This is a genomic window from Pseudoalteromonas phenolica (assembly GCF_005876835.1).
GTDB lineage: Bacteria > Pseudomonadota > Gammaproteobacteria > Enterobacterales > Alteromonadaceae > Pseudoalteromonas > Pseudoalteromonas phenolica_B.
This window is the reverse complement of record NZ_PPSW01000017.1, coordinates 1-57,671: the sequence shown is the minus strand read 5'-3', so window position 1 is coordinate 57,671 and position 57,671 is coordinate 1. Positions and strand designations below refer to the sequence as shown.

Here is a 57,671-nt window from a genome sequence, read left to right as displayed (position 1 = left end):
GTTGTGTCATACCTGAATTTAGTCGACTCTTCTATGGCCCAAGGAAAACATGAAATTGCTTGTGACTTCTTAGTTGAGGGCTATAACGTAGTGTGTGATTGTGGACACTGCTTACTGAATACTACTCAAGACGAAAACCACTATTTATTTTCAAAACATTTGTCTCAGCTACAGCATCATTCATTTGCAATCCGTAAGCATCTTGCTCAATCACCAAATTTACTGAACAAGCTAGATAAAATCTCTGAACCCTATTCCGTCACATCGCTGACTTATCACTAATTTATATCTATCAAAACCGAAGGAGTGCTTAATGCCATTCACACTACCAAAACTAAATTATCAATATGACGCATTAGAGCCACATATCGATACAAAAACCATGGAAATTCACCATACCCTGCATCATCAAACCTATGTAAATAAAGCAAACGAAGCGCTTTCAGGCACTGAATTTGCAGATAGGAGTGACGAATGGTTATTAAGAAATATCCAAACCCTACCAAGCTCTCTTCAAGGTGCAGTGAGAGACCATGTTGGTGGGCATCATAATCACAGTCTATTTTGGGAAGTGATGTCTGAGAACGGTGGACAGTTACATGAAGGCAAACTGGCTGATGATATCAATAGAACATTTGGCAACTTTGACACTTTCAAAGAACTTTTCATCAAAGCAGCACTCACACGTTTCGGTAGCGGCTGGGCTTGGCTAGTTGTGAACGAGCAAGGTGAGCTACAAGTAACCAGTTCACTCAATCAAGACAGCCCACTAATGGATAATCAAGTGCCTATTTTAGGCTTAGATGTATGGGAACATGCATACTACTTGAAGTATCAAAATCGCCGCCCAGAGTATATTAATGCCTTTTTTAATGTCATTAATTGGGCTGATGTGGAGCGCAGATACTTAGCTGCGGTTTAATAAAAAAGCAAAATTAATATGTGAGTGCTTTTAGCCGCTCAGCTTGAAGCACTCACATATCACACCATTCTTTTTAGCAAATCAAATTTATCAACATCATTCAGACCGAGATCTTCAAATTGCGTATTGATTTGGTTACTAAAATTGAGCCGCTGGTTTTCTTCATCTGGCTTATCTTTGCCAGCCAATAAATCATCAATTTGCAGTTGTAGTTGCGCGCTTAAATCAGCGGTCATATTTCTTAACTTCTCTTTATCAGAGCGATGCAATGCTGAGTCTTCATCTATATCTTGATCTGTCAACGAAAGCATTTCTATGCGCACTTTTAGCTCTTTGTAATCAAGATAATTTATACCTAAGTTATTGAAGATAAGTGCCTCATTGATTTCTGAAGGTAATATTTCTACATCAATTGGCATTTCCATTATCTCTATCATGGTTTCTTTATAAGTTTCGATAGAGCGCTCTCTGTCGCTTAACGTATCATCAACTCGCTCAGAGGCTTTGTCTTTGGCTATATGATAGAGCTCTTTTGCTTGTTCCGACAAGGGTAGATTTTTTGTTAAGAGAGCAACGGCAGATTGTGGTTGATATTCTTCAGCTTTATTTAAATTATTTAACTGACTAGCAAACGAGTCATGCTTATCAGGACTGTCTTTTTGTAAGGCTGAATGCGCTTTATTAAAGCTTTGAGCGGTATACATACTAGTATGAATTTTCATTGCTATCCCTAATCTGAGCGTAAGACTGAATTTAAAAATGAGTACTCAGATAAAGTTAGCAAACTTTGTACCATTTAAAATCATCAACAAAGCACTGAAAAACGAACTCAAGTCGTCATGTAGAGGCAATAACTTTCCTGTTGCAAACTTTTATATTCTGTTTTTTGCCGTGACACTAAAATCTATGCTTTTAAACTTTAAATTGTTTTATTTCTTGCTTTAATTGCTCTGCCATATCTGACAACTCTTCACCTGAAACTGAGTTATTTTGAGCACTCATTGAGATTTCATTAATACTTAAATTAAAAACTTCAATAGAATTAGACATTTCGCTCGTAACAGAGGTTTGTTCTTCCGTGGCCGTTGACACTTGAATATTCATCGATGCAATTTCACTCACAGAGCTACTAATTGCTTGAATTTTTAGAGAAGAATGTTCAGCCATTTCTACACTTTTTGAAGCCCTATTCTCAGCATCAGACATTGCTGAAACCGCATGATTAGCTTGAGTTTGCAGCTTACTGATCATCTCTTTAATATTCTCAGTGGCCTTTTGAGTGTTATGTGCCAGCGTTCTCACTTCATCTGCAACAACCGCAAAACCTCGTCCTGAATCTCCCGCTCTCGCAGCTTCAATGGCTGCATTGAGGGCTAATAAATTTGTTTGTTCAGCAACGCCTTGGATCATCATCACAACTTGATTGATTTCGGTAGTTTGATTGTTTAATTCATTAATTAGCTGAGCATTATTTACCACTAACTCAGCGAGCTCATGAATTGCACCAATACTCTCTTCAATGGTTTTTTGCCCTTCAATTGATAAATTTTCAGCATCTTCAGCATGTGTTGCGGTACGCGATGCACTTTCTGATACTTCAGCAATGGCTGAACTCATTTCAGTAATTGCTTGTGCAATCATTGCGGTTTGCTGCTCTTGCTCTAAAGCCGAAGATGCCATTTGCTCACCAGATTTAGCGACTTGACCAGATAAGCCGGACAAGGATTCAATGGCCGATGAGATTTGATTTAACATGGCATGAAATTTATCCATCATCATATTAAAGTCAGTCGCTATTTTACTAAACTCATCATTGCCACTTTCTTCAACACGTAACGTTAAATCTGTATCTCTAACAACTTGCTCTATGGTTTGAGCCATTTTTGTTAAAGGCGCATTGATACTTTGATAGATTAGGAAGCCTACTGACAACATGGCAAATACAATAACTACAGACAAAGCAATAAGTGAAAACTCGACCTTCTCAGCTTCATTATCACCTTCGATTTTTAGCAGTTGAGCTTGCTTTACTTGATAGTTAATTAAGTCATTAAAACTCTCACTAAGCGGGTCAAAGGTGCTATAAAGTTTTTTTATAAACAATGAATAATCTTTTGAGCTAAAAGTATTGTTTCTTATCTCTGATAAATATTGCTCAATCAGGTGATCCACTTCTCCACGACGCTGCTCTGCTAAACTAATAAGCTTTTTTTCTTCTGCACCCGTCACATTTTTTAGATAAAGCTGCCAGTTTTTTCGGGCTACCTCTTGTGCTTTTAAAATATCAGCTATGGCTTGCTCTTTAGTGACTACCTCACCTCTGAGCTTGTGAAATGTGTCGACGATAATGACGGCATAATCGTCTGACACGACTTTGATTTCTTGCATAGGGATGACACGAAGGTCGTATAACTCATCCAAATCATGAACGATAATTTTGACTTCTTTTAAAGTAAAAATCGTCGCACCTATAAACAAAATAATAGGCATACATGCGAGTAAAATGAGTCTAGATTGAACGGTTAATGTATTTATCATAGTCAACAAGCACGAATTTTATTTTGACTAAGTATTGACCATGATCTAAGTGGGCGCAAAAACGGAGGTTATTAAAACCTCCTTTTCAAAAAAATTTGGCAAGTTAACTATTTAGAGAAAGCCACTGAGCTTGTATCTCTTCAATCACTGAAGGGTCTTCAATTGTCGAAGGAACTTGTATTTGCTCACCATCGACTAACTGTCGTAGGTTTTTGCGCAGTATCTTGCCAGAACGAGTTTTAGGTAATCGCTCTACAACTTGAATGGTTTGCAAACACGCAATAGCACCAATTTGAGCACGAATAGAGGTACGAATTTCAGCGGCAATTTCATCGTCTTGCTTGGTACAGCCTTCTTTCGTTACCACCATAGCAACGGGTACTTGCCCTTTTAGGGTATCTTTGCTTGCAAACACCGCGCACTCAGCCACACTTGGGTGCGCCGCAACCACTTCTTCCATTTCTCCGGTTGATAAACGGTGGCCCGCCACATTAATCACGTCATCGGTTCGACCCATGATAAACAAGTAGCCATCTTCGTCGATGTAGCCGCCATCACCCGATAAATAATAGCCTTTGTATTGAGACAGATAACTTTGCTTAAAACGATCGGCATTGCCCCAAATTGTGGTAAGACACCCTGGTGGTAGTGGTAATTTCAACGCAACCACACCTTGTTCATTCGCTTCACATTGGTTGCCATCTACATCAAGAATGTGAACCTGATAACCAGGTGTGGGTACCGTAGCACTGCCCGCTTTGGTTGGAAGTTGCTCAATACCCACTGGGTTACAAGCAATTGCCCACCCTGTTTCCGTTTGCCACCAGTGATCAATCACTGGTAAGCTTGTTTTATCTTGCAGCCATTCATAAGTCGCCGGGTCTAGCCGTTCGCCTGCTAAGAACAACCTTTGTAAACTAGACACATCGTATTTTGCTAATAACTCGGCTTCAGGATCTTGCTTTTTAATCGCTCTGAAAGCCGTTGGCGCACTAAACAACGCATTCACTTTATACTCTTCTACTACTCGCCAAAATGCACCAGCGTCTGGTGTAAATACGGGCTTGCCTTCGTATAAAACCGTGGTGCAGCCATAAATTAACGGCCCATAAACAATATATGAGTGGCCGACGACCCAACCTATGTCCGAAGCTGCCCAAAATACTTGCCCAGGCTGCATGCCATAAACGGTTTGCATGCTGTAATTAAGTGCTACCGCATGACCACCCTGTTCGCGCAAAACGCCTTTCGGAGTACCTGTGGTGCCAGAAGTATAAAGAATATAAAGCGGGTGAGTTGCAGGGAGTGGTAAAGCATCTGTTGGATACGCTTTTTCAAGAACGGCTAGCCAATCTAAATCTCGCTCATCTTGTAACTGCGCTTGAGCTTGTGGTCGTTGAAAGACCACGCAATGATCAACTTTGTGTTCTGCAAGCTCGAGTGCTTCGTCCAGCATAGGCTTGTATTCAATTATGCGGCTAGGCTCAACACCGCATGATGCAGTAAGCACCAGTTTAGGTTTGGCATCATCAATGCGCATAGCAAGTTCTCGCGGGGCAAAGCCACCGAAAACCACTGAGTGAACGGCGCCAATTCGGGCACAGGCCAGCATAGCAATAGACGCCTCAGGGATCATCGGCATGTAAATCACCACGCGATCGCCCGCTTCTACCCCTAAGTTTTTTAAGCCACCAGCAAACAAACTAACCGCTGCATGAAGTTGCTTATAAGTGTAAGTTCGTTTTTGCTCAGTGACTGGTGAGTCATAAATAAGCGCCAACTGCTCACCTCGTCCCTGTTCAATATGATGATCGAGTGCCAAATAGCAGGTGTTCAGCTCACCATCTGCAAACCAATGATCAAGTTGCTCATAGCATTGGCTGACACCTTGAGTCGGCTGTGTGTGCCAGTTCAGCTTTTGTACCTGCTTAAGCCAAAATGCTTCTGGATCCTGTTGAAAGTCTTGATAGTAAGACTGATAGTTTTTGTTTGTTGTTGTCATAATAGTGCCTTTAATTTCGCCAAATAACCTTGGTTAATTTATGGTCTTTGCACTCTCACGCTAGTTTACGCTGACGTTAAAGGACACTAGACTTTAGTCGATTTACCCTAATTAAACATTGAGTTGTTCAACAAATGGATATCGTTCACTTGAATATTCATGATAAATATCATCAAGATAGCCTTCTTAGTTCTGAGGCTGTTAAATAATCAGGAATAACGACATCATATACTCGACTTCGTATGCCGGTTTGCGACTCTTTATAAAGTCCCCATTGTTCAGATCCTCTTCGTACCGACATTAGGATTGGTATTACATTGCATTGAAATGTTTTTGTTTTAACTTGGGAAAGTTAGTCCGATTTTTATATTTTAAGTACAAGTTATTAAACACAGCCGTTTTTGAAAGCTTATCTAATTCCGTTAAAAATTGACGACCCGATTGCTGTTCTGACACTTTACAGCAAGCCTGATAGGCTTGGATAAGCTCAGTAATGGTTTTATATTTGGCTTGCTGCAATTTGAGTTGATATTGCGCTTCTAAAAAAAATGCCACACCACTCCAATACACACGCTGCTGAGCTTTGAGTTGCCACATATTGCTACTCACACTCGCTAAGCGCGCATCTTGAAGATGTGATAAACGATATGTGTTAGATTGTCCGCGCTCAAGCCCAGCTCTTAGTCTCATCATCATATTGTCATAAGTAATAATACCGCTGTCTTTCATGATTTGGTTTTGCAAAAAAGTCGCTAAACCTTCACTCAACCAGAAGTCTTCGTAATTTAATAACGGGTGATATAAATGCGCTAACTCGTGATACAGCGTCCAGTCGTTTTTTAATTGTTTGAGACTCGCATAGCGACTAAATTGAAGCTCAACACCATCTTGCTCGCCGCGAATGACTTCGGCCCAAGGTACGGCTTCAAAAGCAAAGTATTGCGGTTTCAAATATATTGGTACGTTTTTTTGTATTAAGGGCCCGAGTGTTTTTTGGGTTGCGTCTATGCCATGGTTTATCCAGCTTTTCACTTTAATTTGCTGCCCTTCGTTGAGCTCAGACAAGCCAACGAAGTCGACTTTAGTATGGGCTAACCGAGCAGCCAGACTGTATTGAGAACACACCAATATAAAAAATGCCAAACCATAAATAATGTTCAATCGCCACCTCACAACACCCAGTTTCAGTCTTCCTAAAACAATACTCTATCAATGCAATTTTAGATGACCTGTGAAAGAAGGTTTTACATTCAGTGCCGTTTTTGGCTAGTAGTCTGGCACTATCCACATATAATGACTGCAATAATCGTTACTTGGAGCAGCTATGCTCAGTCTAGAAACCTGTCAAAAAGCCCGTTTTTCAAGAGATCCCCGCTTTGATGGTAAGTTCTTCATTGCAGTCAAAACTACGGGTATCTATTGCAGAACGATTTGCCCTGCATCGCCACCAAAAGAAGAAAACGTTGAGTACTTTAATAACGCAGTGCAGGCAGCTGAGGCTGGTTATCGTCCATGTTTACGTTGTCGGCCAGACAGCGCGCCGAGTTCGGCTGCTTGGCAGGGTAATGGCGCAACCTTAAATCGCGCTATTCGCTTAATCGATGAAGGGGCGTTACAAACGGGTTCTATTGTTGAGCTCGCTACGCGATTGGGCGTCAGCGATCGATATTTACGAAAACTATTTAACGACAACATAGGCGTTTCTCCAAAAGCTTATGCGCTCTATCAACAGTGCTTATTTGCCAAAAAGCTACTGCACCAAACCAGTTTACCCATTACCGAAATTGCGCTCGCCAGTGGTTTTGACAGCATTCGTCGCTTTAACGACTGCTTCAAACAACAACTTAAACTCACCCCGACCCAAATGCGTAAACAGACGAGCAAACATAATGCAAAACTGACCTTAAAACTGTCGTATCGTCCTCCATTTGATTGGCAAAAGATGCAGCGTATTTTATCTGCCAGGCTTATTCCTGGACTAGAGTGGATTGGCGAAAATTTTTATGGCCGCAGCTTCATTTATCAAGGTGTTAAAGGACAATTTACCGCTCACCATCAAGCTGAGAAGCATCAATTTTTGGTCGAGATCAGCCTTGAAGATAACCGTGTTCTCAAACCTGTCGTCAGCAATATTCGCCGTTTGCTTGATTTAGACGCCGAGCTCGAGCAAATTGAGCAAGATCTCACTGACGCACTTGGCACAAATACGCTGATAAGCTCAGGGTTACGCTTACCCGGAATTTGGGATGTGTTTGAAGCGGGTATGCGCGCTATTTTAGGCCAGCAAATATCGGTGACTGCTGCCAAAAATTTAGTGATTAAACTGGTTGAAACCTTAGGCGAAAAAGAAACCAATGACCAAGAAGCTCAATGTGGGGATGTGTTGTATTTCCCCACACCCGAAACCATAGCTCAAAGCGACCTTGAATTTTTTAAAATGCCCGAAAGTCGTAAGCAAACCATAGCAAGGTTTGCTCAGTTTGTTGAAACTCAGCCTATTGAAGCACAAAACCCAGATAATTGGTTGGCACTTAAAGGCATAGGACCATGGACCGCCAATTATGCCAAAATGCGCGGCTTAAGCGACCCTGACATATTTCTCGCGACCGATCTTGGGGTGATTAAAGCACTCAAAGCACACGCTGATTTTGACTCGGAAAAAGCCGCACCTTGGCGCAGTTACCTTACTTTTCAACTATGGGACAAACTATAATGTATTGTGACTACTTTGAGAGCCCACTTGGCACGATGGAAATAAAAGCAACCGATGAAGGGATATGCCAGCTCATTTTCTGTGGCGAACATAAAGAGCCTGTTGTACCGTCAAAACTCATCGCCCAATGTATTACCCAACTCGAAGAATACTTTGCCGGCACTCGCCAAAACTTTGATCTCCCTCTCGACCCTGTTGGCACTGAATTTCAAAAGTCGGTCTGGCAAGCGTTGTGTGATATTCCATTTGGCCACACTTACTCATATTTACAGCTCGCAGAGCGCCTTAATAATCCAAAAGCCGTGCGCGCCGTCGGTGGTGCAAACGGCAGAAATCCGATAACTCTGATTGTGCCCTGTCACCGAGTCATTGGTGCATCGGGCACGTTAACAGGTTACGCAGGTGGCGTTGAGCGAAAACAATGGCTGCTAGCACACGAAGGCGTTGCTGGATTTGAAAAACCACTCGTGTTAGATGCAATCATTCATACCCGACAAGATAAGACACAATTTTTGCGTTAATACACATTCAAAATGCGCATAGATGTCATTGAATAAGGTAAGGCGTGTTTAGCTGCTTGTATACTTAAATATTTGCCAATTTTTGTTTTTAAGCTCTTTATTAATATGGGCCACTAGTTTTGGTAAAGACACATAATTTTGCATCCCTGTTTTTTTAATAAGTTGCTCAGTGCCACGCGCTTCCTTAATGGTTGGTATCGACATGATCACAATGTACTCATTTTTAGTATTAACATCAGGTATATAATGTTTCAGCTGTGGTATTTTTAATGCGTCAAAATAGTGATGCGCTTTAGGTTTATTACTTAAAATAGTCGGGATTTTGAGTACCGCACCATTATCGATTTCATCAAGTTTAAGAAGTTTATATTTTTCTTGGTCACTAACAAACTTCTCATTTTTGACATCGTAAATTAACACATAAGGTACAGGCGTCCCCCCCATGCCAGCGAGTGGTGAGTTATCCTGTTGCTGATAAGTATCTACCATCATTTTGTAATAAAGGGATTTAAATTGAAGTTTTTCCATTTCGACTATTTCAGTCGATATTGCAGCCTTGCTTACAAGTAACAACATAATCGAAGTCATAAATTTAAACATACATTTTCCTTAAACTTTAGAAAGCCTGTTCCGATAACAATGTTTTAATACTGTTTGTATTTAACGATCTTAAAGCTAAAAAAGACGAGCTTAACAGTGCGATTAAAACGATAACCATGCTACTCACAACAGGTATTACAGCTGTAATTTCTAACTTCACTAATTGAATAAAATAACCTTCACTGAACGTCAGTGCCGTGATAAAAAACATCATACTAACTAAGAGTATTACTAATTTTTTGAATATCTCGTCACGTAACAAATTGCCTTTGGTTTTGCCTATCGCTAATTTCAACCCCAATACCCTCTGTTCTGCCAACAGCATGGTTTTTATTTGATATAAAATGCCGACAACTAAAATCACAAATATCAGGGCTGCAACTTGTAACGTTATTATCAACAAACCTATTCTATTTTTATTTAAGTCAAATAGTTGCTGAGAAATATCGCCAAGCGGTTTTACTTTTCCAAAACCTGCATCAATATCGAGGTGAGATAGTATTTTTGAACCACTGGCTGAGTCTGAACTATAGACATAAAGCGGGGAATACAATTCAGTCGAGGGAGTGATCGATGAGTAGACCATAGGGATATCAGACAAGCTCTCACCTGCATGCGGTAGATTCTCCAAAACAGCAGCAATGGTGTAACTTGTTTCATCTTGTTCAAAACGTAACTCTTTTCCAATAAGACTTTGATAGTTTCGGTGAGAAGTTAATGCCATTGCAAGCGCTTTGTTAATAACAACGGTACTCTGCGTAAGCTGGCCTTGATATAAAAACTTTGCTGCAACCGTTGAAAAGAAATTCTCTGCAACTTTTATATGATCTGTAAAATACACTTGATCGCCATAACTATTGTTCAAGTGAATTTTATACTGTGGGAAACGAGGACTAATTAATGGACTATCACTTAAAGTCATCCCTTCTTTATGGCCATTTAGCCAATCAACGGACAAGGCAAAAGGCATGTCATCATATCGGTTAACCTCATGACCATTAACCGACATTGACAGTTTATCGCTCCACTGCATCTTTAGTTCTTGATATCCACATGAAAGCGCAAAGTTTAATGCAAATAGCGTAAGCACTATTTGTAAGCTTAACTGAATAATAATAAGGCTTTTTTGAGTTTTGCTCGCGCCAGCCTTAGCACGACTAAAATGCGTACTTTTTAATAAGTTAATCACAGGTAATAAAGACACTAAAAAAATAGTACCGAGACACCCAAGCAATACTAGTGCCCATAGAGACCAGGAAAACTGCCATTGCGCCGAGAAGTACTTTTTGAATATATCACTTGAATATAATTGCCATTGGATCAGTATTGCACTCAATATGGCTATCAACAAAACAACAAATAGAAAGGGTAAACTTTCAAAAACTAAATGCTTTAATTGCGCTTTAAACGATGCGCCCAATGCAAACTTGAGTGAAAATTCACGGCTTCTTTTTAGAGCCAATGCTGCTACAACTGAGAAGTAGTTAGTAATGAGTACAAATGCAAACGCAATTAAAATAATGCTGAGAATAACAAGCTGTCTTAGTAATTCGCTTCTATGCTGCGGAGAGAGCTCTACCCCTTTTACTAATTCAATATTTGTTTTTAAGTTCAAACTAACTAATGAGTCTCCTGCTTCGTCTACTCTAGACTGAACGTGCTGCTTTGCTTGTGAAACAGAAAAGTTCTCTGCCACTTCAATAAGCCCATAATATAGTGGCAATTCATTCATTAACGCTTGCGTCTCAGTGGCATTATTGCCTTTAAAGAAAGGAATAACATCTCCTAGCCGAGACAAGGGCATATATAAGTCAATTTGATTACTTGAGAAGGTATTAAATTCCTCTGGAAGCCAATGCTCAAGAGTTTGTGACGAATTGGCTATTTCTACAACAATATCTTTACCTGTTTGAGAAAGTTTTTGCTTTAATTGATAAGTTGCAAATACTTGCTCTGAACGCCATAGGTTCTCGTCAGACTGGAGCATACGAAAAAAATTTACATCATAAAATAAAATAGCGACTTTAGTTTCACGACCGTTTACTAGTAAAGGCCGATTTTGAATAACAAACTTAGAATAATGAGCTGCTTCTGGTAATTCTCTCGCCTCATCAATATGCGTACCTTTAGCAGAAGTAAGTTGACCTTGTAATCCATAAGCAACCGTGTAAATAGGCTTGTTAGAACCTGACCAAGTTGGTCTGTCTTTGCTTAAACTCACCCCTAGTTGAACAACGGTTACGACTAAAGCGCTGAATAGCCCCCATGCTAAAACGAGAAAACCCCAACGTAAACGCTGGCTTTGCCAATGTCGCCAACCAAGTTGAATGTCATCCCACATGATTAAACTATCATCCCATCTTTGATCTCTATGATTCGACCACATTGTTGAGCGAGTGACTCATTATGCGTCACGATTAATACTGTAGAGCCTGCCGCATTTAAGGTAAGTAATAGATCGACAATTTGATCCGCATTTTCTGAGTCTAGATTTCCGGTTGGTTCATCACATAAAAGTACATCTGGTTCACCCACGAGTGCTCTCGCTATTGCAACCCTTTGCTGCTGTCCCCCTGAAAGTTGCTCTGGAAAATTATTTTGCTTATCTAATAAGCCGACTCGCTCTAACTGTTTGAGTGCGATAGCTTTGTAATCTGTCTTTTTTATATTTTTATTGTATTTGAGTGGTAGCTCTACATTTTTTAAAACAGAAAGTTCAGAAACAAGGTTAAAATTTTGAAACACCCAGCCAATATTTTGGTTGCGTAAAATACTCGTTTGGTAATGGGACAAACTGCGCACATCGGTATCACATAGCGCGTAATGACCAGCTGTCGCGTTATCTAACAAACCAATAATTGAAAGCAGCGTTGATTTACCACTGCCTGACTTACCAATAACAGCAAGTATTTCTCCGCGCTCAATTGCTAAATTGATATTTTTTAAAACCGTCACATCACCGGCAGGTCCACTAAAGCACTTGCCTAATTGTGAAAGCCTAATTAATACATCACTCATTATAGGCTCCCATCCCACTCTCTAGGATCAGTTAACACCACCTCATCATTCACAGCCAAACCTTCCAAAATTTGAATGTGCTGCTCTCCAATCCAACCAACCGTTATCTGCTGTGGTTTAACTCTTTGAGAAATTTCATTTTTTACAAGCACGGTATTCGTACCTGCGTAATTAATGTGCTTTGGCTTTACAAGTAATAGATTTTTATCTTTTGACTTATAATGAATATTTGCAGTTACACTCATATTTGATATCGAATGGCTGGGTAACACTTGCGTAAACTTAACCTCTACTTCAACCGTCGAGTTTTCAACATTGGGTGAAATACGTTCAATCAAGCCAGATACATGCTGTCCTTTTATTTTAATATCAACTGACTGGTTTAACTCTAATAATGACGCCTGAGAAGCTTGAACTCTAAGGAGAGCAAAAAGGCTAGCAGGGTCTGCAATTTGCCCAATCATAGTATCTTCTTGAATATTAAGACCTGCCTCTAAATTGGTGTTGAGTTTGACAATTACCCCTTTTTGACCAGCTCGGATTTTCAGGTTTTCTTTGTCTCTTTCTAAAAGCTCTAACTGTTTTGTTGCCCTTTGAAGTTCAAACTCATATGCGTTCATTTCAGCCTTTTGCATGGCTTTAAGTGCATCCAATGCGTATTTTTCTTGTTCTAAGAATAATTTAGCTTTCTGTTGATTTAACTCTGCCTGTTGTAAATCAAGCGAAGAAACAATACTGAGCGCTGCCAGTTTATTTTGTGCTTCTAACTTACTTTGGCTGATTGTTAGGTCATATTGCGCAATTAATACTTTAGATTCTTGTTTTTGAAGCAGCTGACGCTGAGTTGCTTTCATTTTTTCTAGTTCAGCCAGCTTACCCTGCAGTAGTAACTTTTCTTGTTCAATTGAACGGTTTAATTTTGGATTAACAAGCTCAATAATAAGATCGCCTTGGCTGACTTTATCACCCGGCCTTTTATAGATATTTTCAATGATGCCATCCACTTGAGCTAAAATGCTATGCCTTACCTTAGGTTGCAAACTACCAAAAGCACTCACTGTGGTCTGTAAATAATCATAACTCGGCGACACCGTCTCAATTTCTAAAGGCTTTGAGGTGTTTTGCATAGAGACAACAGCACTCACTAACAAAATAATTATCGTAAGTGCAGAAATAATTTTGAGTGACTGGCTTTTCTTATCAGTAGGGATCTGCATTTTCCATGCCTTTTAAAAATTATGATTTTATATCGAGCGACTGGTAATTATATTCAGAAAAACCAATGATCAGCTTTTCTTTGAAGAGCAAGGTAGGCACTGTGTTTATTTCTAGGCTATTTAATTGCTCAAGCCATTTGGGGTTTGAAGAAATGTTCCTAATTTCAACATTCAAGTTATTATTATCTATATACTCTTTGGCTTTCTTACATGCAGGGCAACCGGTTGCAACATAGAGTACTGGGCTTTTATCTAGCAGCGCTGAATAATCACCTTTAATGACACTATCTTGCTTGTTTAAATAGCTTGATGCAAAGCTTCCACCAAACCAACCTAACAAAGCGATTAAAATCAGTATAGTGATCGACTTAATAGATTTAATCACTAAATTGCTCGACTTAAACATGTTACTTCCTTAGTGTTCAAGAGCTTTTATGGGAGATAAATTGACGTGTATGATGCTTTTAACAAAGGTTCAAATACAACAGAGCCTTATTTCAATATCTAATTAATATTCATGACATTGAGAGCTATCACAACATTTAACTAGTTTAACTTCACCATCAACTAACTTGTAACTACAGCTGATATTCTCAACCGCAGTTGCATTAAAAGACAATGAAGCAGCAAAAGCCAGAACGGCTAAAATAGCAGATAATTTTAACATTTTTTTCCTTGTAAAAATCATATAGTTCATTAAATTTGCCACCTTCCCTAAAATAGCCACAAGATATTCACACAAAAAATTTACACTGTAAACATTTTGATAAAAACAAAAGTCGATCTGCTTAGCTAAGAAAACCGTATTACCAACATATCTAGATAAGCACTAAACCATATGGATAAAAGTAAATCAGTTCCAACTTCTCGTTTTTCTCGACTCAGTAAATTTGGCTTACTCGCCTCAAAAGTGGCCGGCAATGTCTTAATAGACAGCGCAAAGTCTGTCGCCAAAGGTGAAAAGCTAAACAAACAATCCTTGATCCTCTCACCCAAAAATATTGAGAACCTGGCTGAACAGCTCGCTCAACTTAGAGGTGCGGCCATGAAGTTGGGGCAACTTTTATCTATGGACTCAGGTGAAGTATTGCCTCCCGAGTTAAGTAAATTATTGGCAAGGCTGAGATCAGAAGGTCATGCCATGCCCCACAAGCAATTAGTTGGTGTGCTTAAATCGCATTGGGGGGATAACTGGCTCGACAAGTTTTCACACATCGAATTAAAACCCTTTGCCGCTGCTTCCATTGGTCAAGTCCACAAAGCCACACTTGAAAATGGCGAAAAGTTAGCGGTAAAGATTCAGTACCCCGGGATCGCAAAAAGTATAGAAAGCGATGTCGATAATCTTGCAAGCCTTCTAAAAATGAGTGGCTTGTTGCCCAAGCATATCGACATAGCGCCGCTCATTTTTGAGGCAAAGCAACAGCTTTTAGACGAATCTGATTATCAACTTGAAGCCCGTCATTTAAAGCGATATCAAGAGAATCTTGTAAGCTTTAAACAATTTAAAATACCCAAAGTGATTAACGATTTAACCACTGAGCATATACTGAGTATGGAGTTTGTTGAAGGTATCGATTTAGAAGCTTGTGTATCTTTGTCGCAAACCCAACGTGACGCCCTTGCAAGCGACTTAATCTATTTATTCTTCTTTGAGCTTTTAAAATTTAATACTGTGCAAACCGACCCAAATTTTGGCAATTATCTTTATCAGCCCGATACAGGAAAAATAGTATTACTGGACTTTGGCGCAACCCGCGAGCTCACACAGTCTGTGTGTAATGGTTATTTTGCCCTATTTTCTGGTGCCATGTCTGAAAATAGAAATTTAGTGGCATCAGCTGCTGAGCAAATTGGTTACTTCAACTCTGAAATAGACTTGGATTACAAACATAAAGTCGTGGATATTTTTATGCTTGCTTGCGAACCGCTTAGACAAGATAAATCCTATGACTTTGCTACGAGCCCTCTTGCCACACAAATTCGCGACAAAGGACTTGAGATGAGTACTGATAAATCCAAGTGGCACTCTCCGCCTATCGATGCACTGTTTATACATCGTAAGCTTGCTGGGCTTTACCTGATTGCCGCTAAACTCAATGCCAAGGTCAATGTACAACAGTTGTATAAATCTTTCTTAGTGCAGGCAAAACTGGCTCAAAAATAATACAGCGTGTAGCATGGGGTAATCGCCTAAATAAAAAGGATTACCCCGTGAATTTAAATCAGGTCACATTGCCAGTTAAAAATATGCCAATCGCCGTAGAGTTTTACCAAACACTTGGCTTTAAACTCATAGTCGATACACCGCACTACGCAAGACTCATGTGCCCAGATGGAGAAGCGACATTTTCTCTTTCTCTGAACGAAAACGATTTTAATAGCGGCACCACCATTTATTTTGAACATGAACAACTAGATGAATGGGTTGCTAATCTGCAAGACAAAGGCATCGAGTTTACGCAGCTCCCAACAGATGAGCGTTTTTTATGGCGTGAAGCTGTGCTGTATGATCCGTCCAACAATAAAATAAAGCTCTATTGGGCTGGCGAGAATAGGTTAAATCCACCTTGGCGTGTTAACCCAGATTAGGGCTAACACGCTATATCTCTCAGAGATTCAATATACTTCTAATTCAGCTACCATTTCAAAATATTCTCTACCACTTTCAGTTTGTCGTTATACACTTTTAAACCCAAACTATGTAACACAGCAACGGCGCTAAAAGACGGAATATTAACCATTCGCTTGTGCTGACTAAACATCAAGCTGAATAAAAGCCCATATACTTTTGCAGTGTTAAATTGTTTTGGACGTTTGATCTGCCATTGATCTATACCTTCTTTTGGTAAAGTACAAGGAATATGATCAGGATAAGCCTGCCAAGGAGCACTTAGCGCTTCAGGAAACGCATACTGTAAGAAGTCATGATAAAAACGGTGCTTTCTCACCCGAGAAATAGGCTGAGATAACACATGACGCAACACTTTCCAAGAATAGAATGGCAAACAGAAATCCATTTGGTAATCGTCAACTTTATCAAATGGGATCGCCAGATGGTGGTGCTGATCATTCAACAATAAAAATAAATAGTAAGCTTTATCTAAAGGCACATCACCGAATTGCTTTAATGAGCGAATAATATTGGCTTTTAAGGTTTGCTGCATGCCTTCAGCGCCACGAATAATCGACTTAGGAATATACGCAAATTGCTGTGATAAATACGCATCAGCAAGATGTTCAACATCTTGAGTTAATGCCGCTTGATACACTTTTTCAGAGTAGTAAATCACACCCAAGCCAACACTCCCACCATTGCCTGACCAAGAAAGTCCCGGGCGAGTGACACGGTAGTAGTCTGGGTGAGCACCATTACGCCAATGCTTACCGAGCCTGTCTTCAACCGTTTTTGCTTGGGTGTCTTTTACTTTGATCACATCAAGGTTGATGTTCTGACTATCAGCGAAAGCTTGTGCACAGTATAGATCTTGGGTTTTACCCTGAGAGAAGTTTAGCGCTGACATATCTAAATTACGGCGCTTCAATAAACAAGCTATCAGTCTTGAATCTAAACCGCCTGAAAGCGTAGTGAGAACATGTTTGTCATTGCCAAGGTATTTATCAACGTTATTATCTAGGTCTTGTTTTAGCCCTTCTAATGCACCTTCATAATATTCACCGGCTTTAGCCAATTCACACCAGTCAAAGTATTGGGTTTTGCGCACACCTAAACTCGACGCTTGCACGCGATGACCCGGTTGAATACATGAAATCTCTTGATAATGAGTATGGTCGAACAGGTAATAACCTAATGTCGCATACTCCATCATGCCTTCTTCATTACAAGTAAGTGGTACGCCTAGCTCTTTTAACAAGCTGAACTGGGTACTAAAGATAAACGCCCCCTCATAATACATAGTGTAGAATGGACGAATGCCAAGGGCATCTGTTGCAATATCTAAGCAGTTTGACTGTTTGTTGTAGCGGGCCATGCAAAATACCCCTTCACATGACTTCAACATATTATCGGTGTAGTTTTTATTTAGGGTATCTAAGTCTCTAACTCTATCTGAAGACAGCAACGGATGACCAACAAGCGTTGCAATTTGCGAATCTGTTTGCAAAAAAGCACTTGGGCCGAAGGTTTGATAGTCGAGTGACGCCATATACAAGGCGCGCTCTCGTACTGAATTAAACTGACCATCGACACGATTTTTTTCTTCCGAATTGAACTTTTCAATAATAAAATCATGCTGTTGCGTCAGCCCCGATGCACAATAAATTCCGAATAATTTAGCCATGAGGGTCACCTTGTTATCTATTAAGTTTATCTTTAAGTTATTAGATAAAACTCAAGCTTCGTACCAAGCTGACAAAAATTTAAAAAACACCTTTACCTAAAGTTAAGTTGAGCTTTTAAGCTGTGTGCCATTCAAACTAAAAGGAAGCATACAATGGCAAATACTCTCATACTTTTCTCTAGTGCTAATCAAGCAGGCAACACCTATCAACTGACTCAAGCTGTACGATCGCAAATAAATGAAAACCATACACGCTACTTTAATTTAGACGCTCATAATTATGCCGATTACAACTATCACAACTTTTATAGTCGAGATGACTTTTACGACATTGCTGAGGCACTCTCTTGGGCTGATAACATCGTTTTTGCCTCTCCAGTTTACTGGCACGGCGTCACTTCGAATATGAAGCGTTTAATTGACCGCATCACAGAGCTAACAGAAAACCCTGAAATTAAACACATAGGTAAAGGGCTCAAGAATAAGAAAGGGTTTGTACTAACAACCTCTGCTAGTAAAGAAGTCTGCCCTGTTTTTGCTGGTTTCTTTGAGAAAGTATTCAGCTATTTCGATATTCACATGACTGGGCTTTTACATTTAGATTGCAGTAAAACACTTACCCTACCAAAGCAGCAGATCATAAATTTTGCTCAGCTGTTAAAGTAGCTTGTACCTATTTAATTTAAAAAGGAATACGGATGCACCAGCGTTTTGTCTCTTTACCGCTCTCTTTATCTGCAACATTGTTAATTTCAATGACCGCCTTTGCCAAAACAAATACTTTTGAGTTATCCAGTAACGATATCAAAGCGGGAGAAGTGCTTAGCTCAAAACATGTTTATAAAGGCTTTGGCTGTGATGGTGGTAATCTCTCACCTCACCTTGCTTGGTCTGGTGCACCCAAAGATACCAAAGCTTATGCTGTATTTGCATATGATCCAGATGCCCCAACAGGAAGTGGCTGGTGGCACTGGCAACTCGTAAACCTACCAGCTAATACTACTGAGTTAAAAACTGGTGTGGGAATATTAGATAATACGCTGTTGCCTCAAGGCGCGATACAGATCAATAACGATTTTGGCAGTAATGATTTTGGCGGTGCTTGCCCGCCAAAAGGACATGGCCCGCACCGCTATCAATTCACAGTTTTCGCGTTAGCTAAGCCGCTTAATGTGTCTGGAGATACCAAAAGTGCCGTTGTCGGCTATATGGTAAATGCGAATATGCTTGCCAAAGCGAGTATTGAAGTAACCTATCAACGAGATTAGGGCGTGTTGACCTTTGCTGTGTGTTTTTGCAGCAGTGAGTTGGGTATTTAGGCCAGGCAGAGGCTGCGTGGCATAGTTATTCTATGTAAGTCAGCCGATAACGCCGAATAAATGGCCAACTCGCGCTGCTCTGAGAGTTCAACCAAAGGCTTCCACTACTTTGTCATTCGCCACTCACATAAACTATTAAGCTTCGTAGCTCATTTCGTGTATTGAAAGCCTTTGATTTGAACAAAATTCATACCTCAAAGATAAACACGCCCTAATTAAAGCCCATCACTTTAATTTAAATAACGACTCTAAAGGCATATCAAAAAACTTAGCTATTTTTAAAGCAATCACCACTGACGGTGTAAAACGACCAGTCTCAATAGTACTAATTGTTTTACGAGAGACTCCCACAGCATCAGCCAACTGCTGCTGTGAGAGTTTATTTAGCACCCTTACTGAATGAATATCATTCTCTAATTGTTCATTCATCTGATTTGTTTAGCCCATATAAAACAGGTAACGCATAGCATACAAACATCACCCCAACCACTAACGTCGCAAGTGCCTTAGCAGAAATGCTATCAGCAGGAAAACTCTCTGAAATTAAAGAGGATATGTTTGAAAATAGAAAAGGTGAAAGAGTAAAAATCACACTATGGAAAGACCATTTAAACCCTAATAGATTCAGATGGTTTAAGTATTCATCTTCAAAACTGGCCGTCCAAAAATTACGCTTCTTGATGCTAGACATCGTTGTAACCACTTTGCACATTAAATAGATGAAATACACTGACAAACCAAATTTTGCTATACCATAAACAAATGTTAAAGCCTTAGATGATTGAAAATCTAAAAATGGCTCTAAGCTCGCTGAGCAAAAAAGTAGACCCATCACAAGCGCTAAGTAAGCGTGCCAAGTAATATATTGAAGTTCTCTTTCTGAGTTAGAAACTGCAACCTTTTCCATATTCAACTCCTTGTTGATATTTATAAAACACTCAAAATGTAACCCTAAGGTACACGTTGATACCTTAAGGTGTCAAGAGTAAAGTATTAATCTACATCTTTTGCTGGCAACCGGGCACCAATAAACATGTCATTTCAATAAAAGATGACTTACTCATATACAAGATGCAGTTTTGCCATAAGTTTGAAAAATAAATTATTTACCATAACTTTTTTATAGTAATTTTTTAAAACTGATTAATACTTACAAGATAAGTAAGTTTGGATGTAAAAAGATGTTATTAAACCAACTTTCCGTAAAAGCAAGACTAATTTTACTTGTTGCACTTCCTTGTATAGCCTTCCTCCTACTTGCTGCGGTAACGCTGGTGCTTACTGGTAACTTAGTTGCTGGCATTCAAAGTATAAATAACGATAGAGTGGTTCCGCTCAAACAAATTAAAGTTGTTTCTGATAACTATGCAGTAAGTATCGTTGATAACTTGCATAAATATAATGCAGGTTTAATGTCTAAAGCTGAACTACTTAATTCTATAAACGATGCAGAAAACTTAGCCTCTTCGCAATGGACAGCATATCTTAAAACAGAGCTTACACCTGAAGAGTCGAGGCTTATAAGAAATAGTGAAGCTTTATTTGATAATGTAAAAACGAAAGTAGAAGAGTATAAGTCTATACTTAGATCTGACAGAGCTTTAACAGAATCCCCCTCACAATTTGTTAAAGTACTTTACGCCACATTTGACCCTTTTAGTTCAAGCTTAAATGCGCTAATTGATCTTCAACTTAATACCTCGCAACAATTTGCAGACCAAGCTGCTGCAGACTATCAAAAAGAAAAAATGATATTAGTTACGGCCTGTATCATTCTTTTCGCAATCGTTATTTTCTTAGCGATTGCCATAAATCGCTCGATTACAATGCCACTCAATAACATAAATCAAATTATGGCAAACATTGCTAACAACACAGATTTAACCCTACGTGTAGATGAAAATGGTGATGATGAATTTGCTCAAACTGCATCGAGTGTAAACACTATGCTTGCTCACTTTAATGCGTTAATTACTGATTTGCTGAATCTTGTGATTAATTTGCGTTCACAAACTGAGGGTCTATCTGACAATAGCATGTCGATTGCCAACAGTACTGAGCAACAAGAGCAGCAGACAACCATGTTAGCAACGGCCATTACTCAAATGAGTTCAGCGATTAAGGGCGTTGCAGATACCGCAGTAACCACATCACACAAAGCGAATGAATCAGACTCCCTTGCTCAAGCAGGATTACAAAGTGTTCAGGATAATATCCAAGCCATTAATCAATTGCATGAATTGCTCAACCAAACTAAAAGCGATATCGACTTATTAAGTGGTAAAACTAACGAAATTAATAGCGTCGTGCAGATCATTCAAAGTGTTGCCGAGCAAACAAATTTACTTGCGCTCAACGCCGCAATTGAAGCTGCTCGAGCGGGAGAGTCAGGCCGTGGCTTTGCCGTTGTGGCAGATGAGGTGAGACAGTTAGCCCACAATACGCAAAAAGCGACTGAGCAAATCAGTGAAATGATTGTATCACTGCAAGATGCGTCAAAGCGTACAGTAGAGAGTATGGAGCAAGCAGCCGATCAAACAGAAAAGAGCGTCTCTATCGCAGCTGGCTCTGCTGATTCAATACAAAGAATAACTTCAGCAATTTCTGAAATTGCAGATCTAAACATTGTTATATCGACTTCTACCGAGGAGCAAACGACCGTTGCGAATGAAGTCGCCGAAAACATTAATCAAATTACAACCAGTATCAAGAGCGTAGCGAATAGTGCCTCTGAAAATGCGCAAACCAGTCAAAACCTAAAAGACATATCCAATGAATTAGAAAAAGACATCAGTAAGTTTAAGGTTTAGACACTGGTCTTTTTTAACTAGTTGGCTTGTAAGCGGCTATTTTCATTGCTGTTCATTCAGCATTGAAAATAGTCGGTTAGTCTCCAATTAATAGCCAATATCTGGCAATCATTTAAAATAGCTCATTATCAGAATCTTATTGGGTAAATAACGTGATTAAAGCCATTCTTGTTTTTGTTTCAGTTATCGTATTTGTGGTGGGTGCGATTGTTTTAAGTAATAATTTTAGCAACTTACAACATGGCGAAGCCTCTTTTGTATATGAAACTTCAAGTGTAGATAAGTCTATTGCAGAGCAAGTTCACCAATATTTGATTGATCAAAAAGTCTATGACGGCTTACAAGGTGAAGTTTTGCTTTTGAAGAAAAACAAAGCAGGGGTATGGGTTGCTAAGTTTCCCGTTTATCAGGGCGGTGATGTTGCACCTGAAGTTTTAAAAGACCTACAAAGTCTAAGTTTAGGCATCAAGCAATCAGTTTTAAATAATGAACCGCTAGAAATACACATCACCAACAGTGGTTATCAATCAGTGCAATTTTTTAAGATCTAGCGCTTTATATTTAGCCCCTCAAGAGTATTTAAGTACTGTTACTTAAAGACCTAGACCAACTCGAATCCCAATGATTTCAAAGGGGCTCGAGTTGTTACTTCACAGAAATAAACTTAAGCTTTTCTTCTAACTTCTCAATCAGTGAAACGTCATTTTGTGCATCATCATTTAAACCAGCAAGTAAGGTCATAAAATATACGTCCATTAATATATCGACATACGCCAATTTTTGCTCATCTCCAAACGCCAATTGATGTTTAAAAGCATTCAACTGTGGGTCAAGTGACTGACTTTGCCATAAAATTTCTTTGAATAAGACTTTACTAAACTCTCGTTGAGACAAGTAAAACGGATACAGTGCTGAGGCAAAATGCAGCAGCCTATCAACGGGTGTTGTTGAAGTGTCTGACTTAGCTGTTTCAGTTAATAAGTTATTTAATTGGGTTTCTAGACCTGATTTGAGTAAATCTAGTTTATTTGGAAAGTGACTAAAAACGGTACCCGTCGCAACGCCTGCCGCTGAAGAAATATCTCTAGTACTGGTTTTCTCATAGCCATTTTCAGTGAAAAGCTGCCATGCAGCCGATAAGATCCGCGATCTTGTTTGCTCTCGTTTTGACACCCTACCTCCTAAAATCACGCGACATTAAAACAAGTTTAAAAAAAAATGCCAAGTTCTTATTGAAAATTGAGCGCGCTCAATATTATGATGAGCGCGCTCAATTTTACCTTGGAGATTACAATGGACTTATTTTTTCGCATTATTGGTGCCTGTATTTTTTTACCATTTATTGGCTTTTATAGTTATGTACTAGGACCAATCCTGAAGCTTATTTTGTTACCTGGGGGGCTGTTGTTACTGCTACTGATTTTAGGTAAAGAGGATGGGGTCGAGCCTTTGATTGAAGCTTTAAAAACTAAAACGAAGGCAACAGAGAGTGTTGAAGTGTCATAACATTGAGACGCTAACATTTAACCTATGTCTTAATTATTTTTTGTTATCAAAGGAACCGAAAGAAAATGAAAATCACCTCATCAGGGTCATTTATGCTAGTAAGCGTCGCAGCACTTGCCCTTTTCACAGCCTTGTCTCATATGTCTTGTATTGTATTAGGCCCAGAGTGTTATCGTGCACAAATGGCGCCTGAAGCTCTCATTGAACTCTATAAATCTGCACCTTGGCGTGCAGCCTTAGAAACAACTTTGGTATCACTGCTGTTTGTTGCAACCGCCGTTTTTTGTTTGTCTGGCGCAGGGGTGATCAGAAAAGTGCCAATGTTAAAACCAGCCATCATTACGATCTCAGTGATTTGCACGCTGAGAGGGTTCGCCACTTTGCCTTTGAGCGTGCTCTTTCCTGAACAAGTGACAGCATTTTCTATTATTGCTGGTTTTCTATGGTTTTTAGCGGGCACATTTTGTATCACTGGCTATCGCTTAGTAAACCAAGAAAGTACAGAAAGAGAAAGTTAGGTAAGGCATATTAATACGCTCTAAATATTTACTTTGTACAAAAAAAACACTAACTTGTACCTAAAAAGTAAAGGGAATTATCATGAAAAGAACTGTATTAAGCCTAATTTTTAGCTCTATGTTATTTGGCTGTGGTGGGAGTGAAACACAAAACGCTCAAGAGAACGATGTACAAGAACCAGACAAACTCAAAGCGGTATCACCTTTTCCAAGCTCGCCACAGGCAAAGCCCACAATAGATTTTAACCAGCAATTAATGTCTGACATAGAAGACTTTGTTAAGGTCGCCTATTCCGTGAAATATTTTTACCCCTCAACCGAGAGTCAAGATTCAAATTGGCCCTTGTTTATCGCGGAAAGTTTAGTCGATTTAAGTCAAACTGAACCAGCGCAAAGAACTGAACTGGGCATCGAACGGCTTCGCCAAATCGCACCTTATATCGCTTTTAATAGAGCACAATTACCTGAAATTAATGATCAGACCACCGTTTATACTTGGAAACAAAATGCGCCAATAAATCAAAGTGTCTTCACTCGAACGTTATTAACTGATGATTTCTCCTCTTTAAAAAATGATGAATACACTGCGAGCGAACGGTTTGCAGAACTCAACTATGGGGCACAAACATTGTACTTACCTTTGTACTTACCTACGGATAAGCAAATACAAGGTTATACCTATCAAGAGCCAGGTAAATGGCAAATAGACGACAACTTTGAACAACCTGAAATATGTATGACCACAGTCTCTGAAATGTGGGCAAGCATTGCACATTTTTGGCCTTACTTTCAGCAAATTGACGTTGACTGGGCACAAAGTTTAACGCTCCTTTTAACTGCATGCACTGACGATGATGTACCAAGAAAGCAAAACAGCCTCTTTGCTGAGTTTTCAAAGTTAAACGATAACCATATTTCTATTGTATTCCCAACACCTGAAGAATATAGATTCAAAAGTTATATCCCTTTTACCTACGAACTAGTAGAAGGAAAAGCCATTGTTACTCAGTTAGATTCAGCTCACCCAACCGGTATAGAAATAGGTGATGAGGTGATTTCAGTCGATGGCATAGAAATAAACAATTACTTAGACAATAAATCGATTTATTCCTTAAAGAATACATTGCACAGAAAAAACCTCAGTGCGAGGTTTGATGTTTATGCCAAGCACTTTAACCCTGTGAAATATGAAATTCGTAAACCGAATAATAATATACATAGCATTGAAGTGTTCCCCAAAGACTTTAACAAGCGCGAGCCATTTGTTGGGATGCCCTATGTGCCTAAAAGTGACCATATTTTTGAATATGTTGACGACAACATTTTAAAAATCAATGTCTATAACGTTCAAGAAGCTGATATTACTGAATTACGTAATGAACTGAGTGAAGCCAAAGCAGTAATATTAGATATGAGAAGATACCCTACTAGCTGGCGGGGTTGGCAGGGCGTGTTAGCACTATTAATAAAAAACGATGCGACTAATGACACCATCGCTTATCACTGGCAAGGTAGTCCAAATCAACGAGACGCTAAAAAGCAGGTGATCACGCAACGGATTTACCGTTCAGAAAATGCCTTTAATATACCTACTGTTGCGCTTTCATCGAGGCATAGTATCAGCCAAAACGAACACAGTTTTATCTTTGTTCAAAATGGTGGTTTGCCCATTTTAGGTGAAACAACTTCAGGAATTAATGGCAATATTTTAAGAATGAATATCTTTGAGGGAGCCGAGCAAGACAGCGGTACTTACTTTGTGTACACCAATATGGAAGCAAATCGCCATGATGGTACGCCTTTAATCAACAAAGGAATTGAACCAGATATTAACGTCCCAAGAAGCATTGACAGTGTATTAAATCAGGTTGATAACCAAGTGAATGCTGCCATTGATTATTTACAGCAGCAACTTGCAAACTAAAAGCATTGTTCATTTTGAGGCTTAATTGACGCTCAGTTAAGCCTCGTTAAGCTATAATAGTTACAGCAAGATTTTTGACTCATGTCGACCTGTTTTACTCGTTTAAAATGCTGAACTACATTAAAAGTGCTGGTCTGCACGTTCCTGTTTAATAAACGCTTAAAACAAGCCTCCTACCGAAACTAACTTGCAGCGAAATTGCACCTTACATACCATCAAATGAGATATTCAGTTTTAGTAGAAGCCTCCGCCATGTTAAAAAAACTAGCTTTAATGCTCGCTCTATCAGGAGTGAGTGCTCAATTAGCAGCAACAGAAGTCGCTCAAGGGCGCGAAGTAAACGCCTTACCCAATGTATTGTCTTTCAAAGAGCGTGTCGCACCTATCAATGACATGGTGACAGACAGACTCGACAATTTACTACCAAAACTGATGCAAGAAGCCGATCTTGATATGTGGCTGGTGATCAATCGCGAATACGGTGAAGACAAATTATTTTATACCTTGGTTCCACAACCCACTTTTGCTGCCCGACGCACCACACTGCTCGTTTTTTCAAAACAACCAGATGGCAGTGTCGAGCGGTTCAGTGTCAGCCGCTATCCAATCGGCGATTTATATCCAACTGTCTGGGAAGGCGGTAGCAAAGCTCAACAGTGGCAACGTTTAGCTGAAGTCATTACTGAGCGAGATCCGAAACGTATCGGTATTAACATTAGTGAAGATTGGGCGCTCGCTGACGGCTTAAGCGTTGGTTTACATAATAAACTACTTGATAATTTACCTAAAAAGTACCAAAAGCGTTTAGTCAGTGCAGAGGACTTAGTGATCCGTTGGCTTGAGACCCGCAGCGAAAAAGAACTACAAGTTTACCCTACTGCTGTAACTCTGGCTCGTGGCGTTATTGCTGAAGCTTTTTCTAATAAAGTCATTACGCCTGGGGTGACGACCACCGATGATGTTGCTTGGTATTTACGAGAACGCTTTGAAGCGTTGCAGCTCAGACCGTGGTTCCAACCTTATGTGAATATTCAACGCCAAGGCGATAAAGTTGACAAAGACGCCCCGTTTTTAGGCGAATATAACCGCGTAATCTTACCGGGTGATATCATTCACACCGATGTGGGTATTTGCTATTTGAATCAGTGTACCGACACACAAGAGATGGGCTACGTCTTAAAACTCAACGAAACCGATGTGCCAGAAGGCTTAAAATCTGCAATGAAGTTGGGCAATCATTGGCAGGACATCCTTACTCGTAATTTCAAAACAGGTTTAACGGGTAATCAGATCTTAACCAACACCATTAAGCAAAGTGAAGCTGAGAATATCATCAGCAGCACTTACACTCACCCTCTGGGTTTTGTTGGCCACGCACCTGGCCCAACCATTGGCATGTGGGATAACCAAAGTCCGACCCCTGTTCAAGGTGATTGGAAATTATATCCAAATACGGTGTATGCCATTGAAGGTAATGTGAAAATGCAGCTACCTGAATGGAATAATCAATGGATCCAAATCAAGCTAGAACAAGATGCTGTATTTGATGGTAAGACAGTCTGGTACTTGGCTGGTCGCCAAACTAAGTGGCATTTGGTTAGGTAGGTTTAAATTCGAACTCACTGACTTTGAGTCCATTTTAGTAAATAGGGGGCATCCTGCCCCCTGGTTGTGTTAGCTAATTTTTTGCATATGTTTATCAGAATAAATATCGAACTTTAAACGTTACACTGTCTTCAATAGGATTTGTCCAAAGCGTGCTGGTTCGATTGCCGTAACTATTTTGTCCAATTGAATTGCGGTCATAACTGGCGCTATCGACGCTGCCTCTGCGGTAAACAAAAAACACATCTGAGAAGGGTCCCATTCGATATCGCAATTTAAACTGGGCAGTTAAGCGGTTATCTTCAAAGCTGGTGTCAAGATCTTGCTTGAGCAGCTCGCCTTGCTCTTGTACTGCAAAAGCTTGCTGAGTTTTAGCGTCTAAAAAGGCGACTTGTATTGAACTAGACCACTCTAGTTTATCGGTGATCAAGCCATTTACGATGATATTTGAAGCGAAATAGTCTCTGTCGTATTCACTAATTACATTTTGCTGATTGGCCACCAGCCAACCTTCACCTGTTCTTAAATAGTTATTCCACTTTAAGCTCCAATTCGCATGGGGCATCCAAGTTAAGTCAACCGCATATTGGGTTGATGTTGAGTCGAAGCCTTCTTTGTCATACTCAAAGCTAGCTGCCCAACTAAAGTCTCCTACATATGGGCTTTGGTAAAATAGCCTGACACCTTGTGACGAGGGCTGGGTAAATGCGGTAGAGTTAAAGCCCAGATTATCTTGCTCGCCTTGGGTTAAGTAATCAAAAGTTAAATTAAACTGCGCCCCTGTGGTTAGCATAAATTGGCTAGAGTACGTTTGCCAAGCGGGTAAACTTTGTGACGCGCCATTACTTTCATGGCTGAGCTTTACTACATGCTTAACACGTGTAACCCAATCATTCGAGTAATTGACCGAATGTTCAAACTCAGACTGAGCATATTGCCAATCGTTCCTAACTAAATACCCCATATCTCGGCTGTCGAACTGGTCGTTTAGTTTTAAATAACGATTTGTGACTTTAGTATTTGGCGAAAACTGATAGCCCAAGTTTAAGCTCAGGCCATTACCTGTTTGAGTGGTATTTATTTCAGCGTCTGTATCTATTTGGCTAAGCAGTAACGCCCCTTGTAATGACCAAGTTGCACTTTGATACTGGCTATCCCAAGCCAATGTGCTCGCGCTTCTATCTAGGTATGGGCGTTTAACATGGGTGGTTAGCAAGCCGGTTTGCCAATTATTTTGTCGATATTTCGCCCTTGCCGCATAGAATGATTTGCCTGCATCAGTGTCTAAATTCGACTCTTCAACAGCAAATGCACCTAGTTGTAATTGCTCTCCTTGATGAACAAATCTTACGGCGGCATCAATTGGCGTAATATGCTCACTACCATCATCACTGCCCGCACCAATTCGGCGAGTATGTATCAGCTTGGTATTTTGCTCTGCTTGAACATTAAAAACGCTGATATCTTGAGTGAAAAACGGGCGTTTATCGGTTCTCAGTGTTTCAACTGCACTGTAATTAATATTTACATCATCACTGTCAACTTGACCGAAATCAGGGTTAACCGACACACTCAGCTTCTGATGGTGTGCGGGTTTATAAATTAAATCAAAGCCCACATCGGTTTGTCCTTTATCACCTTGTCGGTCTGATAAATCATTCTGTTGGGTGATATAAGGAATAAAAGCCAGTTGCTGCTGGTTTGGGATCTCAGCAGATACCTTCGGCATTGCTAAGTAAAAGTTACTATTGCTAATCGTTTGCTTTTGACTGGCGTAAATAAAATTATTAGCAATATCATAAAGTTGAACCGAAACACCAACCTCTGACAGACCATTTTCATCTGCTGAATGATGAAACGATACCGTATGCCAAGGAATAAACACCTCGGTTGACCAGTAATCCTCATGCTCAAAGTACTGGCTTTGCCAGTCTCCGTCCCAATCGTAGTCAGTTGTTAGTTGCGGCGTGAGTACCGCATCTTGCGTACCGCCACCAAGGGTTGTTGCAAATAAATAACCACTACTACCATCACCGCCAAAGTCGAGATAAATACGATTGAACTCGCCTTGCATAAAGTTATCTTTGATATTGAATTGTTTTTTTCGGGTGCTGGCACTTTGATAGTTAATAATGCCAACATAAATGCCTTTTTCATCGCTGTAGACTTTGGCATTAACTTGTTTTTTAGTTTTTTCGAGTGTGGCAGGCACAACTTTATAAAAAGTATTAAATGCTTTTGCTTGCTGCCATTGCGGCTCATCTAATTTACCGTCAAGTACGATTGTCTGAGCCAGAACCGCTGGCGCGATTGTTATTGTGGTCAAGACTATCGCCTTTGCTACCTGTGAAATTTTCATAACGACTTCCAACTGAATTTCGATGCACTCATTGCAACAAAACTCGTGCTAGAAAAACCTGAAAGTTTTCTGAATAACACTCATGAAAGCCTTATAAACGTTGACTTTTATCTTATAAAAGATAACGTTCGCCTATGAGACTAATTTAACAACTGCGGTAAGCGTTTTATGCCATCTTCGTCACAGGGACATCAGTTTGACACTTGGGTGTTTTATCCAGAAACAGATGAACTTGTGTGTAGTGAAACCCAACACACACAAAAGCTAGAGCCGCAAGTCGCTCGACTACTCGAACTATTTATAAAACAACAAGGCACAACCTTATCGCAAGGGCTTTTAAACGACGAACTCTGGCCTGACACCATCGTTGAAGCGAATAGCCTTTATCAGTTATTGGCAAAGCTACGTAAGGTATTAAAAGATACACCCAGAACACCTAAGTATATAAAAACAATACCTAAAAAAGGCTATGTGTTCATTGCAGAAGTGAGATTGCTAGCTATTAAAACTTTGCCAGGGCTCAAAGACATTGAGTTGGCAAAACCTGCAACCAATTCAGCTTTTTTGAATTTAGCCATACTTACAAAAAAGCCTCTTTACTTAACCTTTTTCACCTTGTTTTTTATTGTTTGCTTTAGCGCAATTGCTTTTTTTAATCATAAACCTCAAGCACTTACCCCACCAGAGTACAAGGTAGAAGACATCAGCTACGAGCTGGGGTTAGAATTTGATATTGCTGCACATTTCGAACAAGATTTAATTGCTTATGTCAGCCAATTTAATCAGCTTGTTATTGCGAATAAATTAGGCAATCAGCTCTATGAGCATAGTTTTAGCACTCGGATCGCGCACCCAAGTTGGCATCCCAAAAAAGACCTAGTGGCATTTTGGCAGTACCTTGAAGATAAATGTGTTTTAAAAATTATTAGCCTTAATGGCAAACAGTTACATGAAACTGAAGCGATTTCATGTGACCGTATTGAAGCCCCAATTTGGCAATCAGATGACGAATTAACTCTGGTCGTGCATCGTTGGGATGACAGTGAAGGCTTTTTGTATCGTCTAAGCACCCGTCAATTTGTGAAGATACCCGTGCCACTTAGCAAGGGCGAAAAACTAATAAAAGCACTCAAGGCATGGGAAAACCAAACCTTCTATCTCATCAAACAAGTAAACTATCATTCAAAGTTAATTACTTTAGACGGCCACATTCATCTCACTTGGCCTTACCCAATTTGGCTAGCCACTTTTGATGCGAAACAACAGACCGTCATTACTAATGATGAAAGTAAGTATCATAACCTCATCGCGACACACTGGGATCAGCAACAGTATAGTGTGATGCGCTCGACTCAAGGGATCTTCTCTACCCTTTCTATAGATAAGCATGGTGATATCTTTGCGGCCGCTGAGAGTTGGCAGGTTAATATAAGAGATAACGATGATTTACCGATTTTCTCAAGCTCAAGTATTGATTACCTGCCAGTCAGTAACTTACTTGGAGAAACTGCATTTATGTCTCGTCGCACTGGTGTATGTGAGGTTTACTTACATGCGGATGATAAGATCCGTCAGCTCTCATTTCATCAGGGTCATGAATACGTTGGTATTCTAAATTGGTCACCTGATAATAGTTTGTTGTTATCAAACCGCGATAACAATATTGTTTTATATGATAGAAACCGCACAACAAAACAATTTTCATCTAACCTGCCCCTCACCTTAAAAAATGCGGGCTGGATAAACAACGAACAAGTTTGGGGTTCTGATGGTGAAAATATTTACACTTATGATCTCACAGGTCGCGTTATTGGTAAAACACAACTTAAAAACGATTTTGTTGGCTTTCATCATCAAACGCAGCAATGGCTAATATTAAAAGAGCAACAGTTACTGACCACGACAACTATAGATAACTCAAACAATATTGATATATTAACGACGCTGTCTAAGCAACAAGCTCATCATTTTCGAGATGTAAGGTTTCAAAATCAATCAATGTATTGGCTCAGCCAATGGTCAAAACAAGATTACATCTGGCAACTTGATATGCAAAACCCCAGTACACCTGAATTGAAGAAATCGGGGTCTCTCATTTGGCATTATGATATTAAACCTGATGGCAGTTTACTGATCGCTAAAATGGAAAGCATTGAAGGTGACATTAAAAAATTCGCAATAAAAAAGCAATAAAGGCGCGACTCAACTAAACTTAAAAAATGCCTTGAAAAAACTGCATTAACCATGTTTAGACAATTGTTCGTATTTGCATTATTTCTATTTAGTACCCATGCCTTGAGTTGCGAACTAGTGGTGCGCGTTGAAGACTACGCTGCACAATCACATCGAGATGAGAATAAGCAGTGGCAAGGCATTGACATCGAGCTGACTAAAGCATTACTCAATCAAGCTGGCTGCAGTTATCGGTTTGTTCCCGTTCCCTGGGGACGAGCTTTAAAAATGCTAGAAGTGGGCGAACTCGATGTGATGTTGAGTGTCAGTAAAACAACTGAACGTACTAAATTCGCGCACTTTATCGGCCCTCAACGCATTGAAAAAATAAAAATAGTCAGTAAAGCAAATCCTGATATTGTAGTGTCTTCATTTAAAGACATTTTAAAGATACCACTTCCGCTTGGCATTCAAGAAGGTGCTTATTATGGTGAATCATTTAATGCGTTCACTAAAACACTTACGCCTGCCGACAGATACTTTTTCAAAGTACCTAATAATGACACTAAACTTTCTTTGCTGATCAAAAACAGGATCTTCGGTTTTTTAGAAGAGCAATTAAACATCGAGTACGAAATTAGACATGAACTAACCCCAAAAGATGTCTTTGTTCACCCAATCATCGTCAATCAAGCCCCTGTGTATTTCGCTTTTAGTAAAGTATCTGTCACCAAGGAGCAACTGAAAACGATTGAACGTGCGTTCAATCACCTAACTTTTTCTGGCGTGTTTGAGCAAATCTTATTAACCGCACAAAACTGATCCAAAGCGATAAAACTAACCTTTCAAAACGTTCTAAAATTAAAAACAAATCTCTGCTTTTTAATAACAAAAATTTGCATTAAAGACTTTTTATATGATGAAAAAGGACTACCCTTAATGTTAGTGCTAATTTTAAATTATCATTTCAAAAAGGAGTGCTTTGACATGGGGATTTACAACACGTTGGAATATGCCGATTCAAATAATGAAGTCAAAGCGATTTATGACGATATTTTTGAACACTTAGGCAATGAAGGGTTAGTAGATTACTTCAAGGTGCTTGGTAATTACAACCCACATATTTTACAGACTACCTGGGCGCTATTCAAAAACGTACTCCTCACCGGAGAGTTACCTAGAGCACTTAAAGAACTGGTATTTATCGCTATTTCTAACGAACGTGAATGTGCCTACTGCACGTCTATTCATTGTGCTATATGTAGATATCTAAATATCGATGATGAAACCATCAACCAAGTTTTACAAAAATCTTCTGAGTTAAACCCTAAACGAGTAAAGGTATCAATAGACTTTGCCGTTAAGATGGCAACTAATAGCGCTATGGTTACTAAACATGATCATAAAAGTTTGTTGGACAGTGGGTTAACAAAAAACCAAGTATTTGAACTTATGTCTCTCGCCAGTGTCGTGAATTACTCAAACACATTGGCCCAAGGCATGATGCTGGTCGTTGACGAAGAGTTCGCTAACTTACTTAAAGATAACGTAGTAATGTAATTATGAATGGCAGTGTAATTGATTCTTACCAATTATCTTCATTAATAGAGCTTACCAGTAATCTTGCTGACGACAGTATGCATGCCGACTGGTCGTCTCAAAGGATCTTGCTCAACGCAGTAAACAAACTGCTTTGGACATTAAACTTTGATTATTGTCTTATGATTGATAATGAAGAACATATAGACTGTCTTTATGGAGAAGGTGACGGGCATCTAATAGAGACCATAGAGTCACTACAAATCAAAGAACTTAAAAACAACACCATAGTGCTCATCAACCAAGTTCAATACTACCTTATTTATCAAGTGCTCCCGCTCGAAAAAAATAAATCAAACACTTTGGTTTTTCTGCAGCAGGGTCAAGCGTTTAACTCTTCTTCTCTTATTATCATTGAGCTGTTTAGTGCCGCAGTAAAACGTTTACTCATCACAAAAGCTGAGGAACATAAGAGAATAAAGCTAAAAAACGAAGCACAGGTGCTATTACGTTCAAATCAGCTAAAATCGGAGTTCTTGGCTAATATGTCACATGAGCTCAAAACACCGATGAACGGCATTTTGAATCTTGTGCAATTACTGCAAAACACGCAGTTAGAGCCTCATCAACTTGAGATGCTCAACACCATATATGAAAGCACAGAAAATTTGCTCGGGGTTGTTACAGACGTCCTTGAATATAGCAAGCTAGAAACAAACAATATCAAACTCATTTCCAGCCCATTTGTACTATCTAAACTGATTGAAAGCATCACTATTGAAATTAAGCCCGAAGTTAACCGAAAAGGTCTCACATTCACTGAACAGTTAGACGTACAGTTACCAACACAGTTGATTGGTGACGCGTTGAGAATTAAGCAGCTCTTACATAACTTATTGAATAATGGTGTTAAATTTACCAAAAACGGCAGTGTGTCTATTGCTCTGTCAGGTAAAGCGCTAGAAAAGAACGACTATGAATTAACAATTGCAGTTGAAGATACTGGCATTGGCATGACTAAAGATGCACAGACTTGGCTGTTTGAGCCCTTTGTTCAAGGAGATGGGTCAACAACTCGAGAATACGGTGGCACCGGGCTGGGTCTCGCTATTTCTGCTAAATTAGCAAAAGCAATGAATGGTAAAATTCAAGTACATAGCGAGTTGGATAAAGGCACTAAGTTTACTGTCAGCTTACCTTTAAAAAAGGTCGCTCAAAAACAGCTTCCTCAATCGCCTGAAAAGACCTCCCATAACACCTTATCGGCCTCAGAGTTACAGCCTCATACCATCTTAATTGTTGAAGACAACTTAATTAATCAAAAGGTTGCAGGCCTATTACTTGAAAAGCTTGGCTATAAATACGATATTGCAGAAAACGGTCAAGTCGCATTAGGTAAGCTAGAGCAGAAACATTACAGCTTTATTTTTATGGATATACAAATGCCTGTAATGAACGGCCATGATGCAACGAAAGAAATTATAGCGAGATATAAAAACCAACGACCAAACATAGTTGCAATGACAGCAAACACATTTGATGAAGACAAAGAAAAATGTTTTGCCAGTGGTATGGATGACTTCATCGCAAAACCTATTTCAGAGCTGGAAATGGTTAGAGTTTTAAGTAAGTTTCCTGTTAAATAACCCTCTTCTATAGTTTGGTTGACAGTAATTAAATTCGTTCTATCAGTAATTATGTCATTAAACTGCTAGCCTATTACGAATAAAAAAGCGCCCCCATAATTCCATATGCAAGGCGCTTTAAAGCTCAGATTAAATTAAACTATTTAACTTCAGTGATCACAGTATCAATCAGGTGTACTACACCGTTTGAAGTATAAATATCTGTGGTTGTCACATTTGCACCTTCAATTTGCAGACCTGATGTTGGTAATTTCACTGCCCACCATACGTTATTCAATGCATTACCCTTCATGTCTCCTGCCGCTTCATCTTGAATAAATGTGTATAGAGGACGACCTAAATAAGCAACTTGCAATGAGCCATCACCTCTTTCTACTAGCGAAAGGCCCGGAACATTTTTGATGCCATCAGCTGTTGCGGTTACTGGCGGCCAGTTTGTAGCACATGTATCAACACATTGGCTCATCGCATTTTCTAAATCATTATCGAACACATAAAGTGTTTTTCCAGCCATTGTAGAACCTGCACCTGAAACTAAGGTGCCAGTATCTTTGCTATATGTGACCACATCACTGTCTGTATTAGATACGCCAGCAAAATTAACCAAGCTTACAGAAAGTTTGTTACCTTGCAGAGTTTCTACCTCAACCCCATTCGCTGCGAAAGCATTTAAGCTATTCACTGAAGAAGCTAAAACATGCTGTTTAAGCACCGCGCCTAGCGCATCTTTATCTGCAAGCAGAGCATTAAGCGTATCAGATGGGATTTTCTTAAACGCCGCATTTGTAGGTGCAAATACGGTAAAGTTAGCATCAGGAGTACCTAGGGCATCTACTAAATCAGCCACGCCCAACGCAGTAACAAGGGTTGATAAACTGTCTGTGTCTGAAGCTGTTTGCGCCACGTTTTTGGTAGGCTCTCCCATATCTTTTGGCGGCATGATCACTTTATCTAGCACATGAATAACGCCGTTATCAGCCATTACGTTTGCTGCAGATATCGCAGAGTCATTAATAAATAATGTAGAGCCAGTTGTTGATAGCGCAGCGTTAGAGCCATTCCCCATTTTCACTAAGCTTTCTTCGCTATTTGCCACAGATATCGCAGCATCAGACATGACCTTTTGCTCAGCAATAACATGGTAAAGCAGAATGTTTTTAAGTGTTTCAGTATCGCCTTGTAGTGCGGTTAATGTCTCCTGGCCTAATGCCGCAAAAGCTGCATCAGTAGGTGCAAAAACAGTAAATGTTTTTGTTGGATCTGACACTTCGCTGTCTAGCCCAGTAGCGGCAAGTAGAGAAACTAGCGTATCAAAACTGCCGTTTTCAGAAGCTACATCTGCAATTGTGCCGAAGCTCTGTGGCAATGTAATGTCTCCCACAATCACACTGTCGATGACATGGATAGTACCGTTTGTTGTTACTATGTCTTTAGTAACAATTTTGGCGCCGCCAAACATTATCGAATCAGTTTCTGCGTTAATAGAAATACCTAACTCATTTTCTAACACCGTCTTAACCGATTTACCATTTAGAGACATGGCAGTGACTGAGTCTGCATTAATTGGCAGTACATGCTGTTTTAAGATATCTGAAAGTACGTCAGGGTTTGCAAGTAAAGTATTAATTAGTTTGTCACCTATGGCTGCAAATGCCGCATCAGTTGGTGCAAATACTGTAAATGACCCTGAGTCGTCAGATAACACGCTGTCTAAGCCAGTGCGCTCTAAAGCTGCAATTAACGTGTTAAAGTTACCATTAGCCTTAGCAGTTGCAACAATGTTTGCATTTGACTCTGTTGGCGCAGGTGGCATTAACACAGCGTCAATCACGTGTATGACACCGTTATCGGCCATTACATCTGTCGCTGTTACTGTGCTGGTGTTTATTAAAAGGTCATCACCAGAAAGTGACAGTGCTATGTTAGCGCCATTGACTGTTTCAACCGTGTTGCCTGCACTTGATAGAGCGCCTTCGGCTGCTACTTTGCTACCCAAAACATGATAAGTAAGAATACTAGCTAGTTTGTCTGGGTCTTGAGCTAATGCATCTAACGTTTCTTGACCTAGTGCAGCGAAAGCAGCATCAGTTGGTGCAAACACGGTAAACATACTATCAGCGTTGTCTAGCGTGTCGTCTAGGTTTGTTGCTTCAAGTAATGAAACCAATGTTTTGAAATCACCGCTGGCTACGGCTACGTCATAAACGGTGTTTGGCTCTGGTACTGGAGGCTGTATTTCTATTTTATTGTCATCGTCATTACAGCCGGCTAGCAACAATGAAAGACTCAATGCGGCTCCAAGTTTGATTGATTTAACCACCTCTACATTCCTCTTGTGTTTAAAGTTCATACAGAGTTACGGTGGGTAATTTCTAAACGATCAGAAAATTTTAAAAAATTTAACAAAAACAAATAAAGCGCGAAATTTAATGCTTTTAGAGGATGATAAAGGAATTTCAGCACTATTACCTGCAAGTAATGTACTTTTAAAATTCTATAAAGGAATGCTTTAAGAGATTTAGTAAAGCTTGTTATCACCCAATGGTACTTCGAGTTCGTTGTTAATTTTACTCGGTCCACCAACCATTTCATCGTAGGCGCTCGACTGGCGCATAACCTGGCATTCGGCTTTGACGTTTTTTAATTGTTTTTGTAAAGCAACAAAGTTATGACTTTTTAAACGCTGCCCTTTTTCGTCAGTCACCATGTGTTCTTTTCCATCAATGACGACACTAACATTGTATAAAGCTAAATCTAGTGAATGGTAAATAATTTTATCAACATAAAAGTACTTCCCTAATTTACTTAACTTCAAAATCACACCCTCAATTTGCTTGACCTGTATACTAATCAACGAATAACTACGCTCAGATTAACTACAAAGTTCACTATTAATTCTCAAAAGGTACAGAATTGTCTTTTGACGTATTTATATGCGCACTTGTCTATTGTTTTGGTACTTTGTGTCAATGCGTTGTTACTATGTAACGTAGTAATATAATCGATAAAAAAGACTAAACGAAAAGGACAACAACAATGCCATCAGCCAAGTATACGCTTTGTGCATTAGCTGTTTTAACTGCTCAAGCACATGCCTCTAAGAGTGAAGAGTGGTTTTTACACAGCAGCATTTCACCAGACGGTAAGCAAATAGCTTTCTCTTATAAAGGTGACATTTATACCGTACCAGCCAATGGTGGCACTGCTCGCCCCCTGACTTTACATAGTGATTGGGATGGTCACCCTGTTTGGTCTAATGATGGCAGGCATATCGCCTTTGCAAGCGATAGAAATGGCAATTTAGATGTGTACCTTATGCCATCATCGGGCGGTAAAGCTAAACGTCTGACTTACCATTCAGCCAATGATGTGCCTCAAGATTTTGCAAAAAATGACAAAGCTGTACTTTTCACATCAGCACGCCAAGATTCTAAAGACTCTACGATTTATCCTACTGCACGCTTAACTGAAAGCTATACGGTGTCATTAAACGGCGGCACACCTAAGATGCTATCAACTATTCCGGCATCAGAATTAAAGTTTTCTCCTGATGGCAAAAAAGTACTTTATCGTGATGAAAAAGCTTACGAAAACGAGTTTAGAAAGCATGATGTGTCTGCGTTTGCCCGTGATGTTTGGCTACAAGATTTAGTCTCAGGTGAACATACCCAACTGACAACATTTGCAGGGGGCGATCACAACCCTGTTTGGGCTGATAACAATACTTACTATTATACGTCCGAAGAAAAGTCGGGCGCATTTAACGTATGGCGCGCTGATTTAGATGGCGACAACAAAAGGCAAATCACTGATTTTGAGCAATTTCCTGTTCGCAGCTTATCTATCAGTGACAATGGTACATTAGCATTTGCACATCATGGCAGTATTTACACGTCAAAAGGTGGCAAACCTAAGCATGTAGAGATCAATATCGCCAATGACGTGCAAGAAGACGATATGATGCCAACCATGCTAGGTGGCAAAATCACTGAATACTCGGTCTCGCCAGATGGAAAAGAAGTCGCGTTTGTGGCGCGTGGAGAAGTGTTTGTTGCTAGCACAGAGTTCGGTACGACACGCGCAATCACCAATACGCCGCAGCAAGAGCGTTCAGTGTCATTCCATAAAGATGGCAGAACCCTGTTATATGCTGCAGAACGAGGCAACAGCTGGGGGCTACATGAAACGTCGATTGCCGATGAGTCAGAACCTTATTTCTTTGCGGCGACAAAATTAAAAGAAGAAGTAGTTCATCAAGTAGATACGGATAGCTTCCAACCTATTTACTCACCAGATGGTAAAAAAATTGCGTTTTTATCTGCTCGCGATGAAATTCAAGTTATCGATCGTGAATCTAAAAAAGTAAACATTGCACTGGGTAAAGAGCATAACTACTCGTATGCAGATGGCGATATCACCTTTGCATGGGCACCTGATAGTTATTGGATGACAGCGGATTTCGCACCAAGAAGTCGACTGTTTGTAACAAATATCGGCGTTTTCCCATCAGATGGTTCACAGCAACCTCGCGATATCAGCTTGTCGGGTTATAACGATACCTCACCTTCTTGGCATACCGATGGTGAAGCTGTGCTTTGGGCGAGTGCTCGCTACGGCCAACGTGATCACGGCAGTTGGGGCAGAGAATTCGACGTTATGGCCGCTTTCTTAACGCAAGACAGCTATGACCGTTTTAGATTCTCTAAAGAAGAATATGCACTGCATAAAGAGCTTGAGAAAAAAGCCTCAAAAGCAGAAAAGCAAGACGATAAGGGCACTGAAGACAAAGCTGAAAAGCTTGAGATTGAGTGGGATAACATAGAACAGCGCACAGCGCGTCTGACAGTTCATGCATCAGATCTAGGTCAAGCATATTTAACAAAAGACACCAAAGCACTTTACTACTTTGCGCGTTTTGAGAAAGGCTATGATCTATGGCGTCATTCAATTCGCGATAGAAAAACAGAGTTGGTTGCAAAACTAAATGCACGCAGAGCAAGCATGACGTTTAGCGAAGATGAAAAGAACATTGTTATTCTTGCCGATGGCACGCTACGTCAAGGTAAAGTAGGCAACAAAATTGCGCTTAAGCCAATTTCGACCAAGCCTGTGATGCAACTTCAAGCCGCTAAAGAGCGTGAATTTATGTTCGATCACAGCTGGCGCATCATTGATGATAAATTCTATCGCGATGATTACCATGGTATCGACTGGGATCAAGTTGGCCAATCTTACCGTGCAAAAGTGGCATCGGTAGGCCATGGCCGTGATTTCGCGAACCTATTTGCTGAAATGACTGGCGAGCTAAATGCATCACATATTGGTTCATCTTATCGCCCTGCACGCAAGCCAACGGATGATGCAACTGGCCGCTTAGGCTTATTTTTCAATGATGTAAATCCATTTATGGTTGAAGAGGTACTGGCTAAAGGTCCATTTGATAAAGCCAGTAGCAAGGTAAAACCAGGGGTAACGCTTAAAGCTGTAAACGGTGTTGAATTAAGCGAGTCACAAAACTTATTCAAATTGTTAAACCACACTGCAGGTCAACGTGTACGTTTCACTTTTGCAGATACTGATGGTACACTTTTTGATGAAGTCATCAAACCAACAAATAGCCGTACTATTAACAACTTACTGTACGATCGTTGGGTACTATCAAGAGAAGCACTGGTAGAAGAATTATCTGGCGGTCAACTTGGCTATGTGCATGTGCGTGGCATGAACGATCCTAGCTTCAGAGCCGTGTACTCTCGTCTTTTAGGTAAACATTTTGATAAGAAAGCCATTGTTGTTGACACTCGCTTTAATGGCGGTGGCTGGTTACACAATGATCTTGCAAAACTACTGAGTGGCGAAGAATACTTCACCATGCATGTTCGTGGCCGTAAGTACCATGGCGATCCCCTTGATCAATGGAACAAACCTTCTGTGCTACTTATTAACGAAGGTAACTACAGTGATGCCCATGCGTTCTCATACACATATGATCAATTAGATTTAGGTGAAATGGTGGGTATGCCTGTACCAGGCACAATGACAGCAGTTTGGTGGGAAATGGGGATTTCAGGCGACTTCCGCGCTGGTGTACCACAAGTGGGCATGAAAAACACCAAAGGTGAATATCTAGAAAACAACCAAACGATGCCAGATCATCTTGTTAAGAACGATCCTGAATCTGTAGAGAAAGGTCGTGATAAACAAATTGAAAAAGCAGTAGAGGTTTTGCTTAAAAAAGTAGACTAACTATAGTTTATATAGGCCTTAGACATCACTGTTTAAGGCCTTTTCTTTAAATTAGCAATCCGTTTAATGCTCATGCTTACTACTCTGCAAACCCACCACTTAAATGAATGAAAGTAGGACCACACTAAATTTATTCATAATTGATTCAGCTTTAGCCCCTTACTAATATATGTTTAGTTAGCCTGAACTCAGGTTAGTTACTTGATTAAATTTTTTTAATTCAAGAATCTGGTGCTTCTTTACTGCAATAATAACAATTGAAGCAAAGGCTAACTTTCAACTACACATCAATTCAGGAAAACACATGCTTAGGACTGCTGTATTCATTGCCACTTTATTTGCCCCTCTTTCGTTCGCGAAACAAAATCCATTTAGCGAAACTCTCGCCTGTCATACCTCTGATTCAAACCCTGGAGTAGCCGTCAGGTTAGAGCAATCAGGAGCAGTGATTTACAGCGGTGTAGCTGGTCTTGCAAATATACAAAACAAACAGCGACTCAAACTTGATGACGTTTTTCAAATTGGCTCAGTATCAAAACAATTTACAGCTGCAGCTATTTTACAGCTTGCTGAACGCGATAAATTAAAATTGTCGAATACACTTGGAGATTTCATTGAAGGCCTGCCAAAAGACTATGCAAAAGTCACCATTGAACGTGTGCTTAGCCATACTTCGGGTTTGCCAAACTATAACAATGATCCGAGGATCAGAAATATATGGCACAAGGAGAAAAGTTTTGATGTCATCATCAAAGAGATCACAAAACAGTCTATGATAGCCGGATCGGGCGAGGTGTTTAACTACTCCAATACAGGGTATGTATTGCTCGGCAAAGTCATAGAAGTTGTATCTGGCTTGCCTTATGCCGACTATTTAAAAGCACATATTTTTAAACCCTTACAAATGAATCACTCATATGTTATTAGGCAAGGTGAAGGTAGCACTGGCACGACAGGCTATACAAGCCACAATGAGTCACCTATCAAAGTAGACAGAAGTTGGATTCATGCCTCAGGTGCAATTACATCGACCCTTGAAGATATGAGTCGTTGGCAGCAAGGGCTCATGAATGGAAAAGTTATCTCTAAACATAGTTATCAAAAAATGATAACTCCAACTGTTTTAAGTAATGGAGAAACTTCGCCTTACGGATTTGGCCTCTATAACTACCCCATTAGCGGAAAAGTGACCGTTAACCACGAAGGCTGGATCCCTGGATTCATGACTTGGTCTATTTACCTGCCTGAAAACGACCTATATGCAGTGGCATTTAGCAATAATGATGCTAAGCACCCTGGTCCATTAGTGCTAGATATGATTGCGAAACAATTAAAATTATCACCCGCGCCAATCACTGATATCAATAAAGACTTCGCTGAAGACTTAGTTGGAAAGTATCAATTTACTGACCAACGCATCATGACTATCTCACAAGAAAATAATCAGTTTTTTGCTCAAAAAAATAACGAACCTAAGCAACGTCTAACCTTAAGAGCAGATAAAGCATTTTCATTTGAATGTACCGAAAACTACTATAAACTGAAGAAAATCAATGAAGCAATAACACTGACGCCCGTTAGCCTTTATCGAGGTGAAGGTCAGCCTTTGCGAAAAATACTTTAAGGACATCCAAATGAAAATTATAAAAATAACATTGCTTGCAGTCTTACTGGCTTATTCATTCACTTCAATCGCAAGCTCAGAGGCGGAAGTTGAGGCTGCAAAACTAATGAAAGTCATGGATATGGACAAGGTCATGAATGACTCTATGTCTAATATGGTAGACATTCAAATTCAGCAACAACCTACCCTGGCTCCTTTCAAATCAGTAATGATGAAGTTTTTCCAAAAACATATGAGCTGGGAAAGTTTAGAATTCGAGTTCATATATATTTATTCACAGGCGTTTACTGCTCAAGAATTAAGGGAATTAACTGCTTTTTACGAAACACCAACAGGTAAAAAAACCATAGAGAAAATGCCGCAGCTTATGGCTCAAGGTGCACAAATTGGCGCTGCACGTGTTCAGGAGAATATGCCAGAGTTGCAAGCTATGATAAAAGAAGAAGCAGAGAGACTAAAGCAACTATCAGAACAACAAAAATAACCAACATACTGAGTGGTCATTAGTGGGGTATCTATAGGATAGGACAGAAAAGATAAGGAAAACAATGAATAAAGAATTATTAGTGCATTACCTAGCAATTGGTTTGACTACAGCCATGCTTGTCTTCGGACTGGACGTCTACAATCAAGAAGTGACTCTTACAGTACAAAATAGTTTAACTTACTGTATATCGGCGCTTGTTGGAGCTGTTCTAGCAGCTTTGTATTTCAGTTTAGTTGGTCATAGGCTCTACAAACATCAATTCTTAGCAACTGTGCTCCCTTGTATATTATTTGCTCTTTTGGCAATTACGCTCGGCTCTGTAATCGCGATACCGCTTCATGACCTTACTATAATCATAACTTCATTATTGGTGATTTCTAGTTCGTTTGAGAAGCGAAAGAATTAATTCAAACAAGCAGAAACCTTGAGAAGGTGGTTTACACCTTCTCAATACTCAACAACACTTCACCCACTTTAAAACCAAACTTAATAATCTCTGTACGGTTAATTAAGCGGTTTTCATCGACCAAATACATCCAATCGTCGAGGGTAACGACCAAAGGGTCGCCTTTATATTGAATTTCTAGGTCGTAACGCCAGTACAAAGCATTACCACGAGCCTGACCATTTGCTTGACCAATTACATCATTGGCAGTGCCCGTATATTCACCTTCTGCGGTTTTTGTTATCAGCCAAGTGCGTGTGTCTTTTTCCCCATCATCGTAGACAAACCACTCATCTAACTTGCCTTTTAGCTGACCACTTTCTTGCTGCCAAGTGCCGATTAACTTAACGGTAAAACTACGCTGAAATGCACCACTTCTGTCGAGCACCACACCATGAGCTTTTAGCTCGCCCTGAAAAAACTCCTCTAATTTAAGCACAGGTGTTTTGTCGGCGTAATCATCAATATGGTTGCTTGAACATCCAACTATAAACATTAATCCTAGGATGAGTGTTAGCACTCTGATCATTTTTTCTCTCCAATAAGTTGTGCACGCAGTTTCGGTTCCGAGGTTTTTTCACTAAGCCAAATTGCTAGAAAAGCTTTACCAAACTGCTGATCTGTCATACTGCCTATTTTGCTCGTCGCATCATAAAAATCTGATGCACCATTGGGGTGCACACGAATAGTAAGTTGACTACCTTCTTTGATATCGGGCCAGATTTGCTCAAGTTGCGTTGCCCAATTTGGAATAGCTTCATTTTCATAGCCAATGTGAACCCATTGATCTAACGTAGCTTCTATCAAGTCTTTTTTGTCTATGTCTCTGAGGTAAGTAATTTTCAGCGCGATTGGGGTGGCATCCGCTTGATAGCTGGGTGTTTGTCCGAACAATTCTGCTTTATACAGATCCCAAAACATCACAGACATTTGACCCTCACCGTATTTTGTGAGGTCTTGTACTGGTGAGGCAAAAACGTTAAAAGAAAATAAAAAACAAATTAAAAAAATCACACGCATTACGTGTTCCTGTTGATTTAGCTTAACTTGTAATACGGTCTGTTGTTTAAATAGATCAGCAATGGCATGATTAACGCCCAACCAAGAGCATAAATAAATAAAAATTGTGTCTGCGCAACGCCCATACCCAGCGCACCAAATTTAACCGCAGCAAAGTAACTCAGCGGGCCAAAAATGCCTCCGATAAAGGCGTTAATAAACACATTGAGTTTATTCATCCACTCAAAAGAATAATTGAGACTAAGCACAAACATCAGCCAAAGCAAACATAGCCAAGCCGGAAAAAAGCTCTCACTGAAGGTTAAAATACCCAACTTGAACATCAAAAAATCAAACGCTATGCCGACAGAAGCAATTGGCAGCAGCTTGAAATCTCGGGATCGATGATTAAATACTGCGAAGTGCAGAGCAATTAAGGGCAATAAAAGCCAGCTTGCATATTCGGTCAACAAAGCACAGGTAAACCATACAAGCTGGAATAGGAAGAAGTTAATAACGGCAAATTTGTTCATCGGTATCGTTTCGATAATTAGGCTTACGAAGCACTAAATGATGAGTGCTTATCACACGCTCTAAAAACGCGCCTTCACAGTATGCCAAATAGAAATGCCATAATCGTTTGAACTGCTCGTCAAAGCCAAACTCTGTAAGCGGTTGCCAATTTGCATCAAAGCCTTTGCGCCAATCTGCCAGTGTTCTTGCATAGTGCAAACCGATATCTTGGATATTATCGAGCATCATATTGGTTTGCTCGGCAACGTGTTTGCTCATAACTGCAATCGATGGCAAACATCCACCTGGGAAGATATAGCGTTGAATAAAGTCAACGTTAGTACGGTAATGATCGTAACGAGAGTCTAAGATGGTAATTGCTTGAACAAGCATTAGGCCGTTGTCTTTAAGCAAGCTATTACACTTAGCGAAAAACTCCGCCATAAATTCATGACCTACGGCTTCTATCATTTCGATTGAAACTAACTTATCGTATTTACCTTCGAGCAAACGGTAGTCCTTCTTCAGCAAAGTGATCTTATCTTCAAGCCCCTTCGCTTTCACTTTATCAACCGCAAACTCGTATTGTGCGTCTGAAATGGTTGTCGTTGTCACCTGACAACCATAGTTTTCAGCAGCAAAAATCGCCAAGCCACCCCAACCAGTGCCAATTTCTATTAAATGGTCGGTCGGCTTTAAATCGAGCTTGTCGCAAATAGTTTTAAGTTTGTTGAGTTGCGCTTCATGCAGCTCGGTTGCCGTGTCGCTATAAATCGCGCTTGAGTACATCATGGTGCTGTCTAAAAAGCGGGTGTACAACTCATTGCCCAAGTCGTAATGCGCCAAGATGTTATTTTTTGATCCGCTTTGGGTATTGGCATTTTTACGATGAAAAATCTTATTTTTCAGTTGGGTAAACCATGCGCCCTGCTTCTCTATTTCATCAAGCTGTTCTTGGCAACGGGCAAATACTTGGATAACTTCGGTTAAGTTTGGCGTCGTCCATTTTTTCGCGATGTAGGCTTCAGCCGCAGCAATACTGCCACCTTTTACGAAATCGACAAACATTGAGGCATCTTGCACGATGATCTTGCCGCATAGCTTTGCATCAGTGTTACCCAAGCGAGTGATCTGCCCAGCTTCTTCTATTTCTAAACTGGCTTTCTCTAGTTTATCAAGCAAAGAAAAAACTAGATTACGACATTTGTTCTCAAACCAAGAAAGTTGTTCCAGATTCGTTGTTGCGGTGACATTGGTAGATGACTGTTCCATTATTAACCTCTAGTCTCAGGGTGCGCAATAAATGGGATACGCTTGGCGAACAATTTTGCAGCTTGCCAGTAAATGCCAGCAACCACTTTGATTGGCATTAGTGGTGCTGCCAGCCATGCTTTAAACAAACTACTTTTTGTTATTTCACGCTTTTTCATCGCAAGCGTGGCATCAAATTGCTTATGGTCTTTGTGATTTTCAATATGAACTAGAACGTGCTCTGCAGGCGGCTTTACCCGCCAATGATATTGCATGTCTAAGTCCATAAAAGGCGACACATGAAAGTCTTTTTGATTTTTCATATCGCCTTGTAAATCAACCAAATAGTAATGACGCTCAAGCCAAGGTGTATTGCTTACCTCAACCAGCATATAGCGACATTCACCGTCATTTTGATAACAAAAATAAAAGTTTGCTGGGCTAAAATAAAAACCGAAACATCGGCACTGGCCCATTAACGTGACTTTTTCGCCATCCCATTTCCCACCCAGTTGGGAAACTTTACTTCCTATACGTTGTTTTAAATTACCCGGTTCATTTTTTACATAATCAGCTTGAAAAAAACTCATAGGCGCAAATTTTTTCAAGCTAAAGACTGAATGAGTCGCTGCTAATTCTTCAACTTCATCTAAGTCTAGCGCGAGTTGCGTCATGGTGTAGTTAAACTCATGACTCTTCGGACTAAAACGTCTGTGTCTGACTTGGCCCTGATAAATCGCGCTATTCATAATTACAGCTCACACTCGAATCGTTTACACACGTCTAGTGCTGAACGCACGCCATCTTCGTGGAAGCCGTTATACCAGTACGCACCACAGAAGTGGGTTCGGTTTTTACCACAGATGTCAGAGCGACGCTGTTGCGCTGCCATACTTTGCTTGTTAAACACCGGATGGTGATAGGTGAATTCTCTTAATATTTTAGATTTCTCTATGATTGCAGTTTGATTCAATGTCACACAGAAGGTGGTGTCACTTTGCAGACCCTGCAATATATTCATATTGTAGGTCACCGCGGCTGGGCGCATATTGGTATTGTCTAAGCGGTAGTTCCAGCTAGCCCAAGCAAGTGGACGCTTTGGCAACATATTGGTATCGGTATGAAGCACCACTTGGTTTTCACTGTAAGGTATAGCACCAAGTACTTGCTGCTCTTGTTCGTTCGCATCTGCCAATAATGCAAGAGCTTGATCTGAATGACATGCAAATACCACTTCATCAAATAACTCTTCACTGCCATCGGCAAGCTTTACCACAACACTATCATCGTTACGTGTGACCGAACTTATATCGCTGTTGAGGCAAATTTTGTCTGCAAATTCACGCGTTAATGGCTTCACATATTCACGAGAACCGCCTTTTATAACATGCCACTGCGGGCGGTCGCTGATATTTAACAAACCATGGTTGTAAAAAAACTGTACAAAGAAACGTAGTTCGAAATCGCGCATCTCTTGTAAGCTGGTTGACCAAATAGCAGCACCCATTGGCAAAATATAGTGCTGGCCGAAATAATCTGAAAAACACTGTTCGTCTAGAAAGTCACCCAATGTTAAATGAGGGGCAATTTGTTGAGCATGTAACGCCTTACACGCCTTGTTGAAACGCAGGATTTCTCTAATTAGCCCCCAAAATTTTGGGTTCAAAATATTGCGGCGCTGCGCAAATAACGAACTTAAATTATTGCCATTGTACTCTAAGCCCGATTGTACGTTGTGCACACTAAAACTCATTTCAGTGTCTTTATAGTCAACGCCAATTTGACTAAGCAGTTTTAAAAAGTTCGGATAGGTTTTGTTATTACAAACAATAAAACCGGTATCAATAGCGTACTCTTTACCCTCGACCTCGACATCAACGGTGGCCGTGTGACCACCAATATAATCGTTCTTTTCAAATAACTTGATATCGTATTTTTTTGATAACAAGTAAGCGCAGGTTAAACCAGAAATACCACTACCTATGATGGCAACTTTCTTCATGTTTTTATCATCCTTTTAGCGAGCGGACGCCAGAGACTAAAGGGTAAAAGAGATAAGACTTTAAGCGTCCACGTAAAGCCTTTAGGAAAATGAATATCGAATGTACTTTTGCTCATACCTTTGAAGATGGCTTTTGCGGCATCATCAGCTTCAATAATGCCCGGCATATCGAAGTCGTTTTTGTCTGTAAGCGGTGTTTTTACAAACCCTGGGTGAATAACACTGATGCCAATCTCTTGTGGCTCTAGGTCTACACTGAGCGTTTTAGCCAAATATGTAATACCCGCTTTTGATGCACCATAGGCTTCAGCGCGCGTCAGTGGCACATAGGCGGCACTTGAACTCATCAAACCAACCTGACCACCAAACTTCATTTGCTTTAACCAAGTTTCTAAACAATAACCTACGGCAATCAAATTAGTTTGAATGACTCTTTCAAATAATTCGCCATCGAATTGTTTAGGGTTATCTATATACTCACAAGTGCCTGCATTTAGAATTAAATGGTCAATGGCTAAGTCTTTGGGCAGAGCGCTTCTAAGTGCGTTTTTGTCATTTAAATCGAAAATACAAGGTATGATGTTTGCTGATTTCTGACTTAACGCGTCTAACTTTGCTTGATTTCTTCCGCACGCATATACCGCGAAACCTTGTTGTGCATACTCCAGCGCCAAGGCTTCACCAATGCCCGAAGAAGCGCCTGTAATGACAACTAGTTTAGGTTGGGTACTCATGCTGCCGTCCTGCGTTTGATTAAGTTAATCACAGTGCCAAACACTGGCAGGTGTTGGTAGATCATTTCACCTGCATCAAAATAATCGCGGTGGTAAACAACTTTGCCATTTTTGAATTCAAGGTAAGTGTTACCGTTCACTTTAAGTGGCTGACCCTGTTTTATTTTTTTATGTGAAAAAGTCATCACCCAATACACACTGGCTTTGTTGTCTTGCTCAAATGAGGTGTGAATATCGAATTCGCCTTGGTTCAGGTTTTCATACATGTTAGCAAAATAGTCGGTAAGCGCAGGCAAACCTTCTATTCTGTGAAGCGGATCTTCAAACACAATATTGTCACCGTACACTTCACCGAGTAGTTCAAGATTCGACTTGTCTAATTGGTTATACAGCTTCAAAAAATCTGATATCAAGGCATTATTCGACATACTTAAGATAACTCACTCTTGTAATATTCTAGTGCCTGATTTCTTGCTTCTTTTAAATCAACAATCGCATCGGGATACACATCACTTTGACCTGTTGCAGCTAAATAAGCTTGCGGTGCGTGAATATGTTTGGTCGGCACATTTTCTAATTCTGGTAAATACTTACGGATAAAATCTCCGTTGGGATCAAACTTCTCACTCTGAGTGAGCGGGTTAAAGATCCTAAAATACGGCTGTGCATCGCAGCCTGTGCCCGCCGCCCACTGCCAACCGCCGTTATTTGCTGCTAAATCACCGTCAATAAGATGCTGCATAAAAAACGCTTCGCCTTTGCGCCAATCTACCAGTAAGTGCTTAGTTAAAAAGCTGGCGACTATCATGCGTAAACGATTGTGCATCCAACCTGTTTGCTTAAGCTGGTTTATGGCTGCGTCAACAATCGGAAATCCGGTTTTCGCATTACACCAAAGCTCAAACTTCGCTTGATAATCGGGCCACTTGAAACCGTGGAACTTTTCTTGAAAATCTTTGCTTTTGCTTAAATCTGGGAAGGCTTGTAACAGGTGGCGATAAAATTCTCGCCAGATCAGCTCATTCAACCAGCTAAATTGCGGTGCTTTCATATCTTCAAGCACGTTTGGCATATGGTTGATTAGCTCAATAAAAACTCGTTTTGGACTAATAGCACCGATGGCTAGGTAAGGCGATAAACCACTGGTTGCTTTTAAATCAGGTCTGTCTCTATATAGCTCATAGTCATCGTGCTTTTCAGCTAAAAAACGCGGTAAGACTTGTCGTAACGTCGTGTCTGCCAACGGCCATTTAGATGAATCAACTTTTGGATAATCAAAACTAAATTTACGCTCGTCAAACTCGGTCTCAACTGCCGCTAAGTTGCCTAAATAACTTTGATCGAACCCACTTTGTTTAACCGCTTGCAGCCAGGCCTTTTTGAACGGCGTGTAGACCTTAAACATCTCGTCCTGCTTGTTGCGCACAGAGCCTTTTGGCAACATCACATCGGCTTCGAATAGGTTAAGCTCAATATGTGCTGCTACTTGCTTATCTCTGTCTACTTCATCTATTTCTAACTGGCTATTTGCGAACACTCGCGTGATTTGATGCTCAGAGCAAAAATTCAACAATTGCTCGGTTTGACTATTAAAATCACTGCCGTTAATCACAGTCAGCTCAACACCTTGAGCGTTAAGCTGTTGCTCAAACCATGCCAAGTGACGTGCCATAAAATCGACCTGAATAGGCGCAACATTATGGCGCTGCCAGGTGTGAGGAGTAGAAATGAAAATTGCCTGTTTGCATCCTTGCGATAGGGCTTGAATTAATGCGGGGTTGTCGTCGAGTCTAAAGTCTTTCCTTATCCAATAAAGGGCTCTCATTATAGGCTATACCTTAGTTTTAGATCGGTTGGATATGGGTTTAAGTACGCTTGCTTTGACAGATACTCGTTCGGGTAATCACGTAAATAATGATTAATCAAAGTCAAAGGTACAAGGAGTGGTACTAGGCCTTGACGATACGCCATGACTTGATCGGTTAACTCTTCTTTTTTTGTTTTATCGAGTACTTTTTTGAAGTATCCCTGTAAGTGCTGCAAGGTATTCGTATGGTTACGACGTGAAGCAGGCTTTTTCAAAGCTGACATCAACATAGAAATGTACTGCTCGGTAAGTTCATCCAAAGGCGCTTTCGATTGCCCTAGCATATTGCCGATTTGGCGGTACATTTCAAGGTTATGACTCATCACCAAATATTTATTTTGGCTGTGGAACTCGATCAATTTGTGTTTGGTTAAACCCGACGCCACCAGCTCTTGCCATTTTTTGTAAGTGAATACGCGCATAACAAAGTTTTCACGCAGCACAGCATCGTTTAAGCGGCCATTCTCCTCACAAGGTAAGTTTGGGTGTGCGTCTAGAATTTGTTTAGCGAACAAGCCAACACCGTTGTGCTCACAGCCTTTACCGTGCTCATAATAAACCTTTACACGTTCCATGCCGCAGCTAGGGCTGCCTTTCATAAATACAAAGCCACTCAAATGATCGATGCGAGATGCCACTTTTTGACCAAACTCAGTCATTTTCTCAGTGACATCCATTGAACCATCAGGTCGCGAGACCGCAATTACATCATCATATTTAATCTGTCGAATAGTCGGTCTTGGAATAGGCAAGCCGACCGCCACTTCAGGGCAGAACTTTTCATATTCAACATGTTTGCCTAACTGATTCATACAGAAATCAGATTTTTTATGACTCTTATCAAAACGAACCTGATCGCCCGTCAAACAAGCGCTGATTCCAATTTTGATTGGTGAAGAAAATTCGGAGTTAAACTCATTCATAACTGTCTCCTAGTAAATAAACTTACCTATTGGATTAAGCAATTTGCTAAGTCCTTGAGTAAAGTGAAGCGAGTCACTAGATACAGTTAAGCACAAACACCCTTCTTTAGTAAAAGGCGTATGCGTGTTTTTACCATCAAGCCAGATGAAATCACCACGACTGTAAGTGCCCATTTCGTCTTCGAAGCTACCATCAACTAACAAGGTAATCTCAAAGCCGTTGTGTGTATGATTAGGCACAGAGCCTTCAGCGTCTATATGTAACAAACTCATACGTAAATCACCGTCTTCCAGCTCGATGCGTGAACGTGACAATTTACCTAAGTTCATCCAGCTAGAACGCTCTAGGTTGCACAGAACCTGAGGTAAACAATATGGCGTATCTGCTACTTTCACTTCTTGAGGCTCGGGCTCAACAAGTTCATCGATACTAGTGTCTTCTGTCACGTCATCAATAAAAGCATCAAAGTCGAACTGTATTTCTGATTCATCAAAAGCAAACGCATCTTTATCGAAACAGTTGTCGGCTACTTTTACTGTCAACTCTGTGATTTGTTGCTTACATTTAGGGCACATTTCTAAGTGCGCGGCAATCATGACGCTCACTGAAGCAGGTAATTCCCCAGCCACATAGCTTTCGAGCAGTTCTAATTTAGGGTGATGCTTAATCATAGTCTGCTCCTATGTGTTGTTTGAGTTTAGTCAGTGCGAGTCTTAAACGTGATTTCACAGTACCAAGCGGAATATTAAGTTGCTTTGATAACTGCTCTTGAGAAAGCTCTTGAAAATAAACGCCGTGAACAACTTGCTTCTGATTTTCGGGCAACTTATTAAGGTATTGCGCAAGCTGCTTGTCCATTAAGTGGTCGGCAAACATGTGGTCATCACTATTTTGCGCTTCAGCTATAGGCCAAATCTCTTCACTGATAGTGTCTTCTTGGTTAGATTGGATTTTACGAAGCATATCAAAACTGATATTACGCATGACCGTGTAAATCCAAGTTGTCGCTGCACCTTTCTCTACGTTGTAGAGATGAGCTTTACGCCACACATTGGTCATAGTTTCTTGTAATAGCTCGTTCGCCATTACAGGGTTATTGAATTGTTTGCGCCCAAATCCAATGATTTTTGGAGAGAACCATTTGAATAAGTTAGCAAAGGCACGTCTATCACGCTCTTGAGCCACGCTGATTAACCAAGATGACAACATCTTGCCGTCGACTTCAGCAGGCATAGTTTGAGACTGTTTTGTTGTGCTCATCGAAGGATGGGAATTCCTATTTACTGTGCTCACCATGACTAAACCCATTAATTGCATTTCGTATTAAATACGTTAATAAACAGATTTGGATCACTTAGATTGGTTAGTTTTATTAATTGTAGGACACTCTACAAATTTAACCTAACATTATGGTGTGCAAGAAGTTTTGAGCTTTATCAAAACTGTATTGATCAACAAACACTTCTTTTTGCTCCATAGAAAGCGGTAATAGTTCTAAATAACGTGCACAAACCCAGTTTGGATTATCAAACTGCGGTGATGGGTAAAGACTTTCAATGTCTGGGTGTAAAGAGAATATCTCTTCTAATTTATCGGCTAACGCAATGTGATTTTCACTTGAACTTACTTGCTCCCAATGCGGGATAGGGTCACATTTTGCAAAGCGTAAATTGTCTTCGTCGAAATAAACATCACTGAGCTTTACGAGCGATTTTGCTTTTACATCGATATTTAACATGCCTTTTTCTTCAATGAAATCGACTATATCTACCCAAGCCGCCCATTCAGATACTTCAAACTCGGTATCTGGCTTGTAAATGGTGAGTGCAAATCCTTGCTCTTTGGTTGCAATAGATACCAGTTTTTTATATCTCGGCTCGAAAATACGAAGGCGTGTTACTCCTTCTGGCAGCAAAAATACAGGAAGTGGAAAAACGGGTAATTGCATAAATAAGACCTAAAAACTTTACATGGCTGTTTTTACGTCATAGCTAAAAAAAAAGATCGATTAAGTTTTCACATCTTTTTTATCACTTTATTTGCTTGCTTGTTTTGCCTTTTAAACAGTTAGAACCTATAAATAAAAATAGCTTTCAAATACGGGATTATTTATGTCACTCCATCAACTCATCTATCTCAGTAAAGCAAGCCGACAGCTTGATAGCGTAGATTTTTTAAAACTGCTAAAAGTAGCGAGAGAAAACAATGTCAATCTTCGCGTAACGGGCAGCTTGTTTTATAACGGCGGCTGGTTTTTACAAGTTTTAGAAGGTGACTTGCCTATTATTCAAGACTTATATAGAAAAATTGAAAACGACGATCGGCATATGCAAGCCAAAGTACTTTATCTCGAACCCGCCAACAATCGTACTTTCTCTCGCTGGACCATGAATATGATCAACCTTGATGAGGAACATGACAGTAAATATCACGTTTTACGGGATTTGCTCGATGCGGCAGTTAAGGGCAATATGATTGATGGTTTAAGCGCTCCAGTGAAACTACTAAAAGTCTTTTCTGACGATAACCTGTTTGGTATTCGTTGATATCTAAATGTTAAACCAACACTGAGCAATCGCGCCCATTCCATCTTCGCGGTTGCTTAGCGTTAGTTTTGCACCTTGTTGCTCTATCATGTTTCTACACAAATTAAGTCCTATCCCTTTACCTTGCGCTTTGGTGGTATAAAACGGCACAAACAAATTATCGGTATTTTGAATGCCCGACCCCGAATCTTTTACTTCAATCACAATTTGTTTGCCTTGCTCATAAGCATTTAGCTCGATAAGTTGTTGTGATTTACTCGCTTCAATGGCGTTCTTCACTAAATTTACCAAGACTTGTTCAAGCAATACTTTATCTGCAAGTACATAAAGCGCATCACATTTAATCTCTATGGGATAATCAAATAAATTGCTCACCGACTGCAATAACGGTGCAATCTCGCACTGCTCTATGTGAACATCGAATTGTTTGCTTAAATTCGCATAGCGATTTACAAATTGCATTAAGCCATCACTGCGCTCAACGATAACTTGTAAAGCAGGGTCTAATTTAGCAAAGCCATCATTGCCTTTAAGCATATCTTGTAGTGTTTGCGCTAACGACTTAATAGGTGACAATGAATTATTAATTTCATGACTCAATACACGGGTCATTTTCTGCCAAGCTATTTGCTCTGTGTGATACACCACCTGTTCAATATTAGTAAGCACCAACAACTGATAACTTTGCTCTTGCATGGTGAATTGACTATGCCGTAACTGCCATTTTGCAATAAGAGACTCATCACTTAATTGCCATTTATTTGCGGATAACGTAAAGCCTAAATCATCGGCGCTTGTGTGTCTGAGAGTTTGCCATGGTTGCTTGCGCCAATTAGAAAAAGCCTCATTGGCATGGTGTAATTTATGCTCTTTATTTAAAACCACAATCGGAGTGGCAAGCTGCTCAATCAGCCTAAGCACTAACACCGCTTGTTGGTCATATTGCGATTTTCTGCTCTGTAAGTCTGCCGACATGCTGGTGATTTCATCAGCTAAGAGTTTAACTGCGCCTTGATTAAATTTAGGGTTGGCGCGCAGTGAATAGTCTTCGTGTCGAACAGCTTCGAGTACTGCTGAAAAACGGTAATACGGGTTGAGCAAAGCACGCCTTACATACCAACATAGCAGTGAAAAAGGGCAAATCAATAATACCAATACGGTAGAAACCACTAAAATACTGGCTGAGCTATACCAAAGCATAAAGCCGGTTACCCCCGATAAAACCAGCAAACAACTGCCAATAAACAGTGTCAGGATGCTTTCGATGGAGCGTAACTCTAGTCGCTCTGTGATTTTGTTTATGAGTTTGAACATGTGCTGGCTCGTTATTTTTTGTTTAGCAATTTACTTAGTCGACATACCAAACTTTTCTAACCGGCGGTAAATGGCACTTTTACTTATGCCGAGTAATTCGCCTGCTTGTTCTACATTATTTTGGGTTTGCGCTAATGCCATTTTAAGGAGCTTTTTCTCAGCGTCTTCTAGGGTCATTAAGGGAATGTCACCTCTTAAAGATGCATTCTTCGATGAATTGTTCAGTACTTTAAATTCAAGGTCTTGCTCTTCTATACAGTCGCCTTCAGCCATTAAAACTGCTCTTGCCATCATATGACTGAGCTCTCGTACGTTACCTGGCCATGCATAATCAAGCAAAGCGTTTTTGGCTAATTTGCTTAAGGGTAAAGGGGGAAGTTGATATTGTCTGGCATGTAATTCAATAAAGTGCTCTGCCAATACCAGAATGTCTTCAGAACGCGCCCTTAGAGGAGGAATGGTGAGCTCGATAGTGTTCAATCTAAAATATAAATCGGTTCTAAACTCACCACTTTCAAGCATGGCCTCAAAGTCGGCATTAGATGCCGCAATAATGCGACAACTCGCCTGTTGGGTCAACGTATCACCCACTCGTTCAAACTGTTTTGACTCAAGCACCCGCAGCAGTTTAGCTTGTTGATTCGCCCCCATTGTCGCGACTTCATCTAAAAACAATGTACCATTATTAGCAAGTTCAAAGCGCCCTGCTCTATCTTGTTTAGCATCGGTAAATGCGCCTTTTTTGTGACCAAATAGCTCACTTTCGAACAAACTTTCAGGAATAGCGCCCATGTTTACCGACACAAACTCTCCAGTGCGCTCTGAGTGAGCGTGCACATATTCTGCGATACAGCTTTTACCCGTGCCATTTTCACCGCGCAAAAATATCGTCGCATCGGTTTTAGCAACACGCTCTAACTGCGCTTTTAACTTTTGCATCCGTGGACTATGCCACAAAATAGATTTTGTATTGTTGTCTAATGATGTATCGCTTTTACCTAACGGAGCTGGTTCATGTTGTTGAGAAATCGCTTTTTGATGATCAATCTGTGCTAAAGCGAGGTACTTTTTTACCATCATCACAACGGCATGATTATCCCAAGGTTTAGCAAAAAAATCTTTCGCGCCCAGTTGCATAGCCTCAACAGCCAAAGAGACACTCGACCAAGCGGTCATCGCCAGAATAGGTGGAGAGCTTGTTTTTTGTTGTGTACGCAAAAACGCCAAACCTTCTTCGCCTGATGTGGTATCAAACTCAAAGTTCATATCAAGCAGAATTAGGTCTATTCGATGTGTATGTAAAAGCTCGCTGGCAACAGCAGGACCCTCAGCTTCAAACACCTCATAGCCATGATTGTTTAGTAAAAAACGCAGGCTGAGCCTTACATCGGCCCTGTCTTCTACAATCAAAATATGCTGCTTTGCTGCTGGCATGCCCGTACTGCTCCTTGGTTGTTGTTATTCTTTTAGCTGTAAGCTGTAAGCTGTA

At 40.2% G+C, this 57,671-nt stretch carries 55 protein-coding genes and 1 pseudogene (1 of these 56 running past the window's edge); 23 read left to right on the top strand and 33 right to left on the bottom strand.

Going from position 1 to position 57,671, the window contains the following annotated elements; genetic code table 11:
- Window positions 1-282, top strand: partial view of a hypothetical protein gene (locus C1E24_RS12145; protein ID WP_138481807.1) — the 3' portion only. Its footprint begins 213 nt before the window's first position; 282 of the gene's 495 nt are visible here — the last part of the coding sequence; its start codon lies off the left edge, out of view; the stop codon is at window positions 280-282.
- A gap of 31 nt (window positions 283-313) precedes the next feature.
- On the top strand, window positions 314-922 hold the full coding sequence (locus C1E24_RS12140; protein WP_138481805.1) for a superoxide dismutase: 609 nt from the start codon (window positions 314-316) through the stop codon (window positions 920-922).
- Window positions 923-981: 59 nt separating this feature from the next.
- Here the strand turns inward: C1E24_RS12140 and C1E24_RS12135 are convergent, their stop codons facing one another.
- The 5 genes from C1E24_RS12135 to C1E24_RS12115 form a co-directional block, all read right to left on the bottom strand.
- Window positions 982-1,644, bottom strand: a complete 663-nt coding sequence (locus C1E24_RS12135; RefSeq protein ID WP_138481803.1) for a hypothetical protein — start codon at window positions 1,642-1,644, stop codon at window positions 982-984.
- A gap of 190 nt (window positions 1,645-1,834) precedes the next feature.
- Window positions 1,835-3,460: a methyl-accepting chemotaxis protein gene (locus tag C1E24_RS12130; RefSeq protein WP_138481801.1), complete on the bottom strand. Its 1,626-nt coding sequence runs from the start codon at window positions 3,458-3,460 to the stop codon at window positions 1,835-1,837.
- A gap of 103 nt (window positions 3,461-3,563) precedes the next feature.
- Window positions 3,564-5,462: a propionyl-CoA synthetase gene (locus tag C1E24_RS12125; RefSeq protein WP_138481799.1), complete on the bottom strand. Its 1,899-nt coding sequence runs from the start codon at window positions 5,460-5,462 to the stop codon at window positions 3,564-3,566.
- 172 nt (window positions 5,463-5,634) lie between these two features.
- Window positions 5,635-5,763, bottom strand: a complete 129-nt coding sequence (locus C1E24_RS21240) for a DUF7661 family protein (protein ID WP_431188325.1) — start codon at window positions 5,761-5,763, stop codon at window positions 5,635-5,637.
- Window positions 5,764-5,774: 11 nt separating this feature from the next.
- On the bottom strand, window positions 5,775-6,623 hold the full coding sequence (locus C1E24_RS12115) for a hypothetical protein (protein ID WP_240722005.1): 849 nt from the start codon (window positions 6,621-6,623) through the stop codon (window positions 5,775-5,777).
- Between the two features lie 163 nt (window positions 6,624-6,786).
- On the opposite strand from C1E24_RS12115, the gene C1E24_RS12110 reads away from it, so the two are divergent.
- Window positions 6,787-8,175, top strand: a complete 1,389-nt coding sequence (locus C1E24_RS12110) for a DNA-3-methyladenine glycosylase 2 family protein (RefSeq protein ID WP_138481798.1) — start codon at window positions 6,787-6,789, stop codon at window positions 8,173-8,175.
- A complete protein-coding gene (locus C1E24_RS12105; RefSeq protein ID WP_138481796.1) occupies window positions 8,175-8,696 on the top strand; it encodes a methylated-DNA--[protein]-cysteine S-methyltransferase in 522 nt (173 codons plus the stop codon). Before C1E24_RS12110 ends, C1E24_RS12105 begins: the two co-directional genes overlap by 1 nt.
- 48 nt (window positions 8,697-8,744) lie before the next feature.
- On the opposite strand, the gene C1E24_RS12100 is transcribed toward C1E24_RS12105, so the two are convergent.
- From C1E24_RS12100 to C1E24_RS20955, 6 genes are all read right to left on the bottom strand, one after another.
- On the bottom strand, window positions 8,745-9,296 hold the full coding sequence (locus C1E24_RS12100) for a hypothetical protein (protein ID WP_138481794.1): 552 nt from the start codon (window positions 9,294-9,296) through the stop codon (window positions 8,745-8,747).
- 16 nt (window positions 9,297-9,312) lie between these two features.
- Window positions 9,313-11,682, bottom strand: a complete 2,370-nt coding sequence (locus C1E24_RS12095) for an ABC transporter permease (protein WP_138481792.1) — start codon at window positions 11,680-11,682, stop codon at window positions 9,313-9,315.
- The gene (locus C1E24_RS12090; protein ID WP_138481790.1) at window positions 11,640-12,314 is read right to left on the bottom strand and encodes an ABC transporter ATP-binding protein; all 675 of its coding nucleotides are present in this window, start codon (window positions 12,312-12,314) and stop codon (window positions 11,640-11,642) included. Before C1E24_RS12090 ends, C1E24_RS12095 begins: the two co-directional genes overlap by 43 nt.
- Complete coding sequence (locus C1E24_RS12085; RefSeq protein WP_138481788.1) at window positions 12,314-13,531, bottom strand: efflux RND transporter periplasmic adaptor subunit; 1,218 nt, start codon at window positions 13,529-13,531, stop codon at window positions 12,314-12,316. The genes C1E24_RS12090 and C1E24_RS12085 overlap by 1 nt, the downstream gene beginning before the upstream one ends.
- Window positions 13,532-13,550: 19 nt before the next feature.
- Entirely contained in the window at window positions 13,551-13,937 is a 387-nt protein-coding gene (locus C1E24_RS12080) for a glutaredoxin family protein (protein WP_138481786.1), read from the bottom strand.
- A 102-nt stretch (window positions 13,938-14,039) separates the two neighbouring features.
- Window positions 14,040-14,198, bottom strand: a complete 159-nt coding sequence (locus C1E24_RS20955; protein WP_171040888.1) for a hypothetical protein — start codon at window positions 14,196-14,198, stop codon at window positions 14,040-14,042.
- A gap of 171 nt (window positions 14,199-14,369) precedes the next feature.
- On the opposite strand from C1E24_RS20955, the gene C1E24_RS12075 reads away from it, so the two are divergent.
- Together C1E24_RS12075 and C1E24_RS12070 are read left to right on the top strand one after the other, a co-directional pair.
- Complete coding sequence (locus C1E24_RS12075; protein WP_138481784.1) at window positions 14,370-15,698, top strand: ABC1 kinase family protein; 1,329 nt, start codon at window positions 14,370-14,372, stop codon at window positions 15,696-15,698.
- A 47-nt stretch (window positions 15,699-15,745) separates the two neighbouring features.
- Window positions 15,746-16,123 carry a VOC family protein gene (locus C1E24_RS12070; RefSeq protein WP_138481782.1) on the top strand — a complete coding sequence of 126 codons (378 nt, stop codon included), beginning with the start codon at window positions 15,746-15,748 and terminating at the stop codon, window positions 16,121-16,123.
- A 47-nt stretch (window positions 16,124-16,170) separates the two neighbouring features.
- Here C1E24_RS12070 and C1E24_RS12065 read toward each other — a convergent pair whose 3' ends face one another.
- Window positions 16,171-17,832 (bottom strand): asparagine synthase-related protein, encoded by a 1,662-nt coding sequence (locus tag C1E24_RS12065; protein WP_138481780.1) that lies wholly within the window; start codon window positions 17,830-17,832, stop codon window positions 16,171-16,173.
- 153 nt (window positions 17,833-17,985) lie between these two features.
- Between C1E24_RS12065 and C1E24_RS12060 the strand changes: the two genes are divergently transcribed.
- Together C1E24_RS12060 and C1E24_RS12055 are read left to right on the top strand one after the other, a co-directional pair.
- Window positions 17,986-18,498: a flavodoxin family protein gene (locus C1E24_RS12060; RefSeq protein ID WP_138481778.1), complete on the top strand. Its 513-nt coding sequence runs from the start codon at window positions 17,986-17,988 to the stop codon at window positions 18,496-18,498.
- 32 nt (window positions 18,499-18,530) lie between these two features.
- The gene (locus tag C1E24_RS12055) at window positions 18,531-19,100 is read left to right on the top strand and encodes a YbhB/YbcL family Raf kinase inhibitor-like protein (protein ID WP_138481776.1); all 570 of its coding nucleotides are present in this window, start codon (window positions 18,531-18,533) and stop codon (window positions 19,098-19,100) included.
- A gap of 276 nt (window positions 19,101-19,376) precedes the next feature.
- Here C1E24_RS12055 and C1E24_RS12050 read toward each other — a convergent pair whose 3' ends face one another.
- Both C1E24_RS12050 and C1E24_RS12045 read right to left on the bottom strand, forming a co-directional pair.
- Window positions 19,377-19,580 (bottom strand): helix-turn-helix transcriptional regulator, encoded by a 204-nt coding sequence (locus C1E24_RS12050; protein ID WP_138481774.1) that lies wholly within the window; start codon window positions 19,578-19,580, stop codon window positions 19,377-19,379.
- Complete coding sequence (locus tag C1E24_RS12045) at window positions 19,573-20,058, bottom strand: hypothetical protein (protein ID WP_138481773.1); 486 nt, start codon at window positions 20,056-20,058, stop codon at window positions 19,573-19,575. The genes C1E24_RS12050 and C1E24_RS12045 overlap by 8 nt, the downstream gene beginning before the upstream one ends.
- Before the next feature lie 301 nt (window positions 20,059-20,359).
- Between C1E24_RS12045 and C1E24_RS12040 the strand changes: the two are divergent.
- Window positions 20,360-21,961 (top strand): annotated as a pseudogene (locus tag C1E24_RS12040) (methyl-accepting chemotaxis protein); the annotation flags it as partial.
- Between the two features lie 152 nt (window positions 21,962-22,113).
- Window positions 22,114-22,512 carry a hypothetical protein gene (locus C1E24_RS12035; RefSeq protein WP_138481769.1) on the top strand — a complete coding sequence of 133 codons (399 nt, stop codon included), beginning with the start codon at window positions 22,114-22,116 and terminating at the stop codon, window positions 22,510-22,512.
- Window positions 22,513-22,606: 94 nt separating this feature from the next.
- Here the strand turns inward: C1E24_RS12035 and C1E24_RS12030 are convergent, their stop codons facing one another.
- Window positions 22,607-23,134 carry a TetR/AcrR family transcriptional regulator gene (locus tag C1E24_RS12030; protein WP_171040887.1) on the bottom strand — a complete coding sequence of 176 codons (528 nt, stop codon included), beginning with the start codon at window positions 23,132-23,134 and terminating at the stop codon, window positions 22,607-22,609.
- A 120-nt stretch (window positions 23,135-23,254) separates the two neighbouring features.
- On the opposite strand from C1E24_RS12030, the gene C1E24_RS12025 reads away from it, so the two are divergent.
- The 4 genes from C1E24_RS12025 to C1E24_RS12010 all read left to right on the top strand — a co-directional run bounded on the left by C1E24_RS12025 (window position 23,255) and on the right by C1E24_RS12010 (window position 27,514).
- The gene (locus C1E24_RS12025; RefSeq protein ID WP_138481765.1) at window positions 23,255-23,467 is read left to right on the top strand and encodes a hypothetical protein; all 213 of its coding nucleotides are present in this window, start codon (window positions 23,255-23,257) and stop codon (window positions 23,465-23,467) included.
- Between the two features lie 65 nt (window positions 23,468-23,532).
- Window positions 23,533-23,985 carry a hypothetical protein gene (locus C1E24_RS12020; protein WP_138481763.1) on the top strand — a complete coding sequence of 151 codons (453 nt, stop codon included), beginning with the start codon at window positions 23,533-23,535 and terminating at the stop codon, window positions 23,983-23,985.
- Window positions 23,986-24,067: 82 nt separating this feature from the next.
- Entirely contained in the window at window positions 24,068-25,909 is a 1,842-nt protein-coding gene (locus tag C1E24_RS12015; protein WP_138481761.1) for a S41 family peptidase, read from the top strand.
- Window positions 25,910-26,161: 252 nt separating this feature from the next.
- Window positions 26,162-27,514: a M24 family metallopeptidase gene (locus C1E24_RS12010; RefSeq protein WP_138481760.1), complete on the top strand. Its 1,353-nt coding sequence runs from the start codon at window positions 26,162-26,164 to the stop codon at window positions 27,512-27,514.
- A gap of 94 nt (window positions 27,515-27,608) precedes the next feature.
- Here the strand turns inward: C1E24_RS12010 and C1E24_RS12005 are convergent, their stop codons facing one another.
- Complete coding sequence (locus C1E24_RS12005) at window positions 27,609-29,873, bottom strand: DUF5916 domain-containing protein (RefSeq protein ID WP_138481758.1); 2,265 nt, start codon at window positions 29,871-29,873, stop codon at window positions 27,609-27,611.
- Window positions 29,874-30,041: 168 nt separating this feature from the next.
- Between C1E24_RS12005 and C1E24_RS12000 the strand changes: the two genes are divergently transcribed.
- From C1E24_RS12000 to C1E24_RS11985, 4 genes are all read left to right on the top strand, one after another.
- Window positions 30,042-32,066: a transcriptional regulator gene (locus C1E24_RS12000; RefSeq protein ID WP_138481757.1), complete on the top strand. Its 2,025-nt coding sequence runs from the start codon at window positions 30,042-30,044 to the stop codon at window positions 32,064-32,066.
- A gap of 51 nt (window positions 32,067-32,117) precedes the next feature.
- On the top strand, window positions 32,118-32,867 hold the full coding sequence (locus C1E24_RS11995) for a substrate-binding periplasmic protein (RefSeq protein ID WP_138481755.1): 750 nt from the start codon (window positions 32,118-32,120) through the stop codon (window positions 32,865-32,867).
- Between the two features lie 165 nt (window positions 32,868-33,032).
- On the top strand, window positions 33,033-33,605 hold the full coding sequence (locus C1E24_RS11990) for a carboxymuconolactone decarboxylase family protein (RefSeq protein ID WP_171040886.1): 573 nt from the start codon (window positions 33,033-33,035) through the stop codon (window positions 33,603-33,605).
- Window positions 33,606-33,607: 2 nt separating this feature from the next.
- On the top strand, window positions 33,608-35,230 hold the full coding sequence (locus C1E24_RS11985) for an ATP-binding protein (RefSeq protein ID WP_138481751.1): 1,623 nt from the start codon (window positions 33,608-33,610) through the stop codon (window positions 35,228-35,230).
- Window positions 35,231-35,369: 139 nt separating this feature from the next.
- Here the strand turns inward: C1E24_RS11985 and C1E24_RS11980 are convergent, their stop codons facing one another.
- Window positions 35,370-37,550, bottom strand: a complete 2,181-nt coding sequence (locus C1E24_RS11980) for a fasciclin domain-containing protein (RefSeq protein ID WP_138481749.1) — start codon at window positions 37,548-37,550, stop codon at window positions 35,370-35,372.
- 198 nt (window positions 37,551-37,748) lie between these two features.
- The gene (locus C1E24_RS11975) at window positions 37,749-38,051 is read right to left on the bottom strand and encodes a DUF6482 family protein (RefSeq protein WP_138481747.1); all 303 of its coding nucleotides are present in this window, start codon (window positions 38,049-38,051) and stop codon (window positions 37,749-37,751) included.
- A gap of 215 nt (window positions 38,052-38,266) precedes the next feature.
- On the opposite strand from C1E24_RS11975, the gene C1E24_RS11970 reads away from it, so the two are divergent.
- The 4 genes from C1E24_RS11970 (at window position 38,267) to C1E24_RS11955 (ending at window position 43,993) form a co-directional block, all read left to right on the top strand.
- A complete protein-coding gene (locus C1E24_RS11970; RefSeq protein WP_138481745.1) occupies window positions 38,267-41,476 on the top strand; it encodes a S41 family peptidase in 3,210 nt (1,069 codons plus the stop codon).
- Between the two features lie 304 nt (window positions 41,477-41,780).
- Window positions 41,781-43,100, top strand: coding sequence for a serine hydrolase domain-containing protein (locus C1E24_RS11965; protein ID WP_138481743.1), 1,320 nt, complete (start codon window positions 41,781-41,783; stop codon window positions 43,098-43,100).
- A 10-nt stretch (window positions 43,101-43,110) separates the two neighbouring features.
- On the top strand, window positions 43,111-43,584 hold the full coding sequence (locus C1E24_RS11960; RefSeq protein ID WP_138481741.1) for a DUF2059 domain-containing protein: 474 nt from the start codon (window positions 43,111-43,113) through the stop codon (window positions 43,582-43,584).
- A gap of 64 nt (window positions 43,585-43,648) precedes the next feature.
- Window positions 43,649-43,993 (top strand): hypothetical protein, encoded by a 345-nt coding sequence (locus tag C1E24_RS11955; protein WP_138481739.1) that lies wholly within the window; start codon window positions 43,649-43,651, stop codon window positions 43,991-43,993.
- 31 nt (window positions 43,994-44,024) lie between these two features.
- On the opposite strand, the gene C1E24_RS11950 is transcribed toward C1E24_RS11955, so the two are convergent.
- From C1E24_RS11950 to C1E24_RS11890, 13 genes are all read right to left on the bottom strand, one after another.
- Complete coding sequence (locus C1E24_RS11950) at window positions 44,025-44,561, bottom strand: DUF3833 domain-containing protein (RefSeq protein WP_138481737.1); 537 nt, start codon at window positions 44,559-44,561, stop codon at window positions 44,025-44,027.
- Window positions 44,558-45,052 (bottom strand): chalcone isomerase family protein, encoded by a 495-nt coding sequence (locus C1E24_RS11945; protein ID WP_138481735.1) that lies wholly within the window; start codon window positions 45,050-45,052, stop codon window positions 44,558-44,560. Before C1E24_RS11945 ends, C1E24_RS11950 begins: the two co-directional genes overlap by 4 nt.
- 17 nt (window positions 45,053-45,069) lie before the next feature.
- Window positions 45,070-45,564 carry a DUF2878 domain-containing protein gene (locus C1E24_RS11940; protein WP_138481733.1) on the bottom strand — a complete coding sequence of 165 codons (495 nt, stop codon included), beginning with the start codon at window positions 45,562-45,564 and terminating at the stop codon, window positions 45,070-45,072.
- A complete protein-coding gene (locus C1E24_RS11935) occupies window positions 45,542-46,816 on the bottom strand; it encodes an SAM-dependent methyltransferase (RefSeq protein WP_138481731.1) in 1,275 nt (424 codons plus the stop codon). The genes C1E24_RS11940 and C1E24_RS11935 overlap by 23 nt, the downstream gene beginning before the upstream one ends.
- 2 nt (window positions 46,817-46,818) lie before the next feature.
- On the bottom strand, window positions 46,819-47,544 hold the full coding sequence (locus C1E24_RS11930) for a DUF1365 domain-containing protein (protein ID WP_138481729.1): 726 nt from the start codon (window positions 47,542-47,544) through the stop codon (window positions 46,819-46,821).
- A 2-nt stretch (window positions 47,545-47,546) separates the two neighbouring features.
- Window positions 47,547-48,797, bottom strand: a complete 1,251-nt coding sequence (locus tag C1E24_RS11925) for an NAD(P)/FAD-dependent oxidoreductase (protein WP_138481727.1) — start codon at window positions 48,795-48,797, stop codon at window positions 47,547-47,549.
- Entirely contained in the window at window positions 48,794-49,531 is a 738-nt protein-coding gene (locus C1E24_RS11920) for an SDR family NAD(P)-dependent oxidoreductase (protein ID WP_138481725.1), read from the bottom strand. The genes C1E24_RS11925 and C1E24_RS11920 overlap by 4 nt, the downstream gene beginning before the upstream one ends.
- Entirely contained in the window at window positions 49,528-49,959 is a 432-nt protein-coding gene (locus tag C1E24_RS11915) for a nuclear transport factor 2 family protein (RefSeq protein WP_138481723.1), read from the bottom strand. Before C1E24_RS11915 ends, C1E24_RS11920 begins: the two co-directional genes overlap by 4 nt.
- A 2-nt stretch (window positions 49,960-49,961) precedes the next feature.
- Window positions 49,962-51,356, bottom strand: coding sequence for a deoxyribodipyrimidine photo-lyase (phrB, locus tag C1E24_RS11910; RefSeq protein ID WP_138481721.1), 1,395 nt, complete (start codon window positions 51,354-51,356; stop codon window positions 49,962-49,964).
- Window positions 51,356-52,321, bottom strand: coding sequence for a YbgA family protein (locus C1E24_RS11905; protein WP_138481719.1), 966 nt, complete (start codon window positions 52,319-52,321; stop codon window positions 51,356-51,358). The genes phrB and C1E24_RS11905 overlap by 1 nt, the downstream gene beginning before the upstream one ends.
- A 9-nt stretch (window positions 52,322-52,330) precedes the next feature.
- Window positions 52,331-52,993, bottom strand: coding sequence for a ChrR family anti-sigma-E factor (locus tag C1E24_RS11900; RefSeq protein ID WP_138481717.1), 663 nt, complete (start codon window positions 52,991-52,993; stop codon window positions 52,331-52,333).
- The gene (locus C1E24_RS11895; protein WP_431188324.1) at window positions 52,986-53,582 is read right to left on the bottom strand and encodes a sigma-70 family RNA polymerase sigma factor; all 597 of its coding nucleotides are present in this window, start codon (window positions 53,580-53,582) and stop codon (window positions 52,986-52,988) included. The genes C1E24_RS11900 and C1E24_RS11895 overlap by 8 nt, the downstream gene beginning before the upstream one ends.
- Before the next feature lie 136 nt (window positions 53,583-53,718).
- Window positions 53,719-54,270, bottom strand: coding sequence for an LON peptidase substrate-binding domain-containing protein (locus C1E24_RS11890; protein WP_138481713.1), 552 nt, complete (start codon window positions 54,268-54,270; stop codon window positions 53,719-53,721).
- A 163-nt stretch (window positions 54,271-54,433) separates the two neighbouring features.
- Here C1E24_RS11890 and C1E24_RS11885 point away from each other — a divergent pair, with 163 nt between their 5' ends.
- Window positions 54,434-54,868 (top strand): BLUF domain-containing protein, encoded by a 435-nt coding sequence (locus C1E24_RS11885; protein ID WP_138481711.1) that lies wholly within the window; start codon window positions 54,434-54,436, stop codon window positions 54,866-54,868.
- Between the two features lie 3 nt (window positions 54,869-54,871).
- On the opposite strand, the gene C1E24_RS11880 is transcribed toward C1E24_RS11885, so the two are convergent.
- Both C1E24_RS11880 and C1E24_RS11875 read right to left on the bottom strand, forming a co-directional pair.
- Window positions 54,872-56,182 carry a sensor histidine kinase gene (locus tag C1E24_RS11880; RefSeq protein ID WP_138481709.1) on the bottom strand — a complete coding sequence of 437 codons (1,311 nt, stop codon included), beginning with the start codon at window positions 56,180-56,182 and terminating at the stop codon, window positions 54,872-54,874.
- A gap of 30 nt (window positions 56,183-56,212) precedes the next feature.
- Window positions 56,213-57,616: a sigma-54-dependent transcriptional regulator gene (locus tag C1E24_RS11875; protein ID WP_138481707.1), complete on the bottom strand. Its 1,404-nt coding sequence runs from the start codon at window positions 57,614-57,616 to the stop codon at window positions 56,213-56,215.
- Window positions 57,617-57,671: the final 55 nt, after the last annotated feature.

What these genes read in the sequence shown, in the direction of transcription:
- C1E24_RS12125 (WP_138481799.1), bottom strand. Translation starts at nt 5,462, where the DNA reads ATGACAACAACAAACAAAAACTATCAGTCTTACTATCAAGACTTTCAA.
- C1E24_RS11880 (WP_138481709.1), bottom strand. Translation starts at nt 56,182, where the DNA reads ATGTTCAAACTCATAAACAAAATCACAGAGCGACTAGAGTTACGCTCC.
- C1E24_RS12005 (WP_138481758.1), bottom strand. Translation starts at nt 29,873, where the DNA reads ATGAAAATTTCACAGGTAGCAAAGGCGATAGTCTTGACCACAATAACA.
- C1E24_RS12050 (WP_138481774.1), bottom strand. Translation starts at nt 19,580, where the DNA reads ATGAATGAACAATTAGAGAATGATATTCATTCAGTAAGGGTGCTAAAT.
- C1E24_RS11890 (WP_138481713.1), bottom strand. Translation starts at nt 54,270, where the DNA reads ATGCAATTACCCGTTTTTCCACTTCCTGTATTTTTGCTGCCAGAAGGA.
- C1E24_RS11935 (WP_138481731.1), bottom strand. Translation starts at nt 46,816, where the DNA reads ATGGAACAGTCATCTACCAATGTCACCGCAACAACGAATCTGGAACAA.
- C1E24_RS11930 (WP_138481729.1), bottom strand. Translation starts at nt 47,544, where the DNA reads ATGAATAGCGCGATTTATCAGGGCCAAGTCAGACACAGACGTTTTAGT.
- C1E24_RS12110 (WP_138481798.1), top strand. Translation starts at nt 6,787, where the DNA reads ATGCTCAGTCTAGAAACCTGTCAAAAAGCCCGTTTTTCAAGAGATCCC.
- C1E24_RS12105 (WP_138481796.1), top strand. Translation starts at nt 8,175, where the DNA reads ATGTATTGTGACTACTTTGAGAGCCCACTTGGCACGATGGAAATAAAA.
- C1E24_RS11905 (WP_138481719.1), bottom strand. Translation starts at nt 52,321, where the DNA reads ATGAATGAGTTTAACTCCGAATTTTCTTCACCAATCAAAATTGGAATC.
- C1E24_RS11990 (WP_171040886.1), top strand. Translation starts at nt 33,033, where the DNA reads ATGGGGATTTACAACACGTTGGAATATGCCGATTCAAATAATGAAGTC.
- C1E24_RS11940 (WP_138481733.1), bottom strand. Translation starts at nt 45,564, where the DNA reads ATGAACAAATTTGCCGTTATTAACTTCTTCCTATTCCAGCTTGTATGG.
- phrB (WP_138481721.1), bottom strand. Translation starts at nt 51,356, where the DNA reads ATGAGAGCCCTTTATTGGATAAGGAAAGACTTTAGACTCGACGACAAC.
- C1E24_RS12065 (WP_138481780.1), bottom strand. Translation starts at nt 17,832, where the DNA reads ATGGCTAAATTATTCGGAATTTATTGTGCATCGGGGCTGACGCAACAG.
- C1E24_RS12015 (WP_138481761.1), top strand. Translation starts at nt 24,068, where the DNA reads ATGAAAAGAACTGTATTAAGCCTAATTTTTAGCTCTATGTTATTTGGC.
- C1E24_RS12085 (WP_138481788.1), bottom strand. Translation starts at nt 13,531, where the DNA reads ATGCAGATCCCTACTGATAAGAAAAGCCAGTCACTCAAAATTATTTCT.
- C1E24_RS12140 (WP_138481805.1), top strand. Translation starts at nt 314, where the DNA reads ATGCCATTCACACTACCAAAACTAAATTATCAATATGACGCATTAGAG.
- C1E24_RS12080 (WP_138481786.1), bottom strand. Translation starts at nt 13,937, where the DNA reads ATGTTTAAGTCGAGCAATTTAGTGATTAAATCTATTAAGTCGATCACT.
- C1E24_RS11950 (WP_138481737.1), bottom strand. Translation starts at nt 44,561, where the DNA reads ATGATCAGAGTGCTAACACTCATCCTAGGATTAATGTTTATAGTTGGA.
- C1E24_RS21240 (WP_431188325.1), bottom strand. Translation starts at nt 5,763, where the DNA reads ATGTCGGTACGAAGAGGATCTGAACAATGGGGACTTTATAAAGAGTCG.
- C1E24_RS12100 (WP_138481794.1), bottom strand. Translation starts at nt 9,296, where the DNA reads ATGTTTAAATTTATGACTTCGATTATGTTGTTACTTGTAAGCAAGGCT.
- C1E24_RS12025 (WP_138481765.1), top strand. Translation starts at nt 23,255, where the DNA reads ATGGACTTATTTTTTCGCATTATTGGTGCCTGTATTTTTTTACCATTT.
- C1E24_RS11925 (WP_138481727.1), bottom strand. Translation starts at nt 48,797, where the DNA reads ATGAAGAAAGTTGCCATCATAGGTAGTGGTATTTCTGGTTTAACCTGC.
- C1E24_RS11875 (WP_138481707.1), bottom strand. Translation starts at nt 57,616, where the DNA reads ATGCCAGCAGCAAAGCAGCATATTTTGATTGTAGAAGACAGGGCCGAT.
- C1E24_RS11920 (WP_138481725.1), bottom strand. Translation starts at nt 49,531, where the DNA reads ATGAGTACCCAACCTAAACTAGTTGTCATTACAGGCGCTTCTTCGGGC.
- C1E24_RS20955 (WP_171040888.1), bottom strand. Translation starts at nt 14,198, where the DNA reads ATGTTAAAATTATCTGCTATTTTAGCCGTTCTGGCTTTTGCTGCTTCA.
- C1E24_RS12090 (WP_138481790.1), bottom strand. Translation starts at nt 12,314, where the DNA reads ATGAGTGATGTATTAATTAGGCTTTCACAATTAGGCAAGTGCTTTAGT.
- C1E24_RS11895 (WP_431188324.1), bottom strand. Translation starts at nt 53,582, where the DNA reads ATGAGCACAACAAAACAGTCTCAAACTATGCCTGCTGAAGTCGACGGC.
- C1E24_RS12055 (WP_138481776.1), top strand. Translation starts at nt 18,531, where the DNA reads ATGCACCAGCGTTTTGTCTCTTTACCGCTCTCTTTATCTGCAACATTG.
- C1E24_RS11970 (WP_138481745.1), top strand. Translation starts at nt 38,267, where the DNA reads ATGCCATCAGCCAAGTATACGCTTTGTGCATTAGCTGTTTTAACTGCT.
- C1E24_RS12130 (WP_138481801.1), bottom strand. Translation starts at nt 3,460, where the DNA reads ATGATAAATACATTAACCGTTCAATCTAGACTCATTTTACTCGCATGT.
- C1E24_RS12000 (WP_138481757.1), top strand. Translation starts at nt 30,042, where the DNA reads ATGCCATCTTCGTCACAGGGACATCAGTTTGACACTTGGGTGTTTTAT.
- C1E24_RS12135 (WP_138481803.1), bottom strand. Translation starts at nt 1,644, where the DNA reads ATGAAAATTCATACTAGTATGTATACCGCTCAAAGCTTTAATAAAGCG.
- C1E24_RS12020 (WP_138481763.1), top strand. Translation starts at nt 23,533, where the DNA reads ATGAAAATCACCTCATCAGGGTCATTTATGCTAGTAAGCGTCGCAGCA.
- C1E24_RS12045 (WP_138481773.1), bottom strand. Translation starts at nt 20,058, where the DNA reads ATGGAAAAGGTTGCAGTTTCTAACTCAGAAAGAGAACTTCAATATATT.
- C1E24_RS12095 (WP_138481792.1), bottom strand. Translation starts at nt 11,682, where the DNA reads ATGTGGTCGAATCATAGAGATCAAAGATGGGATGATAGTTTAATCATG.
- C1E24_RS11955 (WP_138481739.1), top strand. Translation starts at nt 43,649, where the DNA reads ATGAATAAAGAATTATTAGTGCATTACCTAGCAATTGGTTTGACTACA.
- C1E24_RS11965 (WP_138481743.1), top strand. Translation starts at nt 41,781, where the DNA reads ATGCTTAGGACTGCTGTATTCATTGCCACTTTATTTGCCCCTCTTTCG.
- C1E24_RS11985 (WP_138481751.1), top strand. Translation starts at nt 33,608, where the DNA reads ATGAATGGCAGTGTAATTGATTCTTACCAATTATCTTCATTAATAGAG.
- C1E24_RS11900 (WP_138481717.1), bottom strand. Translation starts at nt 52,993, where the DNA reads ATGATTAAGCATCACCCTAAATTAGAACTGCTCGAAAGCTATGTGGCT.
- C1E24_RS11915 (WP_138481723.1), bottom strand. Translation starts at nt 49,959, where the DNA reads ATGTCGAATAATGCCTTGATATCAGATTTTTTGAAGCTGTATAACCAA.
- C1E24_RS11945 (WP_138481735.1), bottom strand. Translation starts at nt 45,052, where the DNA reads ATGCGTGTGATTTTTTTAATTTGTTTTTTATTTTCTTTTAACGTTTTT.
- C1E24_RS11960 (WP_138481741.1), top strand. Translation starts at nt 43,111, where the DNA reads ATGAAAATTATAAAAATAACATTGCTTGCAGTCTTACTGGCTTATTCA.
- C1E24_RS12075 (WP_138481784.1), top strand. Translation starts at nt 14,370, where the DNA reads ATGGATAAAAGTAAATCAGTTCCAACTTCTCGTTTTTCTCGACTCAGT.
- C1E24_RS12060 (WP_138481778.1), top strand. Translation starts at nt 17,986, where the DNA reads ATGGCAAATACTCTCATACTTTTCTCTAGTGCTAATCAAGCAGGCAAC.
- C1E24_RS11885 (WP_138481711.1), top strand. Translation starts at nt 54,434, where the DNA reads ATGTCACTCCATCAACTCATCTATCTCAGTAAAGCAAGCCGACAGCTT.
- C1E24_RS12010 (WP_138481760.1), top strand. Translation starts at nt 26,162, where the DNA reads ATGTTAAAAAAACTAGCTTTAATGCTCGCTCTATCAGGAGTGAGTGCT.
- C1E24_RS11995 (WP_138481755.1), top strand. Translation starts at nt 32,118, where the DNA reads ATGTTTAGACAATTGTTCGTATTTGCATTATTTCTATTTAGTACCCAT.